This is a genomic window from Collinsella sp. TM06-3, from assembly GCF_003436395.1.
GTDB lineage: Bacteria > Actinomycetota > Coriobacteriia > Coriobacteriales > Coriobacteriaceae > Collinsella.
The window spans coordinates 1-42059 of the sequence record NZ_QSPG01000018.1; the positions used below are offsets into that span (position 1 = coordinate 1).

Annotated in this window: 32 protein-coding genes; 28 read left to right on the top strand and 4 right to left on the bottom strand. The window is 58.9% G+C overall.

Translation table 11 applies throughout. The features are described from left to right. The first annotated feature begins 214 nt into the window (after positions 1–214). From coaE to uvrB, 3 genes are read left to right on the top strand one after another with little or no spacing between them, the layout of a single operon-like run. Positions 215–856, top strand: a complete 642-nt coding sequence (gene coaE / locus DXD56_RS07485; RefSeq protein WP_117640769.1) for a dephospho-CoA kinase — start codon at positions 215–217, stop codon at positions 854–856. Further along, positions 849–1430: a lytic transglycosylase domain-containing protein gene (locus DXD56_RS07490; protein ID WP_117640770.1), complete on the top strand. Its 582-nt coding sequence runs from the start codon at positions 849–851 to the stop codon at positions 1428–1430. Before coaE ends, DXD56_RS07490 begins: the two co-directional genes overlap by 8 nt. A gap of 51 nt (positions 1431–1481) precedes the next feature. Continuing rightward, entirely contained in the window at positions 1482–3722 is a 2241-nt protein-coding gene (gene uvrB / locus DXD56_RS07495; protein ID WP_117640771.1) for an excinuclease ABC subunit UvrB, read from the top strand. Between the two features lie 65 nt (positions 3723–3787). Here the strand turns inward: uvrB and DXD56_RS07500 are convergent, their stop codons facing one another. From DXD56_RS07500 to DXD56_RS07515, 4 genes are all read right to left on the bottom strand, one after another. After that, positions 3788–5428 carry an NAD(P)/FAD-dependent oxidoreductase gene (locus DXD56_RS07500; RefSeq protein ID WP_117640772.1) on the bottom strand — a complete coding sequence of 547 codons (1641 nt, stop codon included), beginning with the start codon at positions 5426–5428 and terminating at the stop codon, positions 3788–3790. An 80-nt stretch (positions 5429–5508) separates the two neighbouring features. After that, a complete protein-coding gene (locus tag DXD56_RS07505) occupies positions 5509–6780 on the bottom strand; it encodes an NAD(P)/FAD-dependent oxidoreductase (RefSeq protein ID WP_117640773.1) in 1272 nt (423 codons plus the stop codon). Further along, on the bottom strand, positions 6781–7611 hold the full coding sequence (locus DXD56_RS07510; protein ID WP_022094864.1) for an Mrp/NBP35 family ATP-binding protein: 831 nt from the start codon (positions 7609–7611) through the stop codon (positions 6781–6783). Between the two features lie 145 nt (positions 7612–7756). Next, a complete protein-coding gene (locus DXD56_RS07515; protein WP_158549377.1) occupies positions 7757–9910 on the bottom strand; it encodes an LTA synthase family protein in 2154 nt (717 codons plus the stop codon). A gap of 193 nt (positions 9911–10103) precedes the next feature. Between DXD56_RS07515 and uvrA the strand changes: the two genes are divergently transcribed. The 25 genes from uvrA (at position 10104) to DXD56_RS07640 (ending at position 41531) form a co-directional block, all read left to right on the top strand. After that, entirely contained in the window at positions 10104–12983 is a 2880-nt protein-coding gene (gene uvrA / locus DXD56_RS07520; protein ID WP_117640775.1) for an excinuclease ABC subunit UvrA, read from the top strand. Positions 12984–13115: 132 nt separating this feature from the next. Then, the gene (ybaK, locus tag DXD56_RS07525) at positions 13116–13616 is read left to right on the top strand and encodes a Cys-tRNA(Pro) deacylase (RefSeq protein WP_089573609.1); all 501 of its coding nucleotides are present in this window, start codon (positions 13116–13118) and stop codon (positions 13614–13616) included. Positions 13617–13721: 105 nt separating this feature from the next. Next, the gene (gene murJ, locus DXD56_RS07530) at positions 13722–15302 is read left to right on the top strand and encodes a murein biosynthesis integral membrane protein MurJ (protein WP_117564878.1); all 1581 of its coding nucleotides are present in this window, start codon (positions 13722–13724) and stop codon (positions 15300–15302) included. Between the two features lie 6 nt (positions 15303–15308). Beyond that, complete coding sequence (gene uvrC, locus DXD56_RS07535; protein ID WP_369832597.1) at positions 15309–17249, top strand: excinuclease ABC subunit UvrC; 1941 nt, start codon at positions 15309–15311, stop codon at positions 17247–17249. 365 nt (positions 17250–17614) lie between these two features. Next, positions 17615–19228: an ABC transporter substrate-binding protein gene (locus DXD56_RS07540; protein WP_035138897.1), complete on the top strand. Its 1614-nt coding sequence runs from the start codon at positions 17615–17617 to the stop codon at positions 19226–19228. A gap of 157 nt (positions 19229–19385) precedes the next feature. Further along, a complete protein-coding gene (locus DXD56_RS07545; protein ID WP_035138896.1) occupies positions 19386–20342 on the top strand; it encodes an ABC transporter permease in 957 nt (318 codons plus the stop codon). Positions 20343–20345: 3 nt separating this feature from the next. Beyond that, positions 20346–22361, top strand: coding sequence for a dipeptide/oligopeptide/nickel ABC transporter permease/ATP-binding protein (locus DXD56_RS07550; RefSeq protein ID WP_117640777.1), 2016 nt, complete (start codon positions 20346–20348; stop codon positions 22359–22361). Further along, positions 22362–23189 carry an ABC transporter ATP-binding protein gene (locus DXD56_RS07555; RefSeq protein WP_117635937.1) on the top strand — a complete coding sequence of 276 codons (828 nt, stop codon included), beginning with the start codon at positions 22362–22364 and terminating at the stop codon, positions 23187–23189. An 80-nt stretch (positions 23190–23269) separates the two neighbouring features. Beyond that, on the top strand, positions 23270–24247 hold the full coding sequence (locus DXD56_RS07560) for an acetylxylan esterase (protein ID WP_117640778.1): 978 nt from the start codon (positions 23270–23272) through the stop codon (positions 24245–24247). Further along, positions 24240–25091 (top strand): acetylxylan esterase, encoded by an 852-nt coding sequence (locus tag DXD56_RS07565; protein ID WP_117640779.1) that lies wholly within the window; start codon positions 24240–24242, stop codon positions 25089–25091. The genes DXD56_RS07560 and DXD56_RS07565 overlap by 8 nt, the downstream gene beginning before the upstream one ends. A gap of 68 nt (positions 25092–25159) precedes the next feature. Then, entirely contained in the window at positions 25160–26080 is a 921-nt protein-coding gene (locus tag DXD56_RS07570) for a dihydrodipicolinate synthase family protein (protein ID WP_089573615.1), read from the top strand. Positions 26081–26252: 172 nt separating this feature from the next. Then, a complete protein-coding gene (locus tag DXD56_RS07575) occupies positions 26253–27218 on the top strand; it encodes an ROK family protein (RefSeq protein ID WP_117640780.1) in 966 nt (321 codons plus the stop codon). 140 nt (positions 27219–27358) lie between these two features. Next, a complete protein-coding gene (locus DXD56_RS07580) occupies positions 27359–28045 on the top strand; it encodes an N-acetylmannosamine-6-phosphate 2-epimerase (protein WP_022094877.1) in 687 nt (228 codons plus the stop codon). 101 nt (positions 28046–28146) lie between these two features. Then, positions 28147–29067, top strand: a complete 921-nt coding sequence (rapZ, locus tag DXD56_RS07585) for an RNase adapter RapZ (RefSeq protein ID WP_022094878.1) — start codon at positions 28147–28149, stop codon at positions 29065–29067. Positions 29068–29073: 6 nt separating this feature from the next. Next, positions 29074–30003, top strand: coding sequence for a DNA-binding protein WhiA (whiA, locus tag DXD56_RS07590; RefSeq protein WP_117640781.1), 930 nt, complete (start codon positions 29074–29076; stop codon positions 30001–30003). Between the two features lie 193 nt (positions 30004–30196). Continuing rightward, positions 30197–31222, top strand: coding sequence for a type I glyceraldehyde-3-phosphate dehydrogenase (gap, locus tag DXD56_RS07595; RefSeq protein WP_099431436.1), 1026 nt, complete (start codon positions 30197–30199; stop codon positions 31220–31222). Between the two features lie 140 nt (positions 31223–31362). Then, the gene (pgk, locus tag DXD56_RS07600) at positions 31363–32553 is read left to right on the top strand and encodes a phosphoglycerate kinase (RefSeq protein ID WP_117564871.1); all 1191 of its coding nucleotides are present in this window, start codon (positions 31363–31365) and stop codon (positions 32551–32553) included. Further along, positions 32546–33313, top strand: a complete 768-nt coding sequence (gene tpiA / locus DXD56_RS07605; RefSeq protein ID WP_089572945.1) for a triose-phosphate isomerase — start codon at positions 32546–32548, stop codon at positions 33311–33313. Before pgk ends, tpiA begins: the two co-directional genes overlap by 8 nt. Before the next feature lie 5 nt (positions 33314–33318). Further along, the gene (gene gpmI / locus DXD56_RS07610; protein ID WP_117640782.1) at positions 33319–34875 is read left to right on the top strand and encodes a 2,3-bisphosphoglycerate-independent phosphoglycerate mutase; all 1557 of its coding nucleotides are present in this window, start codon (positions 33319–33321) and stop codon (positions 34873–34875) included. A 163-nt stretch (positions 34876–35038) separates the two neighbouring features. Continuing rightward, entirely contained in the window at positions 35039–35293 is a 255-nt protein-coding gene (secG, locus tag DXD56_RS07615; RefSeq protein ID WP_006236144.1) for a preprotein translocase subunit SecG, read from the top strand. A gap of 293 nt (positions 35294–35586) precedes the next feature. Beyond that, on the top strand, positions 35587–37263 hold the full coding sequence (locus DXD56_RS07620) for an ABC transporter substrate-binding protein (RefSeq protein ID WP_233524962.1): 1677 nt from the start codon (positions 35587–35589) through the stop codon (positions 37261–37263). A gap of 157 nt (positions 37264–37420) precedes the next feature. After that, positions 37421–38458, top strand: a complete 1038-nt coding sequence (locus DXD56_RS07625; protein ID WP_117640784.1) for an ABC transporter permease — start codon at positions 37421–37423, stop codon at positions 38456–38458. A 14-nt stretch (positions 38459–38472) separates the two neighbouring features. Further along, positions 38473–39408 (top strand): ABC transporter permease, encoded by a 936-nt coding sequence (locus DXD56_RS07630; RefSeq protein WP_117640785.1) that lies wholly within the window; start codon positions 38473–38475, stop codon positions 39406–39408. A gap of 2 nt (positions 39409–39410) precedes the next feature. After that, positions 39411–40502 carry an ABC transporter ATP-binding protein gene (locus DXD56_RS07635; protein WP_117640786.1) on the top strand — a complete coding sequence of 364 codons (1092 nt, stop codon included), beginning with the start codon at positions 39411–39413 and terminating at the stop codon, positions 40500–40502. Beyond that, positions 40503–41531: an ABC transporter ATP-binding protein gene (locus DXD56_RS07640; protein ID WP_117564866.1), complete on the top strand. Its 1029-nt coding sequence runs from the start codon at positions 40503–40505 to the stop codon at positions 41529–41531. Positions 41532–42059: the final 528 nt, after the last annotated feature.

The window sequence follows — 42059 nt, forward strand, 5'->3', positions numbered from 1 at the left end:
AGGCCAGGGCGCCGCTGACCGGTGGACGGCACCGAGCCGTCTGATGACTTGAAGAAGGGGGAGGCCTCGCGGCCTCCCCCTTTTTTTGCGTTTTATAGAGAGCTGTAATACAAGAACTCGCCTTCTTTTAGCTTGTCTTACTGTTTGGCTGTATTTTGAGTCCTTCTTTTGTATTTGCGCGATAATAACTCCCATTGGCGTTAGGGAGGACTTGATGTTTACCGTTTTTGTCTTGGGCAATATTGCTTCGGGTAAGTCGACTGCCTGCCGCTATCTCGAATCTCATGGCGCCATGCTTATCGATCTGGACGAGCTTGCCAAATCGCTGTATGTGCCAGGCTCCGATATCGTCAATGCCCTCGCGGAAGAATTTGGCTGGGATATTTTGGACGAGGAGGGCGGCGTTCGCCGTAACATCCTCGCTTCTCGAGCTTTTGCTTCTCCTGATGCGGTCGCGAGGCTCAATAGCATTGTGCACCCCGTTCTCATTGAGCAGCTGTCACTGAGGATTCTTGATCCGGTTTGCTGCACGGTTTCTTCCCCCCGTTATCCCTTTGCGGTGGTCGAGGTTTCTGCTCCGACTGGTTTTGAGGATGCATTTGGCTTGGCTGATGAAATTCTGGTCATCAGCGCCCCTTTGTCAGTTCGTCGCGAGCGTGCTATTCAGCGTGGCATGGAGCCATCTGATTTCGATGCCCGTTCTGCTTGCCAGCCCGATGAGTCTGCGCTGTGCAATCTCGCTACAACGGTGATTGATAATGCCGCAGGCGATAATTCGCTCTTTGAGCAGCTTGACTCATGGCTTGCATGCCATGGGTTTATAGACACTGCGAATAAGGAGGATTCCGATGCCTAAGACACGTTTCTTTGCGTGGTATCGCCTTATTCCGCTGGCTGCCGTTTTTGCCTTCGGCCTTATCTCATTCGTTTACTCGTGTGCTCCTGCCGCCTTCTTTAAGCCGCTGTATCCGATTGACTACGAGGCATATGTAAAGCAATCCAGTATTTCGCATAATCTGGATCCGTATCTGGTGTGCGCTGTCATTAAGTCGGAATCGAATTGGGATCCCGAGGCCGAATCGAATCAGGGTGCTCAGGGATTGATGCAGCTGATGCCTGTGACTGCTCAGGATATGATCGCCAAGGGTCTTGTCGACGGTGGGGAGTATTCGGCCGACAACCTTAACGATCCGGCTACGAATATCGAGTTTGGCTGTGCGTACCTCTCGTATCTCTTAACGTATTTCAACGGGTCGACGGATAGCGCTATTGCCGCCTATAACGCCGGCATGGGCAATGTCGACGGATGGGCGCAGCAAAGTACGTCGCTGCACAATGCAATCACCTTTCCCGAGACGCAGGCGTATCTGATTCGCGTCAATAATGCCTGGGTTCGCTATAAGACCCTCTATCCCGATCGGTTCGTATAGGACTATGCCTGCCGCCTGCGTATACTGCAGATATATGAGTTAGGAGTATCCATGGCGGAATTTGAAGTAGAACGCGTTGGCGGTGAACTTAAGCGCTTTGGCGTTGAGGGCGCTGAGGTGCCGTTTGAAGTCGTTTCTCCCTATGAGCCTGCAGGTTCTCAGCCTAAGGCCATTGAGTCGCTTGTGCAGGGTGTGAGGGACGGAGATCGCTATCAGGTTTTGCTGGGCGTGACTGGTTCGGGCAAGACCTTCACGATGGCTAAGACTATTGAGGCCCTGGGGAAGCCGACGCTGGTCATGGCTCCCAATAAAACGCTCGCCGCTCAGCTTGCGAGCGAGCTCAAAGAGTTCTTTCCCAACAACGCTGTGGTCTACTTTGTCTCGTACTACGACTACTATCAGCCCGAGGCGTATGTGCCGCAAAGCGATACATATATCGAGAAAGACTCCTCGATTAACGAAGAGGTCGAGATGCTGCGCCATCAGGCGACCGCATCGCTGCTATCGCGACGCGATGTGATCGTTGTCGCATCGGTCTCGTGTATCTATGGCATTGGCTCTCCTGAGGACTATGCGGGTCTGGCTCCAAACGTCGACAAGAAGGTGCCGCTCGAGCGCGATGACTTTATCCATGCGCTTATCGACATTCAATATGATCGCAATGACTATGACCTGGCGCGCGGCACGTTCCGCGTGCGCGGTGATGTCGTCGACGTGTATCCGCCTTATGCCGAGCATCCGTTGCGGTTTGAGTTCTTTGGTGACGAGGTTGAACTGATAGCCGAGATCGATGAGGTCACCGGTGAGATGCTGCGTGAGTACGAAGCAATTCCCGTGTGGCCGGCCTCGCATTACGTGACCGAGAAGCCAAAGGTCAAGGCCGCTCTGAAATCAATCAGTGAAGAGTGCGAGAAGCGTGTGGCCGAGCTCAAGGCGACTGATAAGTTGCTCGAGGCACAGCGTCTGCAGCAGCGTACCGACTATGATCTCGAGATGCTCGAAACGATGGGCTTTTGCAACGGCATCGAGAACTACTCGCGTCATCTGGACGGGCGTAAGCCGGGTGAGCCGCCGTTTACCTTGATTGACTACTTTCCCAAGGACATGCTCTGCATCATCGACGAGAGCCATGTGACGGTGCCGCAGATTCGCGGTATGCACGAAGGCGACCGATCGCGTAAAGTGACCCTGGTGGAGCATGGTTTTCGCCTGCCCTCGGCGCTCGACAACCGTCCGCTTCGCTTCGATGAGTTTGAGGCAAGGATACCCCAGTTTATCTATGTTTCGGCCACACCGGGCGACTACGAGCTGCGGGTGAGCCAAAACGACGTGGAGCAGATTATTCGTCCGACCGGTCTGCTCGACCCCAAGATCGATGTGCGTCCGGTTCGTGGGCAGATTGACGATCTTGAGGACGAGATTCGCGAGCGCGTTGCCCGCAAGGAGCGCGTACTGGTGACCACGCTCACCAAGCGCATGGCCGAGGATCTGACCGACCATCTGCTTGATGCCGGCATTAAGGTCAATTACATGCACTCCGATACAGCGACGATGGACCGTGTCGAGATCCTGCGAACGCTGCGCGAGGGAAAGATTGATGTTCTCGTTGGCATCAACCTGCTTCGCGAGGGCTTGGATCTCCCCGAGGTCTCACTGGTGGCAATTCTCGATGCCGATAAGGAAGGCTTCTTGCGCAACCGCCGTTCGCTGATTCAGACGATTGGCCGCGCGGCCCGTAACGCCGATGGCGAAGTCATCATGTATGCAGACGTTGTGACCGATTCGATGAAAGAGGCCATCGAGGAGACGCAGCGCCGTCGCGAGATTCAGATGGCATATAACGAAGAGCATGGCATTGTGCCCAAGACGGTGCGCAAGGCCATCAACGACATCTCAAGTTTTATTGCCGAGGCCGAAAAAACCGTGGGTTCCAAGGGACGCTCGAAGGGCGACTCTCTTGGCCATGGCGCATTCTATACGCCCGATGAGTTGGGCGAGGGTGGCGTGCCGGAAACGGTGGCGCCCGAGCAGACACTTGCGGAGCAGTTGGAAGAACTGCCGCATGACGAGCTCGTGCGGATCGTCGAAACCATGGAAGAGGATATGCGTAACGCTTCTGCCGCCATGGACTTTGAGGAGGCGGCGCGCCTGCGCGATGCCGTCGTTCAGATTCGGGCGATGCTCGAGGGTGCGTCTGAGGACGAGACGATCGAGCGCTTACGTTCGCAGGCTCGCAAGGGTTCCACGTTCGCATCGGGCAGAAAACGCCAGGGTGCACGGTTTAAGAAATAGCGAACATGCCCCGAGTTCCCTGCGGAGCTCGGGGCATGCGTCTTTTGCGCGCTGGAATTCGTGCGTTAGAGGTCTGCGATCAGGGCTTCGGCACAACGGATGCCGTCGGTGGCGGCGCTCATGATGCCGCCGGCATATCCAGCTCCCTCACCGCAAGGGTAGAGGCCCGGGGTCGACACGGCATGGCATGTTCGGTCTCGGGTGACGGTGACCGGTGAGCTCGAGCGAGTCTCCACGCCGGTAAGGACAGCATCGGAGCGGTCGTAGCCTCGTAGCTTTTTTCCAAGTAGGGGAAGTCCCAGGCGGAGCGACTCGACGATATGCTGCGGCAGGGCTTCGTCAATTGCCGTCCAGGTCACACCGAGCGGATAGGTGGGCTTTACCTTTCCGGGCGCCTTGCTGGCGCGTCCTGCGAGGAAATCTCCGACGAGCTGTGCCGGTGCGTTCCAGTTGGAACCGCCCAGGCGGTAGGCGGCCGCCTCGCAGGCGCGCTGGAGCTCGATGCCGGCGAGTGGGTCATCGTTGGGAAGGTCCTCAGGCGTGACGTTAACGAGCAGGGCGGCATTTGCGTTGCGTCCGTCGCGGGCATTGAGACTGGCGCCGTTGACGCACAAGTGGCCCTGCTCGGAAGAGGCGGCGACAACCTGCCCGCCGGGACACATGCAAAACGAGAACACGCTGCGGCCGTTGGGAAGATGGGCGACGAGCTTGTAGGGGGCTGCTCCGAGGGCAGGATGTCCCGCCGAGGCTCCGAATTGGGCTCGGTCGATGTCGCGCTGCGGATGCTCGATGCGAACGCCCATGGCAAAGGTCTTTTGTGCGAGGACCACGTTGTGGTCCTTAAGGAGCTCAAAAATATCGCGAGCAGAATGCCCGCAGGCGAGGATGAGGTGCTTTGTCTCGATTGGCTCGCAAGCGGTGTCTTGGGACGATTGGACATCAATACCGGTGATGGCGCCAGACGCGTCGATGCGAATGTCGACGAGCTTCGTTCGATAACGGACGACACCTCCGAGCTGCTCGATGCGCTGGGATATAGCGGTGACGACCGTGGGAAGGATGTCGGAGCCAATGTGCGGCTTGGCATCCCACAGAATATCGCGGGGCGCACCCGCCTCGACGAAGGTTTCGAGGATAAGGCGATGGGCGGGATTTTTGGTTCCCGTATTGAGCTTGCCGTCCGAGAAGGTCCCCGCGCCGCCCAGGCCAAACTGGATATTGCTCTCGGGGTCGAGGATGCGCTCCTTTAGAAAGAGGTCGATCGCCTGCGAGCGGCGAAATGCCGGGTCGCCGCGCTCGATGAGCAAGGGCTTAAGACCTGCTTCGGCGAGCGTAAGCGCAGCGAAAAGGCCGGCGCATCCGGCGCCGACAACGACAGGGCGTTCTTGAGGTGCGTCGGAGGCGGGGGAGGGGAATGAAGGCTCATCGTCTTCTATCGCGCGTACGCGCGAGCGGTCACGCTCGGCAACGCTGTCGACCGCTTCTCGCTCGAGGTGGGGACTAGTCAGCTCAACACGAAAGCTCAGGATAAAATGGACGTCTCGTTTTTTGCGAGCGTCGATTGACTTGCGGTGGAGCTCGATGGACTTGATCTCGGAGTCCTTGCAACGTAGGACGCGCTTGGCGACTCGCTTGCCAACAATGAGACAGGCATTTTCATCGTCGGCTTCATCGAGCGACGCGTTGGCTTGGGTGATTTCGATCATCGAGGTCTCCTTAGAGGCAAGAAAGAGGCCGTCCGGTATCCCAGACGGCCCGAATGCGTTTTTGATTATAGACTGCGCGGCTACAGGCTGCTTGCAGCGCGAATGCCCGAGATCCAGGCCCACGCAAGGTTAAAGCCTCCGCAATCGGCGTCGATGTCGAGCGCTTCACCGCAGACGTAAAGCGGGGCGTCGACAACGCTGCGCGCGCGTAGGCTGGGTGTTGAGATGCTCTCGACAGATACGCCACCACGCGTGACCTGCGCTGAGCGCTCCTCGGCTGTTCCCTTGACGAGCAACTTAAAGTGCTTGAGGATCGAGACCAGGTGGATGACATCGTTGGAGCCTGGATGGCACTGCTCGAACGCTGTGCAGACGACGCGGGAGAGTTGCGGGGCGAGCATGCCGTCGAGCCAACGGGGATCGCGGGGCGAAAAGCCGCCGAGCAGCTCAACGCGCCGGTTGAGCGTATCGAGCAACTCGTCTTTGGAGAGGTCGGGGAAAACGTCGAGCAGGATCGTATCGCCGTGCTGGATACGACGAGAGAGGTTGAAGACAGCGACGCCCGAGATACCGAAGGTTCGAAACAGCACTTCACCGTCTTCGTGCCAGAGCTCATTATGATTGCGGGCGAGCGTCAAGCGGGCGCGGACGCGCAGGCCATCCAACGTCTTGAGCGCCGCCCGATCGCCAAAGACCGTTGCCGATACGGGGCAGAGGATGGGGCGCAGCGAAGTGAGGGGGAGGCGAAACGTATCGGCGATACCGGTGGGGTTGCCGCCCGTGGCGATAATTACGGCATGTGCCTGCAGGGCCACGTTCTTGCGAGGGGCATCGGCGAGCGCTTTCCGAAGCGAGCGGAGCTCCGATTTTCGGTCGTCGTGCTTTTTTGCCTTGAGCGCCCGCGCTGGACGGTCTATTTGGAGTGCCCAGCCTTCGGAAGCTTTGTGCGCCGAGGCAACGTAGGCTCCGCAGATTAAGGTGATACCTAGGCGGTCGCAAACGTTGAGAAGCGCGTCGCGCACCGATTCGGCGCGAAGGGAGCGCGGGTACAGCCGGCCTTCCTCGGAGGTTGTCATGATACCCAGCGAGGAGAAGAAACCCATAAGCTCTTGTTCGGGCTGGGGGCCCATGACGGATGTGACGAATGCTGGGTGGTTATACCGCTGAGGATCGATCGATTCGTTGGAGAGGTTGCAGCGGCCGTTACCGGTCGCAAGGAGCTTAAGGCCGCAGGCGACATCGCGCTCAACGATGCAGACGCTTTTGCCAACGCGTGCGGCCGTAATGGCGGCGGCGAGGCCTGAAGCCCCGCCGCCGATTACCAGGACGTCATAGAAGGCGCTCGCGTTCACTTAGGCCTCGTCGGTCTCGTGCGGGGTAATAGCCTCGACGGCAGAGACTGCCTTGGGCAACATGCCATCGGGCAGCGCGGTCTCGACCTCGCCCTTATCGCAGGCCTCGGCGAGTGCCGGATTAATGGGAAGCTGCCCCAAGATGTCGAGGTTATAGCGCTCTGCGACCTCGGGGAGCTTGCTCTTGCCAAAGACCTCGATCTTCTTGCCGCAGTCGGGGCACTCAATATAGCTCATGTTCTCGACAATGCCCAGAATGGGGACGTTCATCTTCTCGGCCATGTTGACCGCCTTGGCGACGATCATCGAGACCAGATCCTGCGGGCTCGTGACGATGACGATGCCGTCGACGGGCAGCGACTGGAAGACGGTGAGCGCGACGTCGCCTGTTCCCGGAGGCATGTCGACCAGCAGGTAGTCGATGGGGCCCCACGAGGTCTCGCTCCAGAACTGCCTAATGGCGCCTGCGATGACCGGACCGCGCCAAAGGACGGGGTCGGTCTCGTTTTGGAGCAGCAGGTTGGAGCTCATGACCTTGACGCCGTGCTCGGAGATTTCGGGCAGCATAAGGTTGCCAAGGGCATGGACGTGGCGTCCACTCATACCGAACATCTTGGGGATAGAGGGACCGGTGATGTCGGCATCGAGGACGCCGACCTTGTGGCCGTGACGGGCAAGCTCGGTGGCGATGGCACCGGTGACAAATGACTTGCCGACACCGCCCTTGCCGGAAAGCACGGCGATGACGCGCTTGACCTCGGACAGCGTGTTCTCCTCAAATTGCGACGGCGACGTTTGTCCGCCGGCGGCCTGTGCGTGTTCGCAACCCATGTATGACTCCTTTGTATATGCTGGGGCCGGGGCCCCGCGATGTGACACGAGCGTCATTGTACCCTCGTTTGCGAGCGGGAGTCATTTGCGATGCGTTTGGGCCGAGCGTGCTTGCAATACGATGGGCCCAAGCGAATGGGCGGGCTTACTGAACTTTGCTGGCGAACTCGAGGTATTGCATGCGCTGCAGCTTGTCGATCGTCGAGGCGTAGGGGCTGTCTTCCGATTCCAAGTCGTAGCGCAGCCCGTCGGCACCGAGATAGCCGGCGACATTGATGGTGGGCACATCTGACCTTGTCGCAAGCAGGGCCTTTTGGTAATTGGTGAGCGGGGCGCCGATCTTATTAAGGGTAATGGCTGCAATCTCGTTTGCCCCGACGGTGTCGTAGACGTTGAGCTCGGTATTGCCGGCGATCTCATAGTTAGCCCAGACGAGATATGTCGACTGATAGATACGGAAAGCGTGGCTTGCCGTATCTTCCTGAGGGTACAGCTCGTCGTTGAGAGTCGTTGCGGCGCTCGGCTGATGGTCGCCAAAAAAGACAAGAACAACCGGTCTGCCGATGTTGCGGAGCTCGTTGATAAAGTACTCGAGGTCCCGGTCGGATGCGTTGATGCAGGTGAGATAGGTGTTGAGCGCGCTGTTGGCGCCTTCGCTGGCTCCCTCGACCCAATAGTTTGTCAGCTCTTCGGCGGGAACGGTGCCATAGTCGTAGCCGCCGTGATTTTGCATCGTGACGTCAAAGATGAACTGCGGCGCTTCGTCGGTTCTAAGCAGGTCGAGTATCTTGTCGTAGGTGGCGTAGTCGCATACGCCGGCATGGTAATAGGGCGCACCTTCGAAATCGCCGATTGAAAGAAAGTCTCCAAAGCCCAGCTGCTGATAGATTTTATCTCGATGGTAGTTGACGGGGTTTTGCGGGTGCATAGCGGTAGTGGTATACCCAAGCTCTTTAAGGTCCTTTGCCAGGCTGTTTACGCCATTCATCTGATACAGCTGATAGGGGATCTTGCCTAATCCGACAAAGGCCGTTGTCGCTCCGGTCAAAAATTCGAATTCGGAGTTCGCCGTTCCGCCACCGGCGACCGAAGCGAGCATGGTGCCGCGAACAAGTGTGTCGGGAAGCGAGTTGTAGAATGCGGGGCCGAAGTACCCGGCCGCCTGGAGCTGCTCAAAGCACGAAAGGTCGCTAAAACTCTCGTTCATGACGGCAACAATCGTCGGCTTGATTTCATTGAACTGGGCAACGGCCGCCGCGCGCTGTTCGCTCGAGCCATATGTGCTGTCGTAGACGGCGGCGAGCTCCTGCTCGATGCTCTGCGCCTCATCGGGCGTATAGTCTTCGGGCTTCTCAATGGGCAACTCGTTGACCATTTCGGTGAACGAAGTGATAAAACCCTGAGACGCATACGTGGTGATGGGCTGCCAACGGTCAAATCCAAAATCCAGCGCCTGCTCCAAGTCGATGTTGGAAAAGCCTGAGAGCCCCACAACGGTCACTAGCAGAAAAGCACAGAGGTTAGCGGCGATAGCGGGGAAGACATGGGTGGGCGTACGGAGCTTTCGCGGTCGGATGAGCGAAAGAAGCCCCAGGGAAATCTCCAGCAGGGCGAGAGAGGTTACGATTCCGGCGGTAAAGGTAAACTCGTATCCCTCGCTCACTTCCATTGCGGTGCCAAGGGCCAAGATATCGCTTGGCAGGATGGCTTCGCCTTTAAACGTTATGACGAAGTGCTCGGCAATGCCAAGGACGCAACAGACGACGGGCACGAGGACCATGACGCCTCCATGACGCTGTCCCAGCAAATAAAGGGAGAGCAGAACCGTCGCGAGCAACCCGACGGAAAACCCGAATGAGTTGGCGGGAATGCGATAGAACGTTTCGTTGCAGGCAATTTCGATTGAAACGAACGAGAGCGCTGAAACAGCGGCGATGACAAGGATGTCGCGGCAAATACAGGCAACCGTTCCCGTCGCAAGGTCGGTTTGGTCGATAAGTCCCGAAACCAAGGGCTCGACAAGAAGCATGACGGCGGCAGCACCGAGCGCCGAATAAGAAAGGACCCATAGGGAGCTGCCCTCATTTACGAGCGATTGATTCGTAATCCATGCAGCTACCACGCCGAGCGGGATGAGGAGCGTCGCGCACCAAAAGACGCGGGCAATGGGTGGCTTTTCGTTGCGTTTGATTGAAAAATACACGCGCACGACGACGGCGGCCACGATAAGGACGGCGATGAATATGGGCAGATTGGCCATGTCGCTCGAAGTGATTTCAAGGGGGATATCTTCGGTCATGGACGTTCCTCTGGTACAGCAAATTAAGTTCAGTATTAGATTACTGTAACCTTTCCACGGCATTTCGAGAAACAAAGCGCCCGATACGCAAAGCTAAAGGTCTGCGAATCTTGTATTACGAACATCTGTGCGCGTCGAGTGCGCTAAACTCATCGGCAGTATGATTCGATGCAATAGGAGGCAAGGAGCTTCCATGTCTGATTCCTCTATCGTTATTCGCGGCGCTCGTGAGCACAACCTCCGTGATATCGATGTTTCCATTCCGCGTGACCAACTCGTGGTCATTACCGGTCTTTCTGGCTCGGGCAAGAGTTCGCTGGCATTCGACACTATCTATGCCGAGGGCCAGCGTCGATACGTCGAGAGCCTTTCGAGTTATGCGCGCCAGTTCTTGGGCCAGATGGACAAACCCGACTTGGATTCAATCGACGGCCTTTCGCCGGCGGTGTCGATCGACCAAAAGACGACATCTAAAAACCCTCGCTCGACGGTTGGCACCGTAACCGAGATTTATGACTATCTGCGTCTGCTGTTCGCCCGTGTGGGCACCCCGCACTGTCCCGAATGCGCCCGCGTCATTGAGCGCCAGACGACCGACCAGGTCGCCGATAAGGTCCTGGCGGCGGGGGAGGGCCGCCGCGCGTTTGTGCTGGCACCGGTGGTGCGCGGGCGAAAAGGCGAGTACACCAAGCTGTTTGAGGACCTTCGCGCCGAGGGCTTTAGCCGCGTGCGTGTCGACGGCGAGGTTCGCTCGCTTGATGCCCCTATCGATTTGGATAAGAAATTCAAGCACGATATCGAGGTCGTGGTCGACCGCATCGTGATTCGCGAGAACTCGCTGGGCCGTATTGCCGAGTCCGTTGAACAGGCGACTGCGCTGGCGCACGGCAATGTGAACGTATACTTGCTGCCCGACCGCGACGCTCCCGAGGGGACCGAAGGCGAGTTGCTGGAGTATTCGCTGGCGTTAGCGTGCCCGGAGCATGGACGCTCCATCGATGACCTGCAGCCGCGTGATTTCTCGTTCAACGCGCCCTATGGCGCGTGCCCCGAGTGCGATGGCCTGGGCTTTAAGAAGACGGTCGATGCCGAGGCCCTAATCGAAGACCCCTCGAAGTCGATCGCCGACGGGGTCTTTGGCAGCCTGTTTGGCAACTCTAACTACTATCCGCAGATTTTCGCTGCGGTCTGCAAACACTTTAAGGTGAGCGTCGATACGCCGTGGGAGGATCTGCCTCCGCGGGTGTGTCGTGCGTTTTTAGACGGCATGGGCGACCAGAAGATTTCGGTCGACTATCAAAAGCTCGATGGGCGCCGCAGCCAGTGGGACACCAAGTTCTCGGGTGTGCGCAATATCCTGTACGAGCGCTATACCGAGACGACGAATGAGAACACCAAGGCGCGCTTGGAGAAGTACATCCGCGAGGAGCCGTGCTCGAGCTGCCACGGCGCTCGTTTGCGCCCCGAGATGCTCGCCGTCACCGTGGGCGGCAAGTCCATTTACGAGGTTTGTTGTCTGTCGTGCCGTGAGTCGCTCGAGTTTTTTGAGGGCCTGGAACTCACCGAGCGCCAACAGTTTATCGGCGGACGCATCGTCAAGGAAATCCTGGAGCGCCTGCGTTTTCTGGTCGATGTCGGACTCGACTATCTGACCCTCGATCGTGCCTCGGCGACGCTTTCCGGAGGCGAGGCCCAGCGCATTCGCCTGGCAACGCAGATCGGCGCCGGCCTCATGGGTGTCCTGTACATTTTGGACGAGCCATCGATTGGCCTCCATCAGCGCGATAACGAGCGCCTGATCAAGACGCTTGAGCGCCTACGCGATATCGGCAATACCGTCATCGTCGTCGAGCATGATGAGGATACGATTCGTGCTGCCGACTATGTGATCGACATGGGCCCCGGCGCGGGCGTGAACGGCGGACACGTAGTCGCGGCGGGAACGCCTGCCGATATCATGGCGTGTCCCGAGTCGATGACGGGCGCTTATCTGACCGGCAAACGAATGATCCGGGTTCCCGATGAGCGCCGCAAGCCCGGTCGCGGCTGCCTTAAGATCACGGGCGCCCGCGCCAACAACCTCAAAAACGTTACCGCCAAGATCGAGTTTGGTACGCTTACGGTCGTTACCGGCGTGTCGGGATCGGGTAAGAGCTCCCTGGTTACCGACACTATCGCACCTGCCCTTACGAATGCCATTCACCGTTCGACGCGCCCTGTGGGTCCGTATAAGAAAATCGAGGGCATCGAGTGTATCGATAAGGTTATCGATATCGACCAGTCGCCGATTGGCCGCACGCCGCGTTCCAACCCTGCTACGTACATTGGCCTGTGGGATGATCTTCGCGCGCTGTTTGCGAGTACGCCGGAGTCGAAGGCGCGCGGCTACTCGCCGGGACGTTTCTCCTTTAACGTGAGCGGCGGTCGCTGCGAAGCATGCAAGGGCGACGGACAAATTAAGATCGAGATGCACTTCCTTCCCGATATCTATGTCCCCTGTGAGGTCTGCGGCGGCAAACGCTATAACCGCGAGACGCTTGAGGTCACCTACCGTGGTAAGACCATCTCGGACGTGCTCGACATGAGCGTCACCGAGGCACTGGCCTTCTTTGGGAATATCCCGCAGATTAAGCGCAAGCTCCAGACGCTGTACGATGTAGGCTTGGGCTACGTGAGCCTGGGCCAGCCCGCTACGACGCTCTCGGGCGGCGAGGCGCAGCGTGTGAAGCTCGCCAAGGAGCTTCATCGACGCCAGACGGGCAAGACGTTCTATATTTTGGATGAGCCGACGACCGGCCTTCATTTTGAGGACGTCCGCCAGCTGCTCGATGTGCTGCAGCGCTTGGTCGATGCGGGCAACACGGTGCTGGTGATTGAACACAACCTTGATGTCATCAAGGTTGCCGACCGCCTGATCGATATGGGCCCCGAGGGCGGTAACGGCGGCGGAACCGTCGTGGTTTCGGGCACACCGGAGCAGGTTGCGGACTGTCCGCAGAGTTATACGGGCAAGTTTTTGGCGCCGTTGCTCAGGCGTGACCGGGAGCGTCAGGCTCAACTTGATGCTCAATAAATAGGCGATTCAGTTTATGGGCGCCATCGACTCCTTGTGATTCGATGGCGCTTGCTGTGTCGAAGTGACGTATGCAGCCGAATTGGACATATACTTAATCCTTGCGTCCGAATGCGAGGGAAAGGATATGCCATGGCAAAGGCTGTAAAGACGCCAAAAACCAATGCGATGCGCGAGCTGGAAAGCGCCGGCATTTCCTATGTTCTACATACGTACGAAGACGATGGTGATGAGTCGGCGGGCCTGGGGGTCGCGATTTCGGAGCAGCTTGGCGAGGAGCCCGGACAAGGATTTAAGACCTTGGTCTGCGTGACGCCGTCCAACGACCACGTCGTGTGCTGCATCCCTGTTGCCGACGAGCTCGATCTAAAGTCCGCCGCGCGTGCCGCGGGGGAGAAGTCCTTGGCCATGATGCATGTGAAGGATTTGCTTGCGGCGACTGGCTACGTTCGCGGCGGCTGCAGTCCGGTCGGTATGAAAAAACGCTACCGGACGCTCATTGATGAGACATGTGTCCTTTGGGATACCATTTTTATTTCGGGAGGCAAGCGTGGTTATCAGCTTGAGCTTGCACCTGATGATTTAATTGCATTTTGCGGGGCGACGGTCGCCCCGATTACGAGAGAGGACTGAGCGATGCCGCAGGAAGAATTGAAGTGCGGAGCTCATTTTGCAAAAGAATCTGCGCCTCAGACACCCTCATCCGAAGCTTCTTCGTCGCGAGACGACACTGACGACATGGGCTCGTCGGACTACTCCACGGTTGGTCGTTCCGCCGGGCTTATGACCATCCTGACCATCGTGTCTCGCGTCACCGGTTTTATCCGCACGTGGGCAATGGCGGCCGCTATCGGCATGTCGCTGCTCTCGTCTTCCTATCAGGTCGCCAACAACCTGCCCAATATGCTCTACGAACTCGTGATGGGCGGCATGCTCGTGACGGCGTTTTTGCCCGTGTACATGGGCGTGAGGCGTGAGCAGGGTCGCGAGGCCTCTAACGAGTACGTGGGCAACCTGCTCGGTATTCTGCTATTGGTGCTGGGTGGCATTTCGTTGCTGGGGACCGTGTTCGCCCCGGGCTTTATCTGGACGCAATCGTTCCTTTCGGGTGACGGCGGCAGCATGGATACCGCTGCGTTCATGTTCCGTTTCTTTGCCATCCAGATTCTGTTTTATGGTTTGGGCTCGGTGTTTTCGGGCGTCCTCAACGCACACCGCGACTACTTCTGGTCGACGTTTGCCCCGGTCCTCAACAATGTGATCGTCATTGCGAGCTTTATGGGCTTTGCGCCCGTGTCCGCACAGTTTGGCGAACGTGCCGGCATCATCTTGATTGCGGCCGGTACGACCCTCGGTGTCTTTGTTCAGATGGCATGTCAGATCCCCGCGCTTGGCAAGCACGGCGTGCATCCCCATATCCATATCGACTTTAAGGACCCCGCACTGCGCCAGACGATTGCGCTCGGTATCCCGACGCTGCTCGCCACGGTGTGCATGTTTGTCTCGACTTCTATCACCAACGCTGCTGCGCTGGTGGTCCAGCCCGAGACTGGTCCTTCCGTCATCGCCTATGCGCGCCTGTGGTACACGCTGCCCTACGCGCTGATTGCCGCCTCGCTTTCGACGGCGCTCTATACCGAGCTCTCTCACGACGCACAGGAGAAGGATTACGACAGCGTCCGCACGGGCATTTCGCGTGGCGTCGCCCAGATGCTGTTCTTCCTGATTCCATTCGCGCTGTACCTGATTGTCTTCGCGCGTCCGCTCAACATGATCTACTGCGCTGGCAAGTTCGATGAGTCCGGTGTGGCGCTGGTGTCGGAGTTCCTTATCTACCTGGCACTTTCCCTGCCGCTCTACGGCGTGGTCGTGCTGATGCAGAAGAGCTTCTCTGCCTTGCTCGACATGAAGCCCTATAGCCGCTATTGTCTGTATTCCGCCATCGGCCAGGCCGGCTCGGTTCTGCTGTTTGGCGTTGTGCTGGGCTTCGGTATGCCGGCAATCGCGCTTTCGTATGTCGTCGACTACGTGATCTTGGTCGGTTGCTCGCTGTGGTGGCTGCGTCGTCGTCTGCGTGGTCTTCAGGTTAAATCTATCCTGCATGGCGGTTTCTTTGGCCTTTTGCTCGGTGGCCTGGGTGCTGCCGCAGGCGCCGGCGTCATGTGGGCGCTTGAGCACTTTGTCGGGGCACTTGGCGGCTCGATTCTGATTACTCTTGGCTACGTTTGCGTTGCGGGTGTCGTCTCGCTTGCTGTTACCTTTGGCCTTGCCGTCGTCCTTAAGATGCCCGAGGTCTCGGCGCTGATTCGTCGCAAGTAGGTGCGCGTGGCCGGTCACGACAACATTCCAACGCTTGCCGAGCAGGTTTCGCGCGTTCCCACGCAGCCCGGCTGCTACCTTTGGAAAGACGCCAAGGGCGATGTCATCTACGTGGGCAAGGCGAAAAACCTGCGCGCCCGTATGCGTCAGTACGTGACGCTGCAGGACGAGCGCCAGAAGATCCCGCTGATGATGCAGCTGGTGGCGAGCTTTGACTATATCGTGGTGGAGACCGAGCACGAGGCGTTGGTGCTCGAGCGCAATTTGATTGGTCAGTACCATCCGTACTTTAACGTCGACCTCAAGGATGACAAGAGCTACCCCTTTATCGCCATTACAAAGGGCGACCTGTATCCCGCTATCAAATACACGCGTGAGCGTCATAAGCCGGGAACGCGCTATTTTGGACCTTATACCGATAGCCGCGCGGCACGTGAGACGATAGATACGCTGCGCAAGGTTATCCCCATCTGCTCCGCATCCTGTGCGGAGTGGCGTCGTTGTCGCCGTATCGTCGAGTCCCACAAGGGCGAGGAAGACATCGTCAATATGATTTGCGCGCAAAACGGGCGCCCCTGCTTTGACTACCATGTCGGGCGCGGCCCGGGTGCGTGTGTCGGCGTGATTTCCCCGGCAGACTATGCCAAGAACGTCAAGCGTGTCGAGCGCTTTTTGTCGGGCCATCGCAAGGATGTCGTCGATGAGCTGACCTCCGAGATGACGGATGCCGCTGAGGCGCTCGACTTTGAGCGCGCGGCACGCGTCAAACGTCGTTTGGAGGTCATCAGGGGTCTGGACGATCGTCAGCAAGTCGTTTTTCCCTCCAGTGTCGATATAGATGTCATCGGTTTCTATCGCGAGGAGACCATCTCCGCCGCTTGCGTCTTCGTCGTTCGCGAGGGCCGAACAGTTCGCACCTGCGAGTTCATTCTCGACAAGGGTCTTGATGTTGACGAGGAAGAGCTCCAGTCGGGCTTTCTTAAGCGCTATTACGACGAGACGGCTGATATTCCAGCTGAGGTCAACCTTTCCGTCGATCTTGAGGATGCGGAAGCGCTGGGGGAGTGGCTTGCGGGCAAGCGTGAGCGTTCCTGCCATCTCCATAGGCCGCAGCGTGGCGAAAAGCACCGTCTGCTCGATATGGCATCCAAAAATGCGCGCCATGCCCTCATGCGCTACATGATGCGAACGGGGTACGCTGACGACCGCACCAATCAAGCGCTCCTGGAGCTCGAAAGTGCGTTGGCGCTGCCATCGCCGCCGTTGCGTATCGAGTGCTTCGATATCTCTACACTGCATGGCACCTTTACGGTCGCCTCGATGGTGGTGTTTACCAACGGGCGCGCCGACAAGAGTCAGTATCGTCGTTTTAAAATTCAGGCCGAATTGGACGAGGCAAACGACTTCGTGTCGATGTCCGAGGTTTTGGGACGACGTTATGCTCCCGAGCGCATGGCCGACGAGCGCTTTGGCTCGCGCCCCGATTTGCTCGTTGTCGATGGCGGTAAGCCGCAATTGACCGCTGCGATCAAGCAACTTGAGGCTCTTGGGCTCGATATACCAGTTTGTGGCTTGGCAAAGGCCGATGAGGAGGTTTTCGTGCCTTGGGACGAGACTCCCGTCGTGCTGCCGACCGGGTCCGCGTCGCTCTATCTAATTAAACAGGTGCGCGATGAATCGCACCGTTTTGCCATCACGTTCCATCGCGAATTGCGCGATAAAGCCATGACGGTTTCGGTACTCGATGACGTTCCAGGCGTGGGACCCACCAGAAAACGTGCCCTTATGCGCCATTTTGGCTCGATGAAGCGTTTGCGCGCGGCGAGCGAGCAAGAGATCGCGGAAGTTCGAGGCATTCCTGCCGATGTCGCCAAAGCGGTTCACGAGGCGCTCGTTGCATGGAATGCCGAGCGCGCCGAGGCGGCGGCAAAGCAATCCGAAAACTAAACACGCCTCAAAACAACTGATATACATGATTGCGTGATTTTCAATCATTTATTTCACGGCGATTACCAGCCGATTTCGGGTTTAATTAACGCTAAAACGTTTGACTAGCCATGGTGAACAACCCTGCTATCCTGCGGGTTGACGAAGACTGATATCTCACCTCGTCGATACATACTGTCTGGCGAATCGTTTGTCAATGAATTCGGTGAACGGTAGCAAATACCGTTCAAGCGTATGTATGTATCGGTCGCCGAGCGCGGCACCTCAGTTGGGTTCGTCGGTAGGTAAGGTATATATCGTCCGCAAGTTGCGCGGGGGCACGTCTAGGCGCTCCCGGGTAAGATTCTCTATTGATAGGAGAAGACATGGCCATCATCAACAAGGGTATGTCCAGGCGTTCGTTCCTCGGCCTCACCGGCAGCGTCGCTGCTGTCGCAGGGCTTGGTCTCACCGGCTGCGGTGGCAGCTCTAGCGACGAGGGTTCCGCTTCCGGTTCCACCGATTCCGCCAACCGTGGCGGCGGCGTGATCACCGCTGGTTCCGCTTACGCTCCGTCCAGCTTCGATCCCGCCAGCACCGGCTCCGCTGTGGGCCTGGGTGCTAACTGGCACGTCGTCGAGGGCCTCTACGGCATCGATTACCACGACTACAGCACCTTCAACGAGCTCGCCACCGACGATCCCAAGTCTGTGGACGACACCACTTTCGAGGTCACCATCCGCAAGGGCGCCAAGTTTTCCGATGGCACCGAGGTCACCGCTGACGATGTCGTTGCCTCCTACACCGCTTGCGCCGCTTCCGCTACCTATGCTCCGTTCTTCCAGCCCTTCGAGTCCATCGAGGCCAAGGACGCCAGCACCGTGACGGTCAAGACCAAGGTGCCCAACTTCTCCCTGCTCAAGGATCGTCTGGCCATCGTCCGCGTTACCCCGGCCACCCAGACCGAGGAGGATCGCGCCAAGCAGCCGATCGGCTCCGGCCCCTGGATGTACGACTCTATCTCCGATACCGAGATCACCCTGGTTCCCAACCCCGAGTACAACGGTGAGTATGCTGCCGAGGATAAGAAGATCCAGTACAGCATCCTGACCGACCCCACCGCTCGCGTTACCGCTCAGCAGGAGGGCTCCACGCTCGTTATGGAGCTCGTTACCGCTGACGCCGTCGACCAGCTCGAGAGCGCCGGCTGCAAGATCGATAACGTTCAGGGTTTCGGCACCCGCTTCATCATGTTCAACGTCGCCAAGGAGCCTTGGAACAACGTCAAGGTCCGTCAGGCTGTCATGTATGCGCTCGACACCGAGAAGATGGTCAGCAACACCTTCGCCGGCCTTGCCACCGCTGCCAGCTGCTACCTGCCCAAGAGCTTCACCAACTATCATGAGGCTTCCACGGTGTACAAGACCGACGCCAAGAAGGCTAAGAAGCTCATCGAGGAGTCTGGCATCACCCCGGGTGCCATCACCCTGCGCACCACCGACAACGAGCAGATTAAGGGCATGGCCGCCCAGGTCAAGAACGACCTCGACGCTCTCGGCTTCGATGTGACCATCCAGACCGATACCTCGCCGGCCACCTACGCTGCCATCGACGGCGGCGAGGCCTACGATATCCTCCTTGCCCCTGGCGATCCTTCCTGCTTCGGCGCCGACCCCGACCTGCTGCTCAACTGGTGGTACGGCGACAACGTCTGGATGCAGACCCGTTGCCCGTGGAAGGAGTCCGCTGAGTGGCAGAAGCTCCACGGTCTCATGGACGAGGCTCTTGCCGCTGAGGGCGACGAGCAGCAGAAGAAGTGGAACGAGTGCTTCGACATCATTGCCGACAACGCCGTTCTGTACCCCGTTGTCCACGTCAAGACCGTCTCCGCTTCCTGGGACGATCCGTCCACTGCGCCCAACGGCGAGGCCCTCGATGGCTTCAAGGGCATCGGCACGACGAGCATGTCCTTCAGGGGCGTTGCGACCGTCAAGGCGTAAGACTCGCTTGAGTCTGTATGCAGGATGTCGGCCGTTGGGACCGCATCCTCATAGTTGAAACAAAGACCCGGGCGGCAACGATGTCGCTCGGGTCTTGTAATGAGTATCCGTACTCATATACCAGTTGGTCCTACCGACAAAAGAAAGGGGAGAGAACGTGAACAACTTGCTACGTTTGATTGGAAGGCGTCTTGTGGCGCTGCCGATCATGGCATTGGGCGTCACCGTCCTGGTGTTCTTCCTTATGTCGTTCTCCAAGACCGACCCCGCCTACACGGCGTTGGGTGACGGTGCCTCGCCCGAGGCGGTTGCCGAGTACCATGAGAAGTATGGTCTGGACGACCCCTGGCCCGTGCGCTACGTGCGCTATATGGGCGATTTGATCCATGGCGACATGGGCACCTATGGTGCTGCTCGCAACTCCGTTGCCAAGCGCATCTCCACGGCCCTGCCCGTCACGATGCAGCTGACCTTCATCGGTCTTGCCATCGGTGCGGTCGTTTCGTTTTTGCTCGGCGTCATCGCGGCACTGTATCGCGACAAATGGCCGGACCAAGTGATCCGCGTCTTCTCCATCGCCGGCTTGGCAACCCCGTCGTTCTGGCTTGCCGTTCTGTTGATCCTGCTGTTCTCTTCCTACCTTAAGGTGCTCCCGGCATCGGGTGCTCTGCCTCACTTCACCACGAATCCGGTTGGCTATCTGGGACGTATGATTATGCCCGCTATCGCCTTGGCATTTCCGCTGACGGGCCAGATGACTCGTATCGTGCGTACCGCCATGGTCGAGGAGCTCGACAAGGATTATGTCCGTATGGCTCGCGGCGCCGGCGTTCCCGAGAAGGTCGTCGTCGGCATCAACGTTCTTCGCAATGCGCTGATCACCCCGGTCACCACCCTCGGTCTTAAGATCGGTTACCTCATGGGCGGCGCCGTCGTCATCGAGGTTATCTTCAACCTCCCCGGCATGGGCACCGCGATTCTGCAGGGCGTTCAGGGCAACGAGGCGAACCTGGTTCAGGGCGTCGTCATCGTCGTTGCTCTTGCCTTCATCATCATCAACATCGTGGTTGACATGCTCTACCTGCTCATCAACCCGCGCATCAGGACGGTGTAGATTATGGTAAAGATTCGAGAGAAGCAAACCGAGCAGCTCGAGAAGGCTGCCTCTAAGGGGCTCAAGCTCGGTGGCTGGAAGAAGATGACGCTGTCTTCTAAGATTGCAGCCGTCGTGCTGGTGCTGGTCGCCCTGACTGCGATTCTGGCGCCCCTTCTTGCCCCCTATAGCCCGGTCGAGATCTTTACGGCTCGCCAGGCTCCCGGCAACGGATTTATCTTCGGTACCGACGATAAGGGTCGCGACATTCTGTCGCGTATGCTCTACGGTGGTCGTTACTCGCTGATTATCGGCTTTGGCGCCACTGCCATGGCTCTGGTCTGCGGCTCGGTCGTGGGCGCCCTTGCAGCGGTTTCGCGCAAGGCCGTCTCCGAGACGATCATGCGTATCTTGGACATCATCATGTCCATCCCGGGCATCGCCCTCGCGGCCGTCTTCGTCTCCATCCTGGGTAACTCCGTGCCGTCGATCATCTTCGCCATCGGCTTTATGTACACTCCGCAGATTGCCCGTATCGTGCGCGCCAACATCGTGTCCGAGTACGGCGAGGACTATGTCCGCGCGGTCATCGTTTCCGGCGCCAAGGCTCCGTTGATTTTGATCAAGCATGTTCTGCGTAACTGCATCGCCCCGATCATGGTCTTCACCGTTACCCTGGTCGCCGACGCCATTATCTTCGAGGCCTCGCTGACCTTCATCGGCGCTGGTATCCAGGAGCCCACCGCTACCTGGGGCAACATCCTCGCCGACGCCCGCGGCGGCGTGCTCGCCGGCCGCTGGTGGCAGGCGCTGTTCCCGGGCCTGGCCATCATGATCACCTGCCTGGCGCTCAACATCCTCTCCGAGGGCATTACCGACGCCATGGCCGCTGCTCCCTCCGCCGCCCTGGATCCGACCGATTCCTCCAAGCGTCGCGAGGCCGACCTGCTGGTCTCCGACCCCGTTCGCGCCTACAAGGAGCAGGCCCAGTCCCTCTCCGCTCGTCTTGGCGCCCTGCGCGATGTCGAGCTCAAGCGTGACGATCGCCATGTGCCCGACGAGTCTGTCGAACCGATTCTCTCGGTCCGTGACTTCTGCATTCAGTTTGAGCATCACGGTGATATTAACGTCGTCGACCATGTCAACTTTGACGTCCGTCCTGGTCAGACCATGGGCCTGGTGGGCGAGTCCGGTTGCGGTAAGTCCATCACCACGCTGGCCATCATGGGCCTGACCGATGAGGACGAGCACCTTTCCGGCGAGGTCCTCTGGGAGGGCCGTGACCTGCTCAAGATGAGTAAGAAGGAGTGGTTCGGCCTGCGCGGTACCGATATCGCTATGGTCTATCAGGACGCCCTGTCCTCGCTCAACCCCTCCATGCTCATCTCTGCCCAGATGAAGCAGCTCACTAAGCGCGGCGGAACCCGCAGCGCCGAGGAGCTTCTGGAGCTCGTCGGCCTCGATCCCAAGCGCACGCTCGAGAGCTATCCGCACGAGCTTTCCGGCGGCCAGCGTCAGCGTGTCCTGATCGCTATGGCCCTTACCCGCGACCCCAAGCTGGTCATCTGCGACGAGCCCACGACCGCTCTGGACGTTACCGTCCAGAAGCAGGTCATCAAGCTGCTCAACGATCTTCAGGCCAAACTCGGCTTTGCCATGATCTTCGTTTCGCACGACCTGGCGCTGGTCGCCGAGGTCGCCCACAACATCACGGTTATGTACGCTGGCCAGGTTATCGAGCAGGCGCCCACCAAGGAGCTGCTCACCAACCCGATTCACGAGTACACCCGCGGTCTTCTGGGTTCCGTTCTGTCCATCGAGAGCGGTTCGGGCCGCCTGCACCAGGTGCCTGGCGCCGTTCCGAGCCCGCGCGATTTCCCCAAGGGCGATCGCTTCGCGCCCCGCTCGAGCCATCCGCGTATTGGCCTGGACACCCGTCCGGTCTTCAAGCGCGTGCCCGGCACCGAGCACTTCTATTCCGAGCTCCCCGACGAGGTGCTCAAGGCAAATGGTTTGACCCCTCACGCGGAGGTGATGTAGATGAGCGAGACCGCAGTCAACGGCGTCGAGCCGATCATCTTCCTTGATGACGTCCACGTCACCTTTAGGACCCGTACCGGCTCGATTCTGCACCCCAACCTGGTTCACGCCGTCCAGGGTGTAACGATTAAGCTCATGCCCGGTCAGACGATCGGCATCGTCGGCGAGTCCGGTTGCGGTAAGTCCACCACCGCCAACGTCATGTGCGGCCTGCAGGCCCCCACGAGCGGCAAGGTCTACTTTAAGGGCAAGGACGTTACCAAGCGTACCGCCGAGGACCGTCGCCACATGGGTCGCGTCATCTCGGTCGTGTTCCAGAACCCGGCCACGGCGCTCAACCCCCGCATGGTCGTTCGCGAGCAGCTGCTCGACCCCATGCGCGTCCACAACCTGGGTACCGAGGCCGAGCAGGAGGAGCGCGTCAAGGAACTCTTGGAGCTCACCGGTCTGCCCAGCTCCGCTGCCGAGGTTCTTCCCGGCCAGCTTTCGGGCGGCCAGCGCCAGCGCGTCGCAATTGCCCGTGCCCTGTCGCTGAACCCCGATGCCATCATTGCCGACGAGCCCACCTCGGCTCTGGACGTTTCGGTCCGCGCGCAGATTCTGAACCTGCTGACCGACCTTAAGAAGGAGCTCGGCCTGGCCATGGTGTTCATCAGCCATGACATCCAGACGGTCCGCTATATCTCTGACGACATCATCGTTATGAATGGCGGCAAGATCGTCGAGCAGGGCGAGGCCAAGCAGGTCTTCCAGCACCCCCAGGACCCCTACACCAAGATGCTGCTCGGCGCTGCGCCGTCGCTGCTGCATCCCAAGCTCGGCGAGTAGCCTCGCTTTCCCTCCCGTGCGCCCGGTTCCCTTGCCGGGCGCACCTCCGTTGCGTTTTCGAAAGGTTGGGTTCACGAGCCATGCCAAGTGCTCAGGAGCTACAACATCAATTTGGTGAATATCGAGGCGCCATGCCCCGTCCATCAGATTTCGATCTCTTTTGGAATGACCGCATGGCCGAGGCCGATGCCGTCGAGCTCGACTATGCGATCGAGGCGGCATCGGTCACCGATGCCGTGACCTGCCAGCTTTTCGACCTCTGGTATACCGGCATGTGTGGCGCTCGCCTGCATGCCAAGTACCTTAAACCCGTCTCGGACGAGCCCGTGCCATTGGTACTTCAGTTCCATGGGTATCCGGGTGCAAGCCGCAGCTGGTTTGAGCAGGCGTCGTTTGCGGGCATGGGCATGGCGCTCATCGCCCTCGACTGCCCCGGCCAAGGAGGTCCCTCCGAGGACATTGGTGGATTTGAGGGCACAACGGTCGCGGGCCATATCGTCGCCGGTATCGACGGTGATCCGGCCAACCTCTACTATGTCCGCTTGCACCAAGATATTCGCATCCTGTGCCGCATCGTTCGCGAGCTCGAGGGCATCGATCTTGCCCGTGTGTTTGTGAACGGCGCGTCGCAGGGCGGCGGTTTGGGCATTGCGACCTGTGCACTTAACAGCGAGCTTATCAATCGCGCCGCCATCCTCTATCCCTTCCTGTCGGATTTCCGCCTGGTCTGGGATTTGGATGCCGACGACATTGCCTACGAGGGCCTGCGCTATTGGTCTCGCTGGTTTGACGAGGACTCGACTCGTATCGACGAAGCCTATGCCAAGCTGGCGCACTTCGATTCCAAGAACTTTGCCCCTATGGTCAAATGCCCCGTGCTGTTTGGCACCGGCACAGCCGATACCGTCTGTCCGCCAGCGACGCAGTTTGCGGTCTATAACAACCTGACCTGTGAAAAGCGTCATGAGTTCTTTGAAGGCTTTGGCCACGAGGAGATTCAGGATTTTGACGATCTGATCATTCCGTTTTTCTGCAAGGGAGGGAAGGCTCATGTCTAAGTGCGAGAGCAATGTCGGCGAGCTGATTGTCCCCGACCTTGTGGGGATTCCCGGAACGGTTTCGTCAAGGCTCTCTGAATATCGGGACTGGCACGGTGATGTTCAGGCAGATGTTTCTGATTTGGAGACATGTGCGATGGATCTTGAGATTCAAGGCCTGGCCATTACGGCGATCGATTTCGCCAATCCGTATGCCCGCTACTCCGAGGTTTCCTTTGAGCTTGGTGGCGATGTGGTCCACGCACGTTTGATCGAGCCTGCCGGTCGCGCCCGAGCATCCGAGCTTGTGCCGCTATGTCTGATGTTTCACGACATCGACCGACCCGTGCGGGGATGGCATCACATGACGAGGTTTGCGGCCATGGGATATGCCGTGCTTGCGCTGGACGATGAGGCGATTGGACCCAGCGATCTGCGGCAGGGGATTACCTCGCCCGCTTTTGTCAGGCGCGTCCGTTGGGGCTGCGCGTTGGCGGAGGTCGCGCGCAATCTTGATGGCATGGACCCCGAACGCATCTTTGCATGGGGCGAGGGTCTTGGCGGCGGAGTCGCGCTGGCGGTTTCTGCTCTGGACGAGCGGGGCCTCGCCCGCACGGCGGTTGCCAATCCGCTTCCTGGCGGCCTCGAGGTGCTGTCGTCTCGGGTGCGCGGATCGGTGCTCATGGGCACATCGCTTATGGATACCGTGAGCGATCCCAAGGATCAGTTTGCCGTATTCAACGGTCTTGAGTGTGACCGGAGGCATATCATCTATGCAAAATACGCTCACGAGCGCATCAATGCGTTCGAAAACGAAGTCGTAGACTTTTTTAACCAAACGTTCTACTCGTGTTCTTTGGCCTAGACGGCCTGGACACTGCCAACAAGAGTGGGTGGCATAGGGCCGCCCGCCAGACAACTAAGGAGATTTTTGTGGCAACTCAGAAATTCACCGGCGTTATCCCTCCCGTCGTTGTTCCCGATACCGAAGATCATCAGCTCGATGTTGCCTCCTTTGAGCGCAGCATCAACCGCATGATCGATGCCGGCGTCGATGGCCTGTTCTTCTTGGGCTCTTCGGGTGAGGTCGTTTTCTCCACCGACGAGCGTCGTCGCCAGATCATCGCCGAGGCCGTCCGCATCGTCGACCACCGCGTGCCTGTTCTGGTCGGCATCATCGATACCGAGACCGAGCGCATGATTGAGCACGGCAAGGTCGCTCAGGAGCTGGGCGCCGATGCCCTCGTCGCCACCTGCCCGTTCTATGCCCTGCAGGGCATGACCGAGGTCGAGGAGCACTTCCGCATCCTGCACGAGGAGCTTGACCTGCCCATCTTTGCCTATGACATTCCCGTCTGCGTTCACACCAAGCTCCCCTGGAAGCTCCTTGCCAAGCTCGGCGCCGAGGGCGTCCTTGCTGGCGTCAAGGATTCCTCGGGTGATGACATCTCGTTCCGCTACCTCGTTCAGGAGAACGAGAAGAACGGCCATCCGATGAGCATCCTCACCGGCCACGAGGTTGTTGTCGACGGCGCTTACCTCGGTGGCGCCGACGGCTCTGTCCCGGGTCTCGCCAACGTTGAGCCCGAGGGCTACGTTCGTCAGTGGAAGGCCGCTCAGGCTGGTGACTGGGCTACCGTCAAGGCCGAGCAGGATCGCCTCAATGAGATTTCGCACATCTGGGATGTCACCTCGGGCGTCCAGGGCTATGCCGGTGGCGTCGGCGCCTTCAAGACCGCTATGAACCTCATGGGTATCTTCGACAGCCCGACCATGCCGCGCCCGGTGAAGGCCATGACCGGCGAGAACGTCGAGGCTATTAGGAAGGTCCTCCAGGACAACGGCCTCCTGTAAAGCTTTCCCAGGCACCCGACCTCGCCGTTCAACCGTGTGGCCATGACTATTAGGTCAATGGCCACACGGTTTCTCGGCGATCTTGGGCACCTGGATAACCTTTACTGCGCTGTGACGGCTAGCCTGACGGCGCATTTCCTATAGTTGTTTTTTATCTCCGAAGGAGAGCGACATGGAGAACAAGTACGTCTGTTCTGTCGATATCGGCGGAACTAAGATCGCGACTGCCATCATGGAGTACGCGGCTGACGGTAGTGTGCCCCATCCCGTTTTTGAGGCCGAGGTTCCCACCGAGGCCCAAGAGGGCGGCGAGGCCGTCTTCCAGCGTATCGAGGCGTCCATCAAGGCTGCTCTCGAGGCGAATCCCGATGTCGAGGTCCTTGGCGTCGGTGTCGGTGCCGCCGGCGTCGTCGATCCCAAGACGGGCGCCATCGCGTATGCCAACGAGATCATGCCCGGCTGGTCCGGCGTTCAGTTGGGGCCGCGTCTGCGCGAGGATCTCGGTCTTCCCGTTGCCGTTGTAGGCGACGTGCAGGCTCATGCTCTGGGCGAGGCCCACTGGGGCGTCGGCAAGGGCAAGTTCTCCGTCTTGTGTCTTGGCATCGGTACGGGCATCGGCGGCGCATATGTCGAGAACGGGCGCGTGATGCAGGGCTTCCATGGTGCTGCTGGCCATATGGGCCACATCGAGTGCTCGGCTGCCGCCGGCATTCCCTGCGCCTGCGGGCGTTCCGGCCATCTGGAGTCGGTTGCTTCGGGCACTTCCATTGGTCGTATGTACGATGAGCGCTTTGGCCGTGTCGACCCCAGCCGTCCTTCGGTCGGTCGCGATGTGAACGACCTGTGCCGTGCAGGCGACGCAAAGGCGACCGAGGTCATCCATGATGCCGGCTTTGCGTTGGGTGCCAGCTTGGGCTCGCTCGCTAACATCCTGGACCCTGAGGTCATCGTGCTTTCGGGCGGCGTGATTCACCAAGGTCCCGATTGGCGTTCGCAGACGTGGAAGGATTCGGTGCACGAGGGCTATGCCAGCCAGGCGCTCGATCCGCTTCAGGACACGCCGATCCTCATCGGTTCTCTGGAGGGCGATGCTCCGCTCATCGGTGCCGCTGAGCATCTTCTTGCCTCGTTGAAGTAAACATAACTACCAAGTGCGCCTTCTGAGGTGCCGCAGATTGACGTGAAAGAGGAGCGAAGCGTACTTCGGTACGCGAGCGACGGTTTGAACGTCAAGGTGCGGTGTCTCAGAAGGCTGTTTTGAGAAAGGTTGAGTCGAACATGACCGTTGATCCTTTGATCCAGTCCCTGAAGGGCAAGCTCGTCGTGAGCGTTCAGGCGTATATGGGCGAGCCGCTTCGTACGCCCGAGACCATGGCTCAAATGTCTCGCGCTTGCGAGCTTGGCGGCGCCGCCGCCATTCGCTGTCAGGGCCTTGCCGACATTGCCGCCATTAAGGGTCGCTGTGAGGTTCCTGTTATCGGCCTGTGGAAGGATGGGCACGAGGGCGTTTACATCACGCCGACGCTGCGTCACGCTCGCGCCTGCGTTGCCGCGGGTGCCGATATCGTGGCGATCGATGCCACCGATCGTCCGCGTCCCGATGGCAAGACCGTCGAGGACACCTTCCGTCCGCTGCACGAGGAGGGTGTGCTCCTGATGGCGGATTGTGCCACCATCGAGGACATTCGCCGTGCGGTTGATATGGGCTTTGACCTGGTATCCACCACGCTTTCTCACGGCGTCGCCGCCATCGACTGCACCATGGCCGATGGCCCCGACCTGCCACTCCTGCGTCAGGCGACCGAGGAATTCCCCGGTCTTCCCATCATCTGCGAGGGCCGCGTGCACACGCCCGAGGAGGCTCGCGCTGCGATCGATGCTGGCGCCTGGGCAGTTGTCGTGGGCACTGCCATCACGCACCCCACGAGTATTACGAGTTGGTTCAAGGCTGCGCTTGAGGCGTAAGACAGGCCTCGTATCCGCTCGGGGCGGTATACTCAATATAGGCAATTGACCGCGCGGGATCCGGGTTGCTGGGTCCCGCGCTTGTTTTTGGGAGGCAGCACATGCAAAAGGGAGATGCCATGGATGCGGCGGAGCGCTCGGAGCGCATCCCCGATATCGTCATCATCACCGGAATGTCCGGATCGGGCCGCACACAGGCCATGCACGTGTTCGAGGACATGGGCTATTTTTGCATTGATAACCTGCCTCCGCGTCTCATCGCCCAGCTTGCCGAGCTCGTCGGCATCAATACGGGCGTGGGCAGGCATCTCGCCGTCACCTGCGATTTGCGTAGCCAGGGACTGTTTGACGAGTTGCTCGATGCGGTCGCCGCGCTCGAAGAGCGCGAGATGAGCTGCGACATCGTGTTCCTGGAGGCTTCTGACGAGGTGCTGATTCGTCGCTACAGCGAAAATCGCCGCCGTCATCCCATTGCCAAGCCGGGGGAGACTACGGCCGATGCCATTCAGCGCGAGCGCCTTCAGCTGCAGGGCGTGCGCGATCGAGCCGATATGATTATCGACACGAGTCGTCTGCGCACCTCTGCGCTGCGCAACAAGCTACGTATGGCATTTTCCGAGCTGTCCGACCAACAGCTCATGGACGTCCATGTGTTCTCGTTTGGCTTTAAGCACGGCATGCCCGTCGAGGCGGACATTATGATCGACGTCCGCTTCCTGCCCAATCCGTTTTACGATCCCGAGATGCGCACGATGACCGGTCTCGATAAAAAGGTCTCCGATTTTGTTCTGGACCACCCCAAGACGCAGGAGTTTTGGAAGGCTTGGACACAGCTGCTCGATACGGTGATGCCGGGCTATATCGCGGAGGGTAAGCCGCAGCTTTCTATCGCCATCGGCTGCACGGGCGGACAGCACCGTAGCGTCGCCATTGCCGAGGCCACGGCCCGTTACCTGGAAGGCGCCCAGTATCACGTGAGCATCTCCCACCGCGACCTGTCGCGCGCCAACACGAAGGCATAGGCCTGCATGTCGTTCACCGCTGAGGTGCGCGACGAGCTTGCGCGCTGCGAACCCGAATGTGAATACTGCGATTTGTCGACGCTTGCCGCCCTGACGCGTGTGAGCGGTACGCTTTCGTTGGCCGGCTCCGGGCGGTTTCGTTTGACGGTCGCGACCGAGACGGGAGCCGTCGCGCGCACGATGATCACGCTGACGCATCGCATCCTTAAGCTCAAAACGGAATTCACCGTTCGTAAATCGGTCTTGCATAAGGTCCGTAACTATCTCATTACCCTGCCCGATCAACCCGACTTGGACAAGGCTCTGGTGCTGCTGGGCATTCTAGACCGCAGAGGAGGGCTCGTCGCTGGTGTTCCCCGACACATCGTTGCCCGTCCCTGCTGCAGGCTTGCCTACATCCGCGGCGCGCTCATCGCGGGCGGCTTCGTGGCCGATCCACGCGGCGATTTTCATTTGGAGATCGCGGTGCAGGGCGAGCAATATGCCAAGGGGCTTTGCGACCTGTTGGGGCAGATTGGGGTCCATGCTCGTGTTAATGCGCGGCGGGGGTCATATGCCGTGTACATTAAGAGCGCCGAGGAAATCGAGCATTTATTAAAGCTGATTGGTGCCAAGCGCAGCGTTGCCGAGATTGAGGAGGCGCGCGCGGTCAAGTTGGTTAAGAACGATGTGAACCGTCGCGTGAACGCCGAGCTCGCCAACCAGACCAGAAGCGCCGGTGCTGCCCAACATCAGCTTGCGCTTATCGATGAGCTCGAGCAGCGCGGCCTTCGCGATGCGCTTCCGGATGCCTTGGCGGTCTTTTGCGACCTGCGCGAGCGCTATCCCGATCTGTCGCTGCGTGATTTAGGGGAGATGGTTGACCCTCCCTTGTCGAAGTCGGCCCTCTACCATCGAGTTTTGAGGCTTGAAAAGCTCATTGAAGCAAACCGGTAGTTTAAAGTATCGACTTATATACGGATTTAGCTGCTATTTTATTCTTTAAAACGTTTTAACGTAAATTTGATTTTCAATTTCGACTATTCTCGTGAAATTCAAGTCAAAAAAAAGGTATATTAGGCGAGTGGTTAGTTTGTGGGCCTCAACGGCGGGCGCTGTAGCTTGCGGGGGCCTTACGAAAGGAGACACAATGGCAGTAAAGGTTGCTATTAACGGCTTCGGTCGCATCGGTCGTCTGGCTTTCCGTCAGATGTTCGGTCATGAGGGCTCCGAGATCGTCGCTATCAACGACCTCACCTCTCCCGATATGCTCGCTTACCTGCTGAAGTACGACTCCACGCAGGGCAACTACGCTCGCGATCACGAGGTCGTTGCTGGCGAGGATTCCATCACCGTTGACGGCAAGGAGATCAAGATCTACAAGGAGGCCGACGCCAACAACCTGCCTTGGGGCGACCTCGACGTCGACGTCGTTCTCGAGTGCACCGGCTTCTACACCAGCAAGGCTAAGGCTCAGGCCCACATCAACGCTGGCGCCAAGAAGGTCGTCATCTCCGCTCCGGCCGGCAGCGATCTGCCCACCATCGTGTACAACGTCAACCACGAGACGCTGACCGCTGAGGACAACATCATCTCCGCTGCTTCCTGCACCACCAACTGCCTCGCCCCGATGGCCAAGGGTCTGAACGACTTCGCTCCCATCGTGTCCGGCATCATGACCACCATTCACGCCTGGACCGGCGACCAGATGCCGCTCGACGGCCCGCAGCGCAAGGGCAACAAGCGTCGTAGCCGCGCCTGCGCCGTCAACATCGTCCCCAACACCACCGGTGCTGCCAAGGCTATCGGCCTGGTTCTCCCCGAGCTCAACGGTAAGCTCATCGGTGCCGCCCAGCGCGTCCCGACGCCGACCGGCTCCATCACCAACCTCTACGCTGTCGTTGACAAGAAGGTCACCGTCGACGAGGTCAACGCCGCTATGAAGGCCTACGCTTCCACCATCTCCGAGACCTTCGGTTACAACGAGGACGATATCGTCTCCACCGACATCATCGGCGAGACCCACGGCTCCATCTTCGACGCCACTCAGACCATGTGCTCTGACCTCGGCAACGGCCAGACCCTCGTTCAGGTCACCTCTTGGTACGACAACGAGAACTCCTACACCTCTCAGATGGTCCGCACCATCAAGTACTTCGAGAAGTTCGTTGCTTAATTTAGCTTTTAGCGAATAGCTCGTTGAGCGTCTAAAGAAGGGCGCGGCCTCATAGGGCTTACACCCTAGGGTCGCGCCCTTTTTATAGGAAATCGTCTGCCGTAATGGGAGGCAGACACGTACGAAAGGTAGAAGCAAACATGGCCTTTACCAAGAAGACCGTCCGCGACATCGATGTCGACGGCAAGCGCGTTCTCGTCCGCGTTGACTTCAACGTGCCTATCAAGGATGGCGTCGTTGGCGATACCACCCGCATCAAGGCTGCCCTGCCCACCATCAACTACCTCGTTGAGCACAACGCTCGCGTCATCCTCATGAGCCACCTCGGCCGTCCCGATGGCACCGGCTTCCAGCCCGAGCTGTCCCTCGAGCCCGTCGCCAAGAAGCTCGCTGAGCTCTCTGGTCTCGATGTTGCCTTTGTCGCCGACACCTACGGCGAGAAGGCTGCTGAGGCTGTTGCCGCCGTCGAGCCGGGCAAGGTCCTCGTTCTCGAGAACGTCCGTTTTGACAAGCGTGAGAAGAAGAACGATCCCGAGATCGCCAAGAAGCTCGCTTCCTATGGTGACGTCTTCGTTCTCGATGCCTTCGGCACCGCTCACCGCGCCCAGGGTTCCGTCGTGGGCCCCGCCGCTTACCTGCCTGCCGTCGCCGGCTTCCTGCTCGAGAAGGAGGTCGACACGCTGACCGGCATCTTCGCCGAGCCCGAGCGCCCCTTCGTCGCTATCGTCGGCGGTTCCAAGGTTTCCTCCAAGATCGGCGTTCTCGATCACCTCATCGACTCCGCTGATACCCTGATCATCGGTGGCGGCATGGCCTACACCTTCTTCCTGGCTCAGGGTCTGACCGTCGGTCAGTCCCTCAAGGAAGAGGACTGGGTCGAGCGCGCCGGCGAGATGCTCAAGAAGGCCGAGGAGAAGGGCGTCAAGATCCTGCTCCCCATCGACAACCGCGTTGCCGATCACTTTGGCGAGGACGCTGTCCCCGAGGTTGTCGCTTCCGACGCTATCCCCGACGATCGTGAGGGCATGGACATCGGCCCCAAGACCGAGGAGCTCTACGCCGAGGCCGTCAAGGGCGCCAAGACCGTGTTCTGGAACGGCCCCATGGGCGTCTTCGAGTTCGACAACTTCGCTCACGGCACCCAGGCTATCGCCGAGGCCGTCGCCGAGGCCGACTGCACCTCGATCATCGGCGGTGGTGACTCTGTCGCGGCTGTCAACAAGTTCAACCTGGCCGACAAGATGAGCTGGATCTCCACCGGTGGTGGCGCTTCCATGGAGCTCGTCGAGGGTAAGGCCCTGCCCGGAGTGGAGGCGCTTCTCGATGCCTAATCGCACCCTTCTTATCGCTGGTAACTGGAAGATGAACAACGACGTCGCCGAGGCCGCCAAGCTCGCCGACGAGCTGGCTCAGGCTCTGCCCGAGGTTCCGGCTGGCGTCGAGGTGCTCGTCTGCCCTCCGACCATTGACATCACCACGGTTCATGACCGTATTCAGGCTGCCCCCATCGCCCTCGGTGCTCAGAACGTGTACTGGGAGGCCAAGGGTGCCTTCACCGGTGAGTCCTCTTGCGACATGCTCAAGTCCGCTGGCTGCACCTACTGCATCATCGGTCACTCCGAGCGTCGCGACTACTTCCACGAGACCGACGAGGATCAGAACAAGAAGGCCAAGGCCCTCGTTGCCGCCGGTCTTGTTCCCGTCTTCTGCTGCGGCGAGTCCCTCGAGGTCCGCGAGGCTGGCACCTATGTCGAGCACGTCGTGAACCAGGTCAAGGCTGGCCTTGCTGGTCTTGAGATCACCTGCCCCAAGCAGGTCGTCGTCGCCTACGAGCCCATCTGGGCCATCGGCACCGGAAAGACCGCTACCGCTGAGGACGCCCAGGAGGTCTGCGGCGCTATCCGTGAGACCCTCAAGGAGATGTTTGGCGAGGAGCTCGCCGACGGTATCCGCGTCCTGTACGGTGGTTCCGCTAAGCCCGGCAACATTGCCGAGCTCGTCGCCAAGCCCGACGTTGACGGCGCCCTCGTGGGCGGCGCTTCGCTCAAGGCTGCCGACTTCGCCTCTATGGTCGTCAAGGCAGGCGAGTAGGACATATGGCACAGCGTCATCTTCCTGCACTCCTGATCATCATGGATGGCTGCGGCCTTGCTCCGGCCGATGGCGAGAACGCCGTCGCCGCTGCCAAGACGCCCTTCCTTGATAGCCTGTACGCTCAGTATCCCCACACCACGCTCGGTGCTTCGGGCGAGGACGTGGGCCTTCCCGACGGTCAGATGGGCAACTCCGAGGTAGGCCACCTCAACATCGGTGCCGGCCGCATCGTGTTCCAGGAGCTTTCGCGCATCAACAATGCCATCAAGGACGGCTCCATCGCCAAGAACGAGGTCTTCGTCAAGGCCATGGACGATGTCAAGGCCGAAGGCAAGACTCTCCACCTCATGGGCCTTATGAGCCCTGGCGGTGTTCATTCTCACATGAACCACGTCGAGGCTCTGGTCAAGATGGCTGCCCAGCATGGCGTCAAGACCGTTCGCGTCCACGCCTTTATGGATGGCCGTGACGTCGACCCGCAGTCCGGTGCCGGCTACATGAGTGAGTTCTGCGCCTTCCTGGCTAAGATCTCCGAGGAGACCGGTTGCGACGCTCGCGTTGCCACCGTTTCGGGCCGCTATTGGGCCATGGACCGCGACAACCGTTGGGAGCGCATCCAGCGCGCCTACGACGTCATGGTCAACGCGTCCGATGCCGATACCGATCCCGTTGCCGGTATCAAGGCCTACTACGAGAAGGATCCGCGCGGCGACGAGTTCGTCGAGCCCTTCGCTGCCCACAACGAGGGTATCCACGAGGGCGACGCGGCCATCTTCTTCAACTTCCGTCCCGACCGCGCTCGTCAGATGACCCGCGTGTTCACGGACAAGGAGTTCGACGGCTTTGAGCGCGAGCAGATCAAGCTTTCGCACTTTGTGACGATGACCGAGTACGATCCGACGTTTGACGTCGAGGTCGCCTTCCCCAAGACGTTCCCCGAGAACGTTCTGGCCGACGTTATCGCCGCCAATGGCCTCAAGCAGCTGCACACCGCCGAGACCGAGAAGTACGCCCACGTGACGTTCTTCCTCAACGGCGGCATCGAGGAGCCCAAGGAGGGCGAGGAGCGCGTGCTCGTCGCTTCCCCCAAGGTCGCTACCTACGATCTGCAGCCTGAGATGAGCGCTCCCGAGGTTACCGAGAAGCTCGTCGCCGCAATCAACGAGGATCGCGCTGATTTCTACATCGTGAACTTCGCGAACTGCGACATGGTTGGTCACACCGGTGTCTTCGACGCGGCCGTTAAGGCCGTCGAGGCTGTTGACGATGCTTTGTCCAAGGTTGTCCCGGCGATTCTCGCCAAGGGCGGCTTTGCGCTGATTACCGCCGACCATGGTAACGCCGACCACATGTTTGACGTTGCTTCCGACGGTTCCAAGCATCCGTTTACGGCTCACACCACCAACCGCGTGCCGTTCATCATCGTTGATGAGAAGGCCAAGCTCACCGGTATCGAGGACGGCCGTCTTTCCGATATCGCTCCGACCATGCTCACCATGGCTGGTATTGAGCCTTCCGCCGAGATGACGGGTCGCGTGCTCGCCACCGAGGCCTACTAGAAAACAAATATCGTTTTCTAGTAAGGGGGTTGTCCACAACTGGACGACCCCCTTTTTTTGGTATTTCTGCCATTTCTACCCCGTCCCTAAATGGCAGGTGGGGGAGTGTTGGGGGTTGTGGTACAGTACTGGAGTTTGAATTGTTCTATTAAGGAGCTTATCTATGGGTCCGTTCCAGATTCTTCTGTTTGTCGTTTGGGCTGTTTCTGCTGTGGCACTGACGATTCTCGTTCTGATGCATTCCGGTAAGGGTACCGGCGTTTCGGATATGATCGCTAGCTCGCTGTATAACTCCAGCTCTGCCACGGGCGTCATGGAGCAGAACCTCGATCGCCTGACGGTAATTATGGCCGTCGTTTTTGCCGTGTGTGTCGTTCTGTGCATGTTCTTCTTCCCGCAGGGCATCGTCGGCTACTAAGCATCGGCGTTTATACGTTTGTAAAGGGTCCCGTATGTGCGGGGCCCTTTTTGTTTACAGACTTGTAACAGAGTCAAAATATCCCCACATACTTCGCCCAACTAAAGAAATTCTCGACCGTTAACCGGAATTAGCCCCAAATCGTGCATAAAATGCGCTACTGTATTGCAAAACGTTGGTCTGTTGTGCATAACCAGCCATAGCAGCGGGCGGCGTTTTGATGGTTCGGATCGGATTGTCTCGACATATGTCCGACTGAACATTTCTTTGTCCTGTCTCATAAGGAGGATGGCATGGCTGATTCTATGTTCCACCAGCCCGTTATGGGTCGTCGCGCCTTTGTTGGCGGCACCCTCGCTGCGAGCTCCATGGCTTTTCTTGCCGCGTGCGGCAAGAAGGGCGGCGACGCTTCCGGATCTGACTCCGGTTCGACGCTGAACTTCTACATCAACAACCCGGTCTGCATCGACCCCTACAACGTCCAGGAGGATCAGGGCACTCAGGTCGAGTACCAGCTCTTCGACGCTCTGACGGAGTACGACCCCGAGAAGGGCGAGATCGTTCCGCTGGCTTGCGAGTCCTTTGAGGCTAACGACGACGCCACCGAGTTCACCTTCAAGATCAAGAAGGCTAAGTTCCACAACGGTGACGACGTTACCTCCAAGTCCTTCAAGCTCGGTTGGGAGCGTCTAGTCAACACCAAGTCGGCCATCGCCACCGAGTATGGTCCTTCCGAGGTCTCCTATCACCTTTCCATGGTTGAGGGCTATGACGATCTGCTTGCCGGCAACGCTACCGAGCTCAGCGGTGTTACTTGCCCCGACGATGAGACCCTCGTCGTCAAGCTGTCTTCCGCTTACGCCGACTTCCCCTTCGTCGCCTCTCACCCGGCTCTGTCCCCGGTTCCCGAGTGCGCCGAGTCCGATGTCAAGAGCTTCTACCTTGCCCCGGTCGGTAACGGCCCGTTCATGATGGACGGTAAGTGGGAGGATGGCCAGGAGATCAACCTCAAGAAGTTCGATGATTACTATGGCGACAAGGCCAAGATCGATGGCATCCACTTCCAGGTCATCAAGGACATGGAGACCGCTTACAAGGAGTTCCAGGCCGGTAACCTCGATGTCTGCGACGTTCCCGTTGCTCAGATCGACGCCGCCAAGAAGGACCGTGGCGAGTCCAAGGACGGCTACACCATGGGTGACGGCGAGCATATGCTGCTCGGTGCCGAGCCTTCCACGTACTATCTGACCTGCAACACCACGGCCGAGCCGTTCAATAACGCCGACCTGCGCAAGGGCATCTCCCTGGCCATCAACCGTGAGGCCATCTGCAAGACCATCTTCAAGGGTACCCGTACCCCCGCCGACGGTATTGTTCCTCCGGGAATCGCCGGCTACAAGGAGGGCGCATGGGAGTTCTGCGCCTATGACGTCGACAAGGCTAACGAGTACCTCGACAAGGTCGCTCCCGCTGGCGCTAACGGCGATCGTGGCATTAGCGTGACCCTTTCCTACAACCAGGACGGTGGTCACAAGGAGATCATGGAGTCCATCATCGGCGACCTCGCCAAGGTTGGCGTTACCGCTGTCTCCGATACCCCTGAGTGGTCTGCCCTGCTCGAGCAGTATCAGAACTTCAACTATCAGTTCGGCCGTCTGGGCTGGATCGCCGATTACCCGATCATGGACAACTTCCTGTACCCGCTGTTCCACTCCGACTCCCTCGGTGGCGACAACCGCTCCGGTTACAGCAACCCCGAGTTCGATGCCGAGGTCGACGAGGCCCGCACCACGGTTGATGACGAGGAGCGCATCGCCAAGATGCGGGAGGCCGACGCCATGGTCGCTGCTGACTGCCCGGTTATCCCGGTGATGTTCTACACGCACACCATCGCTGGCTCTGACCGCGTCAAGCATCTCTATGTTGATCCGCAGAAGCACGCCGATCTGGGTACCGCCGAGCTCGCCTAAGGGTTTTGCAGCTTCCGTGAGGGTCAAGTATTTACGTAGACCTCATGGGAAACATACAGTTCTCCCTAACCTGGGGTAAACTGGCTGATGGTAATTTTGGGATGCCGGTCTGGCGATCGGCATCCCATTTAGGTTAATCCCTAGATAGGGGAGTGGTATGGGTAAGTACATCGTTAAACGTGTGCTTCAGTTCATCCCGGTATTTTTGGGCGTTACGCTGATTCTGTTCGCCCTCCAGAACATCGTGCCGGGAGATCCGATCAAGCTGATCGGTGGAGACAAGGCTCTGTCCCCCGAGGTGGAGCTTCAACTTCGCGTGCGCTATCACCTGGTCCAGGCGGACGAGGACGGCAACGCGATCCTTGACGAGAACGGCGATCCCGTTCAAACGTCGCTCGTGGACCGTTACTTGTATTACATGAACGGCCTGCTTCATGGCGATCTGGGCAATTCGTACCAGCGCAAGCTGCCGGTTACGGAAATCTTTGCCCAGAAGTATCCGTATACGGTCAAACTTGCCGCGTGCGCCATCGTGCTCGAGGCGATCATGGGTATCGGTGCGGGTATCATTTCGGCGGTTAAGCGTTATTCCTTCTGGGATATTTTGGTAACGCTCACCACGTCGATTCTCGTTGCCGTCCCGGCCTTCTGGCTCGGTATGTTGCTGCAGCTGTTCTTTGGCGTCATCCTTAAGGATGCCACCGGCGGTGCATTCTCCATGCCGATCTCGGGTGCCGGCGGTTCCAGCTCTCAGTATCAGGATTGGATGCACTATGTGCTTCCGACCATTACGCTGGCTTCGGTTTCGACCGCTTATGCCGCCCGCATTATGCGCTCGCAGCTGCTTGACGTCATGAACCAGGATTACATCCGTACGGCAAAGGCCAAGGGTCTCTCCAATCGCGCGATCATTATCAAGCATGCGCTTAAGAATGCACTCATCCCCGTCGTTACCTATATTGGTGTCGACTTCGGCGGCATGCTTTCGGGCGCCATCCTGACCGAGACGGTCTTTAACTGGCCCGGCATCGGCTTCGAGGTCTACCGCGCCATTAGCATGCGCGACTGGCCCATCGTTATGGGCGGCGTTACGCTCATTGTTGTCGTCGTTATGGTGATCAACCTGCTCGTCGACATTAGCTATGCATTCCTCGACCCGCGCATCCGCCTTGGCGGTCCGTCGGATAAGGCCTAAGGGAGGTACGTCTCATGCAGGAAACTGATTCTCAGTCTCAGGAGCAGGCTACCGCCACCAAGGCCGCATCTGCTCCCGCCAAGTCCCGCACGCTGTGGGGCGACGCTTTTAAGCGTCTTCGTAAGAACAAGCTCGCCGTTATCGGTGTCTGCTGGATCATCATCGTTGTTGTGGTCGCCCTGACCGCCGATCTGTGGGCTAAGCCCTGGCTCGGTTCGCCGACGGCTTCCGACTCGACCACCATGGCCGAGACGTCGCTGCTGGCTCCGTGTGCCGAGCATCCGTTTGGCACCGACTCTCTTGGTCGTGACATTCTCGTCCGTGTTATCTACGGTGCACGCGTTTCGCTTTCCGTCGGTATTATGGCCACCGCCATCTCTACGGTGATCGGTCTGGTCATGGGCGCCCTGGCCGGTTTCTATGGCGGCATCTGGGATACGATCATCATGCGCTGTGCGGACATCTTCCTGGCGTTCCCGTACGTGCTGTTCGTTGTTGCCATGATTGCCGTTATCGGTCGTGGTCTTCAGAATGTCTTTATCGCCATCGGCATTCTCGGCTGGCCCTCGATTGCCCGTGTCTTCCGATCTGCGATCCTAACGGTCAAAGAGAACGATTATGTTGACGCCGCTCGCGCTATGGGTGCATCCGATGCGCGTATCGTTATGCGCCATATCTTCCCGAACTCCGTTGCTTCTATCGTGGTCTATGCGACCATGAACATTGGCGGCGCTATTCTGACCGAGTCTGCCCTGTCCTTCCTCGGCATGGGCGTTATCCCGCCTACGCCTTCGTGGGGCTCCATGATTCAGGACGGTCAGCAGTATCTTCTGACTGCTCCCTGGATGATGATCATGCCCGGTCTGGCAATTCTCTCGACGGTGCTCGCCTTCACCCTGCTGGGTGACGGTCTGCGCGACGCCCTCGACGTCAAGATGAAGGACGCATAAGGATGAAGAAGAACAAGAACTATGTGGACCTGAGGGACCAGCCGGTTCCCGAGGGCCAGCACCTGCTCGAGGTCGATGACCTTAAGATGTATTTCCACACCGAGGATGGCGTCGTTCGCGCCGTCGACGGTGTGTCCTACACGCTCGATCGCGGTGAGACCCTGGGTGTCGTCGGTGAGTCCGGCTCTGGTAAGTCCGTGACCGCCATGACCATCATGGGCCTCATTTCGATGCCTCCGGGAAAGATCGAGGGCGGCGACGTTCGCTATCGCGGTCGTTCTATCCTCGAAATGACCGAGGAAGAGATGCAGCACATTCGCGGTAACGATATCGCGATGATCTTCCAGGATCCTATGACCTCCTTGAACCCGGTCTATAAGATCGGCAAGCAGGTGGGCGAGGGCCTTCGTCTGCACCGTGGCTATTCCAAGCAGGAGGCGCTCAAGCGCGCTACCGAGCTTTTGGACCTCGTGGGTATCCCCGAGCCCGAGAAGCGCGTCAATGAATATCCGCACCAGTTCTCCGGCGGAATGCGTCAGCGTGTCATGATCGCTATGGCTCTTGCCTGCGACCCCGATATCCTGATTGCCGACGAGCCCACGACTGCCCTGGACGTTACCATTCAGGCTCAGATTATTGAGCTTATGCAGGAGATGCAGGAGAAGAACGGCAACGCCATTATCATGATTACCCATGACCTGGGCGTTGTCGCCGATATGGCCGACAAAATCATGGTTATGTACGCCGGCCGTCCCGTCGAGTTCGGTACTGCTGAGGAAATCTTCTACGAGAGCCGCCATCCCTACACCTGGGGTCTTATTCGCTCCATCCCGGAGCAGGCCATCGATGAGAAGAAGCCGCTGACGCCGATTCACGGCAACCCGCCTTCGCTCATGAACCTGCCCGAGGGCTGCGTCTTCTCTCCTCGCTGCCCCTATGCGACGGACAAGTGCCGCAAGCAGCGCCCCGAGCGCGTTGTTACCGAGTCCGGCCACTATTCTGCGTGCCATTATTCCGGTGACCCCGAGTTCCTCAAGAACGCCCCTGAGACGTCCCGCACGCGCAAGGATTCCAAGAAGGGAGGCGAGGCGTAAATGACAGACAATAACGAGCGCACTCCGCTGCTGAAGGTCGAGCATCTTTCTAAGGAGTTCCCCGCAGAGTCCGGCATGTTCGCCAAGCGTTTTTCCAAGCGCGTCGTCTCTGCTGTGAATGACATTTCGTTCGAGATTTATCCGGGCGAGACCTTTGGCCTGGTCGGCGAGTCTGGTTGCGGTAAGTCCACCACGGGCCGCACCATCATGCGCCTGACGAAGCCGACGGCAGGTAAGGTGTTCTTCCAGGGCAAAGATGTTGCCGAGATGAGCAAGCACGAGATCAAGGATATGCGTCGCGAGATGCAGTTTATCTTCCAGGATCCCTATGCTTCGCTGAACCCTCGTATGACGATTGGTGAGATCGTCTCCGAGCCCATGACCATTCATGGTGTGGGCACCAAGGAAGAGCGTATCGAGCGTGTTCGCGAGCTGCTGGATGTCGTCGGTCTGAACCCCGAGCACATCAACCGCTATCCGCACGAGTTCTCGGGCGGCCAGCGTCAGCGTGTCGGCATCGCCCGCGCTTTTGCGCTGAAGCCCAAGCTGATTATCTGTGACGAGCCGGTATCCGCTTTGGATGTTTCCATTCAGGCCCAGGTTCTGAACCTGCTTAAGGAACTGCAGGACAAGTTTGGTACGGCGTATCTCTTTATCGCCCACGACCTGTCCGTCGTGCAGCACATCTCCGATCGCGTTGCCGTTATGTATCTGGGTAAGATGGTCGAGGTTTCGGATTGGAAGACGCTCTATAGCGAGCCTCACCATCCGTACACGCAGTCGCTGCTGTCTGCCGTGCCGGTGCCCGATCCGGATATCCAGAAGACCCGCAAGCGCATCATTCTCGCTGGCGATCCGCCGTCGCCGCTGGATCCGCCGACCGGTTGCCGTTTCCACACGCGCTGCCCGATCGCGCAGGGCATCTGCTCCGAGAAGCTTCCCGAGTTTAAGGAAGTCGCACCGGGTCACTGCTGCGCCTGCCACTTCGCCGAGCCGTTCCCGATCAAGGAATCGCACATCGACCTGTAGTCGGTTGTTCTCGTCCGGGCCCGCCTGGTGTTACTTTTCAGAACGTCCTCGGACATGTCGGAAGCCCCGCTGCGCGCTACGCGCTGCGGGGCTTCCTCCGTCCTGCGGAATGTTCTGAAAAGCAACACCAGGGCGGGCCCTGCGTTAACGCGGCAGAGGGGAGTGAGATTCCTTGATCGCTCACTTAATCTAATAGGAAAGTTAGTGAGGCCGGAGCTTTGGCTCCGGCCTCCCCATATAAGGGCTCGGCTTTGCCGAGCCACCAAATTTGCATCAGCCCCAGAACATGTTTGAGAACTGTGCCTGGAGTATGTGTTGGTAGGCCCCGAATCGGTGTTGCCTCCCGGCGCATTCCGCAGGGGGAGCGATATTTTGCAGCACGAAGTGCGTAGCAAAATATCGCCCATGCCCGAGGACGCGCCGGGAGGCAACACCGATTCGGGGCCGGGCATACGGATCTACCTGCGCATTTACAAATTTACAAATTCGTGGTTGATTTCCGATCTCAGCCGAACACATTGAGCAAAT

Bases quoted from the DNA above. Each gene is read 5' to 3' on its own strand.
- DXD56_RS07515 (WP_158549377.1), bottom strand. From the start codon at position 9,910: ATGACCGAAGATATCCCCCTTGAAATCACTTCGAGCGACATGGCCAAT.
- coaE (WP_117640769.1), top strand. From the start codon at position 215: ATGTTTACCGTTTTTGTCTTGGGCAATATTGCTTCGGGTAAGTCGACT.
- gap (WP_099431436.1), top strand. From the start codon at position 30,197: ATGGCAGTAAAGGTTGCTATTAACGGCTTCGGTCGCATCGGTCGTCTG.
- murJ (WP_117564878.1), top strand. From the start codon at position 13,722: ATGGGCTCGTCGGACTACTCCACGGTTGGTCGTTCCGCCGGGCTTATG.
- DXD56_RS07635 (WP_117640786.1), top strand. From the start codon at position 39,411: ATGAAGAAGAACAAGAACTATGTGGACCTGAGGGACCAGCCGGTTCCC.
- DXD56_RS07640 (WP_117564866.1), top strand. From the start codon at position 40,503: ATGACAGACAATAACGAGCGCACTCCGCTGCTGAAGGTCGAGCATCTT.
- DXD56_RS07540 (WP_035138897.1), top strand. From the start codon at position 17,615: ATGGCCATCATCAACAAGGGTATGTCCAGGCGTTCGTTCCTCGGCCTC.
- whiA (WP_117640781.1), top strand. From the start codon at position 29,074: ATGTCGTTCACCGCTGAGGTGCGCGACGAGCTTGCGCGCTGCGAACCC.
- uvrB (WP_117640771.1), top strand. From the start codon at position 1,482: ATGGCGGAATTTGAAGTAGAACGCGTTGGCGGTGAACTTAAGCGCTTT.
- DXD56_RS07565 (WP_117640779.1), top strand. From the start codon at position 24,240: ATGTCTAAGTGCGAGAGCAATGTCGGCGAGCTGATTGTCCCCGACCTT.
- secG (WP_006236144.1), top strand. From the start codon at position 35,039: ATGGGTCCGTTCCAGATTCTTCTGTTTGTCGTTTGGGCTGTTTCTGCT.
- DXD56_RS07555 (WP_117635937.1), top strand. From the start codon at position 22,362: ATGAGCGAGACCGCAGTCAACGGCGTCGAGCCGATCATCTTCCTTGAT.
- DXD56_RS07550 (WP_117640777.1), top strand. From the start codon at position 20,346: ATGGTAAAGATTCGAGAGAAGCAAACCGAGCAGCTCGAGAAGGCTGCC.
- DXD56_RS07620 (WP_233524962.1), top strand. From the start codon at position 35,587: ATGGCTGATTCTATGTTCCACCAGCCCGTTATGGGTCGTCGCGCCTTT.
- DXD56_RS07500 (WP_117640772.1), bottom strand. From the start codon at position 5,428: ATGATCGAAATCACCCAAGCCAACGCGTCGCTCGATGAAGCCGACGAT.
- DXD56_RS07490 (WP_117640770.1), top strand. From the start codon at position 849: ATGCCTAAGACACGTTTCTTTGCGTGGTATCGCCTTATTCCGCTGGCT.
- rapZ (WP_022094878.1), top strand. From the start codon at position 28,147: ATGCAAAAGGGAGATGCCATGGATGCGGCGGAGCGCTCGGAGCGCATC.
- DXD56_RS07630 (WP_117640785.1), top strand. From the start codon at position 38,473: ATGCAGGAAACTGATTCTCAGTCTCAGGAGCAGGCTACCGCCACCAAG.
- DXD56_RS07575 (WP_117640780.1), top strand. From the start codon at position 26,253: ATGGAGAACAAGTACGTCTGTTCTGTCGATATCGGCGGAACTAAGATC.
- DXD56_RS07560 (WP_117640778.1), top strand. From the start codon at position 23,270: ATGCCAAGTGCTCAGGAGCTACAACATCAATTTGGTGAATATCGAGGC.
- DXD56_RS07625 (WP_117640784.1), top strand. From the start codon at position 37,421: ATGGGTAAGTACATCGTTAAACGTGTGCTTCAGTTCATCCCGGTATTT.
- uvrA (WP_117640775.1), top strand. From the start codon at position 10,104: ATGTCTGATTCCTCTATCGTTATTCGCGGCGCTCGTGAGCACAACCTC.
- DXD56_RS07580 (WP_022094877.1), top strand. From the start codon at position 27,359: ATGACCGTTGATCCTTTGATCCAGTCCCTGAAGGGCAAGCTCGTCGTG.
- DXD56_RS07510 (WP_022094864.1), bottom strand. From the start codon at position 7,611: ATGGGTTGCGAACACGCACAGGCCGCCGGCGGACAAACGTCGCCGTCG.
- pgk (WP_117564871.1), top strand. From the start codon at position 31,363: ATGGCCTTTACCAAGAAGACCGTCCGCGACATCGATGTCGACGGCAAG.
- tpiA (WP_089572945.1), top strand. From the start codon at position 32,546: ATGCCTAATCGCACCCTTCTTATCGCTGGTAACTGGAAGATGAACAAC.
- ybaK (WP_089573609.1), top strand. From the start codon at position 13,116: ATGGCAAAGGCTGTAAAGACGCCAAAAACCAATGCGATGCGCGAGCTG.
- gpmI (WP_117640782.1), top strand. From the start codon at position 33,319: ATGGCACAGCGTCATCTTCCTGCACTCCTGATCATCATGGATGGCTGC.